This is a genomic window from Sphaerotilus sulfidivorans (assembly GCF_013426975.1).
Classification (GTDB): Bacteria; Pseudomonadota; Gammaproteobacteria; order Burkholderiales; family Burkholderiaceae_C; genus Sphaerotilus; species Sphaerotilus sulfidivorans.
Genome location: NZ_JACCPY010000007.1, coordinates 56,319 through 112,779 on the forward strand (window position 1 = coordinate 56,319; position 56,461 = coordinate 112,779).

Below are 56,461 nucleotides of genomic sequence, written 5' to 3' on the forward strand. Positions count from 1 at the left end.
GACAGGTAGGTCTTGAAGGTGACGCAGAGGTCGCCGTCGGCGGTCACCGGGCAGCCGGCGAAGACATCGATGTAGTTCTGCCCGGTGAAGGCCGGCAGCAGCTCGTACTCGGTCGCCTGCCAGAAGCTGACGACCAGCACGAGCGCCAGCGGCACGACGAAGAACAGCGCGAACACCGCCGCGAGCGGCGAGGCCTGCGCCCAGGCGATGGCGGCGGTGCGAGCGCTTTTCATGATCTCAGGCCGCGACGAACTCGTTCCACTTCTGGACCATGTAGGCGTTCTCGTCCATCACCGCGTTCCAGCAGGCGATGCCGCCCATGCGCGCCTCGTAGGAGCCGCCGTCGCGCACGGCGCCCTTCTTGGCCAGCACGTCGCCGTTCGGGCTCTTGATGTCCTGGGTGGCCGGCTTGCCTTCCATCCAGTAGGCCCACTCGTAGGCCTCCATCTTGGCCCGGGCGGTCTCCAGCACGGCGCTGTAGTAGCCCTGGCGGTTGAGGTAGGCGCCGGCCCAGCCGTCGAGGAACCAGTTGATGAACTCGTAGACGCCGTCGGCCTTGCGGCCGGTGACGGTCTTGGGCACGCCGAAGCCGGCCGCCCAGGCGCGATAGCCTTCCTTCAGCGGCTGGAAGGTGCAGTCGATGCCCTTGGTGCGCACCGCCGTCACCGCCGGCGACCACATCGACTGGATCACCACCTCGCCCGAGGCCATCAGGTTGACGCTTTCGTTGAAGTCCTTCCACAGCGCGCGGAACTGGCCGGCCTTCTTGGCCTCGATCAGCGTCTTGATGGTGAGGTCGATCTCCTTCTTCGTCATGTTGCCCTTGTCGGGGTACTTGTAGAGCCCAAGAGCCTCGACCACCATCGCCGCGTCCATGATGCCGATGGAGGGAATGTTCAGGATCGCTGCCTTGCCCTTGAACTCGGGGTTCAGCAGCTCGGCCCAGGAGCTGATCGGGCGCTTGATCAGGTCGGGGCGGATGCCCAGCGTGTCGGCGTTGTAGACGGTGGGGATCAGCGTCATGAACTGCGTCGGCTCGTTCGCGAAGGTCTTCGCGGTGCCGGACGGCAGGTACATCACCTTCTTCGGCGCGGTGCCCTGGTCGCCGACCTTCTTGCCCGCCACTTCGCCCTTGGTGAAGAGCGAGGTGATCTTGTCGGCGTTTCGGATGCGCTTGACGTCGATGCCGAGCAGGTTGCCGGTCGGGATGATCTTCTTCAGCGAGAAGTACTCGGTATCGATCAGGTCGAAGGAGTTGGGCGCGGTGACGGCGCGCTTGGTCACGTCGTCGGTGGTGACCGGGATGTACTGGATCTTGATGCCGGTGTCGGCCTCGAACTTCTCGGCGATGGCTTTGTCCTGGTTCACCGCGGTGCCCAGGTAGCGCAGCACGATCTTTTCCTGCGCATGCACGAAGGGGAAGCCGGTGATGCCGGTGGCGGCGACACCGACGCCGGCGGCGGCGCGCAGGAAGCCGCGGCGCTGCAGTTCGGGCGTGTCGGTGGTCGGCGCGGCAGCCGGGGCGTTCTGCGGTTCGAGATCAGCGGACATGGCGAGAGCTCCAGGGTTGGGGGGGCGGGGTTGTTCAGGCGGCGAGCGCATGGGCGTCGGCGGGCTGCCAGCGTAGCGCGACGCGCCGGCCGGGCTCGATCGGCGCGGCGTGGAAATCGGCGTCCGGCAGCGCGGCGGTCCAGGCGGGCGCGTCGTCCGCGCCGGCGTCGGGTGCGGCCAGATGCACCAGCACCTGCGCGCCCTGGTATTCGACCGCGGCGACCTGCGCGAGCGGGCCGGTGGCATCGGCCTCGGCCAGGCGCAGCCGGTCGGTGCGCACCGCGATGCGGCCGGCCGGCGTGTCGATGACGTTGTGCGCGCCGATGAAGCGGGCGACGAACTCGGTGCGCGGGCGCTCGAAGACCTCGCGCGCGCTGCCGGCCTGCTCGATGCGGCCCTGGTTCATCACGACGACCAGATCGGCCAGCGCCATCGCCTCCTCCTGCGAGTGCGTGACATGGATGAAGCTCATGCCCAGCTCGCGGTGCCAGCGCTTCAGCTCCGCGCGCATCTTCACGCGCAGGAAGGGGTCGAGCGCCGACAGCGGCTCGTCGAGCAGCAGCACCTTGGGGCTCAGCATCAGCGCACGCGCCAGCGCCACGCGCTGCTGCTGGCCGCCCGACAGCGCGGCGGGCAGGCGCGCGGCATAGGGCTCCATGTGCACCAGCTTGAGCAGCTCCATCGCGCGGGCATGGCGCTCGGGCCTGGCCGTGCCCTTCATGCGGGCACTGAAGGCGACGTTGTCCAGCACCGTCAGATGCGGGAAGAGCGCATAGCTCTGGAACATCATCGCGGTGCCGCGCTCGGCCGGCGACAGATGGGTGATCTCGCGCCCGCCCAGCACGATGGCGCCGTCGGTCGGATCCTCGTGGCCGGCGATCATACGCAGCGTCGAGGTCTTGCCGCAGCCCGAGGGCCCGAGCAGGCAGCAGTAGCTGCCGGCGGCAATCTTCAGGTCGATGCCGGCCACGGCCAGCGAGTTGCCGTAGTCCTTGACCAGGCGGACCAGTTCCAGATCGGTGCGTGCGGCAGGGGCGGTGTTCATGCCGGTTTTTGTATGCAATCGCTGTGCCATGCGTTCCGGGCCCCGCATGCACCGACATGCGGCGCAGCTCTTGCTTTGTATGCAAAACAGGCGGCGACACCGTCCCTCATGCACCAACCGGAAGCGCACCGACATGAATCTGCTGATCCTCAATCCGAACACCTCCGAGGCGATGACCGCCTCGATCGCCCAGGCCGCGCGGGCCGTGGCCTCTGCCGGCACGACGATCACCGCGGTGCAGCCCGCCTTCGGGCCGCGCTCGATCGAGGGGCACTACGACGAGACGATCGCCGCCGCCGGCGTGGCCGAGACGGTGCGCCTGCACGGCGCCGGGATGGACGCGGTGGTGATCGCCTGCTTCGGCGATCCGGGGCTGGATGCGGCGCGCGAGGCGCTCGAGGTGCCGGTGCTCGGCGTGGCCGAGGCGGCCTTTCATGCGGCGAGCTTCGTCGCCACCGGCTTCTCGGTGGTCACGACGATGACGCGCACCTGCGTGACCGCCGAGCACCTGCTGCAGCGCTACGGCCTGGCCTCGCGCTGCCGCGGCGTGCACGGCACCGACATCCCGGTGCTGGCGCTGGAGGACGGCGGCGCGGCCTGCGTCGACCTGATCGAGGCGGCCGCGCGCGAGGCGCTGGCGCGCGACCGCAGCGGCGCGATCGTGCTGGGCTGCGCCGGCATGGCCGGGCTGTGCGCGACGCTGTCGGCGCGTCTGGGCGTGCCGGTCATCGACGGGGTGGCAGCGGCGGTGCGCTTCGCCGAGGCGCTGGCGGGCCTGGGCCTGCGCACCTCCAAGCAGGGCGACTACGCCCGCCCGCTGCCCAAGCAGTACGTCGGCTGGGCGGCGCCGCTGGGCTGGTGAGGGCGCAGATCAGCCGCCCTGCACCGTCTGCTTGCGCCATGCCCGCTCGAAGGGCAGACGCCAGGCGTGCGGCGCGATGAGCTGGTGCACCGCCTTCGGGCCCCAGGAGCCCTGCTGGTAGAGCCGCACCGGCGGCGGCGCCTCCAGCAGCGGCTGCGACACCTCCCAGAGCCGCTCGATGCCCTCGGCGGTGGTGAAGAGGGTGCGGTCGCCGCGCATCGCGTCCAGGATCAGCCGCTCGTAGGCCTCCAGCACCTCGCCGGCCAGGCCGGTGTCGGTCATCGCGAACTGCAGGCTCAGCTTGTCCAGCCGCATGCCCGGCCCCGGGCGCTTGCCGTAGAAGGACAGCGACATCTTCGAGGCGTCGGCCAGGTCGAAGGTCAGATGGTCCGGTCCCTGCGAGCCCACGCCCGAGTTCGGCGGGAACATGCTCTTGGGCGGCTCGCGGAAGGCGATCGAGATGATGCGCTGCCCCTCCGCCAGCCGCTTGCCGGTGCGCAGGTAGAAGGGCACGCCCGCCCAGCGCCAGTTGTCGATGTGGCACTTGAGCGCGATGAAGGTCTCGGTGTCGGAGTCCGGATCGATGCCTTCCTCGTCGCGGTAGCCGCTGTACTGGCCGCGCACCACCTCGTCGGGCTGGATCGGCAGCATGCTGCGGAAGACCTTGTTCTTCTCCTCGCTGATCGGCACCGGCTCCAGCGAGGTCGGCGGCTCCATCGCCATGAAGGCCAGGATCTGGAACAGGTGCGTCACCACCATGTCGCGGTAGGCGCCGGTCTGCTCGTAGAAGGCCGCGCGCTTGCCCAGGCCGAGCGTCTCGGGCACGTCGATCTGGACATGGTCGATGAAGTTGCGGTTCCAGATCGGCTCGAACAGGCCGTTGGCGAAGCGGAACGCGAGGATGTTCTGTGCCGGCTCCTTGCCGAGGAAATGGTCGATGCGGTAGATCTGTTCCTCGGCGAAGACCTCGTGCAGCCGCGCATTGAGCGTGACGGCGCTCTGCAGGTCGGTGCCGAAGGGCTTCTCCATGATGATGCGCGCGCGCTCGACCAGGCCGGCCGCACCCAGCAGGCGCACCGCCGGCAGCGCCGCGCTCGGGGGCACGCTCAGGTAGTGCAGCCGGCGGCACTCGGTGCCCAGGCTCTGCTCGGCGGCCTCGACCGCCGCGCGCAGCGCCTCCGGCCCGGCCGACAGCGGCACATAGTCGAGGCTGGCGGCGAAGTCCTGCCAGTCCGGCTCGGTCACCCGCCGGCTGGAGAACTCGTCGAGCGCGCTGCGCGCCTGCCGCCGGAAGGTCTCGACATCGATGTCGTCGAGCGACACGCCGATGATGCGGCAGCCGGGAATGAAGCCGGCCGAAGTCAGGTGGTACAGGCCGGGCAGCAGCTTGCGCCGGGCCAGGTCGCCGGTGGCGCCGAACAGGACGACGACCTGCGGAAAGCGCGGACCGACGCCGGGGGGGATCTTGGCCAAGACAGGTCTCCTCTGAGGCTGGGATCGACGGATTCTGGGGGCCGTCGTGCGCGCGCAAGAGTCGGACCAGGGCCGGGTCCGCCCCGGTTTTCCGGCTCAGCCCGCCGGAGACAGGCCGGCGGTCAGGGCCTCGACGATCTCCGCCGCCGGCACCGCGCGGCAGCCGCGCCGGTTGGTGCCCGACCACAGCGGCGTGAAGTCGTCGCGCCCCAGGCGCTCGGCGGCGGCGCGCAGCGGCGCCAGCGCGGCGCTGGCGCGCGGAAAAGGCGGCGCCAGCGCGCTGACCGGGCCGAACTCGGCCATCAGCCGGTTGTACAGGCCGCGGGCCAGGCCGCCGGAGAACAGATTGGTCAGCGCGGTGGGCGCCTGCGGGTCGAGCAGCCGGGCGCGGTGCAGCGGCCCGGTCGTGGCCTCGTCGCAGCACAGGAAAGCGGTGCCGACCTGCACCGCACGTGCGCCGGCAGCCAGCGCGGCGCGAACCTCTGCGGCGGTGCCGATGCCGCCGGCGGCGATCACCGGCACCTCGAGCGCCTGCGCGCAGGCCGTCACCAGCGTCAGCATGTCGCTCTGCCGGTCGGGATCGGTGTCGAGAAAATGACCGCGATGGCCGCCGGCCTCCAGGCCCTGGGCGATCACCGCGTCGACGCCTTGGGCCTGCAGCCACTGCGCCTCGCGCAGCGTCGTCGCCGACGACAGGATGCGGCAGCCCAGCGCACGCACACGCGCCAGCAGCGCCGCGTCCGGCAGCCCGAAGTGGAAGCTGACCACCGCCGGCGGGCAGCGCTCCAGCACCTCGGCCATGGCCGCGTCGAAGGGCTGGCGGCTGGCCGGCGTCGGGCCGTCGTTCTCGCCCAGGCCGAACTCGGCGCGCAGCGGCGCCAGCGCCTGGCGCCAGCGGATCTCGGCGGCGTCGGCCTGCGTGGCGTCCGGCGGCCGGTGGGCGAAGAAGTTGACATTGCAGGGCAGGTCGGCGGCCTGCATCGCCTGCAGCTCGCGCTCGAGCGCCTCGGGCGAGAGCATCGCCGCCGGCAGCGAGCCCAGGGCGCCGGCACGGCCGACCGCCAGGGCCAGCCGGGCGTCCTGCGCGCCGGCCATCGGCGCCTGGATCAGCGGCCAGCGCAGGCGGGCGAGTTCCGGGAAGAGGGGGCGAGGCGAGGTCATCTGCGGTTCTCCGGGGGCGGGTCGGTGAAGGAGGACAATGCCTGATCATGAATCGCCATGTCCACCTGCTCGCCACGGCCCAGGGCCTGCTGCTGACCAACAACATCGTCTTCATCGCGATCAACGGCCTGGTCGGCATGCAGATGGCGCCGCGACCGTGGATGGCGACGCTGCCGGTCATGGGCTATGTCGTCGGCGGCGCGCTGGCCACCGGCGCGGTGGCGCGAGTGCAGCGGCGCTGGGGGCGGCAGGTGTCCTTCCAGAGCGGTCTGGCGGTGGCGCTGGGCTCGGCGCTGCTGTGCGCGCTGGCGGCGTGGATCGGCAGCTTCTGGCTGCTGCTGGCGGCCACGGTGGTGGCCGGCTACTACAGCGCCAACGGCCAGCTCTACCGCTTCGCCGCCGCCGAGCTGGCGCCGCCGGCCGAGCGCGAGCGCGCGGTCTCAAGGGTGCTGGCCGGCGGGCTGATCGGCGCGGTGGCCGGGCCCAATCTGGCCAGCCACACCCGCGATCTGCTGCCGGTGCCCTTTCTCGGCGCCTATCTGGCGCTGGCGGGGGTGGCGCTGCTGTCGATGGCGGTGATGGCGCTGATCCGGTTTCCCGCCGTGCCGCCGACGCCGGCCGGCGCGCCGCAAGGGCGCTCGACGGCCGAGCTGCTGCGCGAGCCGGTCTTCCTGGTCGCGGCGCTGGCCGCAGCCATCGGCTACGGCGTGATGAACCTGCTGATGGCGGCCACCCCGCTGGCGATGGATGTCTGCGGCATGCCCTTCTCCGATGTGGCCTGGGTGCTGGAGTGGCATGTGATCGGCATGTTCGCGCCCGGCTTCTGGACCGGCGGCTGGATCCGCCGCTTCGGGGTGATGCGGGTGATGGCTGCCGGCGTGCTGCTGAACCTGGCCTGCGTGGCGGTGGCGCTGACCGGCCAGGATCTGCACCGCTTCGTCGTCGCGCTCTTCCTGCTCGGCGTGGGCTGGAACTTCCTCTTCACCGGCAGCACCACGCTGGCGATGCAGTCCTACCGGCCCGAGGAAAAGGACCGTGCGCAGGCGGTGATCAACTTCGGCGTCTTCGCGACGATGGCGCTGACCTCCTTCGCCTCCGGCGCGCTGGTGACGACGCAGGGCTGGTCGGTGCTGAACCTGGGTTCGCTGCCGGCGCTGCTGGTGATGGGGGCGGCGCTGGCCTGGCTGGCGCGGCGGCCAGCCCTCAATCGAACACCGGCACCACCCCATCCTTGAGCTGGCGCCGGCGCTGCTCGTAGTCGGGCATCGCCGCCTGCACGATGGCCCAGAAGGCCGGGCTGTGGTTCATCTCGCGCAGGTGGGCCAGCTCGTGCACGACGACATAGTCGATCGTCTCGACGGGAAAGTGGATCAGGCGCCAGTTCAGGCGGATCGAGCCGTCGCTGCTGGCGCTGCCCCAGCGGGTGCGCGCCGAACTCAGGCGCAGCTGCCGGACCTGCACGCCCATCGTGCCGGCGTGCAGCGCGATGCGGGCCTCGAACAGCGTGCGCGCCTGGCGCTGCAGCCAGCGCTGCACCGCGGCGCGCAGCGCCTCGGGCGCGGTGTCGGCCGGCAGCGCCAGCAGCAGCGTGGCGGGTTCCTGGGTCAGCGGGCGGGCGGCCTGCAGCAGCGTGCGCGAGAGCTGCGGCGCCAGCCGGATGCGCAGCGGCGCGCCCAGCCACGGCAGCTCGGTGCCGTCGCGCCAGTCGACGCGTGCGTCCTGGTGCGCCTGGTGGCGCCGGCCCTGCGCGGCGAGCTGGCGCAGGATCCAGGCGCTCTTGTGCCGCAGCGCCGCATCGATCTGTGCCTGCCCGACCCAGCGCGGCACGCTGACCGTCAGTCCGGCCGGGCCGACGACGAAGCCGATGGTGCGCCGGTTGGCGCGGCGCAGCCGGTAGCCCAGGCGAATGCCGCCGAGCTCGATCTCGCGGTGCATGCCCTCGGGGCGCAGCAGCGCCTCGCAGCCGGCCAGTGCCGCGGTGTCGGGCGCGGCGGCCGGCGCGCTCATGCGGCGGGCGGGTAGGCCTCGGGATCGAGGCGGCGCATCTCGGACTCGATCCAGGCCTCGACCTCCTTCATCAGCTCGTCGGGCCGACGGCCCTGCGGCGCGATCGGCCGGCCGATGGAGATGTCGATCGTGCCCGGGCGCAGCAGGAAGCTCTTGCGCGGCCAGCAGCGTGCCGAGGTCACCGCGATCGGCACGATCGGCACGCCCGCGGCGATCGCCAGCCGCGACGCGCCGCTCTTGTATTCGCCCTGGCTGCCGCGCTCGGTGCGGGTGCCCTCGGGGAACATGATGATCCAGTTGCCCTGCTGCATGATGCGCGTGCCCTGCTCGGCCACCTTGCGCCAGGCCTCGGAGCGGCGGCCGCGGTCGATGTGCACCATGTCGAGCCGGCCGATCGCCCAGCCGAAGAAGGGAATCATCAGCAGCTCGCGCTTGAACACATAGGCCAGCGGATGCGGCATGACCGACGGGAAGGCGAAGGTCTCCCAGGTCGACTGGTGCTTCGGCGCCAGGATGACCGCGGCGCTGCCGTCGGCGGCGGTGGGCACGTTCTCCATGCCCTGGATGCGCCACTTCACGCCGCAGATCCATTTCGCGCCGTGGATCGCGGTCTTCAGCCAGCCCGCGCAGATCCAGTACAGCGGCGTGCTGCGCATGAACGGCGAGATGACGACGACAAACAGGCTCCACGGAATGATCGTGATCAGCAGCCAGAGGAAATACAGGACGGAGCGCAGATAGGCGAGCATGCGGGGCGCAGAGCGGGTGCGGGGTCGTGAACGAAGGGGCGGATGCGGGTGTGCCGGTCAGGCGCGGCGACCGTCGGCCACGCGGCGGCCCTCGGCGGCCAGCAGCGCGTCGACGAAGGCGGCCAGATCGGCATGCACCGTCAGGCCCGGCACCTTCTCGCGCATCGCCTGCACGCCGGCCTCGTCGAGCGAGGCGGCCTTGCCGGTGCGCACCAGATGCGGCGTGCAGCCGACCGTGCTGGCCGCCTGCAGGTCGCGCAGCGTGTCGCCGACCGCCGGCACGCCCGTCATGTCGATGCCGAAGCGCAGGCCGATGTCCTCGAACAGGCCCGGGCGCGGCTTGCGGCAGCGGCAGTCGTCCTCGGGCGCGTGCGGGCAGAAGAAGACCGCATCGACCCGCCCGCCCAGCGGCGTCAGCAGCGCGTTCATCTTCGCGTGCATCTCGTTGAGCGTGTACGCGTCGAACAGGCCGCGGCCCAGGCCCGACTGGTTGGTGGCGACCACCACATGCCAGCCGGCCTGGTAGAGCCGGGCGATCGCGGCGAGCGCACCCGGCAGCGGCACCCACTCGTCGGCCGACTTGACATAGTCGTCGCGGTCCTCGTTGATGGTGCCGTCGCGGTCGAGAACGACCAGCTTGATCGGGTTGCTGCGCTCGCCCATGGTCTGTGCTCCCGGCGTGCGCGGTCAGGCCGCCAGGCGCGACAGGTCGGCGACGCGGTTCATCGCCTCATGCAGCGTCTTGAGCAGGCCCAGGCGGTTGGCGCGCAGCTGGGCGTCCTCGGCGTTGACCATCACGTCGTCGAAGAAGGCGTCGACCGGTGCTTTCAGCGCAGCCAGCGCCTTCAGGCTGCCGGCATGGTCGCCCTGCTCGAAAAGGCGGTCGGCCTCGGGCTGCACCGTGCCCAGCGCCTCGAACAGCGCCTGCTCGGCGGCTTCCTGCAGCAGCGCGGTGTCCACCTTCGCCTCCACCTCGCCCTCGGCCTTCTTCAGAATGTTGCCGATGCGCTTGTTGGCCGCGGCCAGCGAGGCGGCCTCGGGCAGGCCGGCGAAGGCGCGCACCGCCGCCAGACGGCGCGGCACCTCGCCCAGGCGGGTGGGCGCGAGCGCCAGCACCGCGTCGACTTCCTGCGCGCTGTAGCCCTGCTCTCGCAGGGAGACGGCCAGGCGGTCGGCGAAGAAGGGCAGCAGCTTCGGGGTCGGATCCTCGATCAGGCCGCCGAAGACCGGCGCGGCCGAGCGCAGCAGCTCGGGCAGGTCCAGCGGCAGGTTCTTCTCGACCAGGATGCGGATCACGCCCAGCGCATGGCGGCGCAGCGCGAACGGATCCTTGTCGCCGGTGGGCAGCTGGCCGATGCCGAACAGGCCCACCAGCGTCTCCAGCTTGTCGGCCAGCGCCACCACCGTGCCGGTGTGGTTGCGGGGGAGCGCATCGCCGGCGAAGCGCGGCTTGTAGTGGTCCTCGATGGCGATGGCCACGCCGTCGCGCAGGCCCTCGAAGCGGGCGTAGTAGCCGCCCATGATGCCCTGCAGCTCGGGGAACTCGCCGACCATGTCGGTCAGCAGGTCGGTCTTGGCCAGCAGCGCGGCCTGGTCGGCCTTGTGCGCCAGCATCTGCAGCTCGTCATGCGACTGCACCGACGCGGGCTGATGCTCGCCGAGCTGGCGCACGATCAGGTGGGTCAGCGCGCGCACGCGCTCGGTGCGCTCGCCCTGGGTGCCGAGCTTGCCGTGGTAGACCACCTTGGCCAGACCGGCCACGCGGCTCTCCAGCGTCTTCTTGCGGTCCTGGTCGAAGAAGAACTTGGCGTCGGCCAGGCGCGGGCGCACCACGCGCTCGTTGCCGCCGATCACCGCGCTCGGGTCTTCCGGGCGGATGTTCGAGACGATCAGGAACTTGTTGGTCAGCTTGGCCTGGGCGTCCAGCAGCGGGAAGTACTTCTGGTTGGCCTTCATCGTCAGGATGAGGCATTCCTGCGGCACTTCCAGGAACTCCGGCTCGAACTGGCAGGTGAGCACGTTCGGGCGCTCGACCAGCGCGCAGACCTCGTCGAGCAGCGCCTCGTCGTCGATGGGCTTGAGGCCTTGCCGAGCGGCGGCGGCGGCGAGCTGGCGCACGATCTCGGCGCGGCGGGCGTCGAAGCCGGGAATCACCGCGCCTTCGCTGGCCATCTGCTCGGCGTAGCTGTCGGCGTCACGCAGCGTGACGGTCGGGTTCGCGGCCTCGAAGCGGTGGCCGGTGGTGGTGCGGCCGGCCACGAGGCCGAGGGTGGCCACCGGCACCACATCGGCGCCGTGCAGCGCGACCAGCCCGTGCGCCGGGCGCACGAAGTTCACCGAGGTCCAGCCGTCGGCGAGCTGGTAGCTCATGACCTTCGGGATCGGCAGCCTGGCCAGGGCTTCGTCCAGGGCCTTCTGCAGGCCTTCCTGCAGCGAGGCGCCGGCGACGACCGAGTCCAGGAACAGCGCTTCGGCCTTGCCGTCGGGCTGGCGCTTCAGGCTCGGCACGACCGAGGCGTCGGCGCCGACCGAGGCCAGCTTCTTCAGCAGCGCCGGCGTGGGCTGGCCGTCGGCGGTCAGCGCCACGGCGACCGGCATCAGCTTCTGCTGCACCGCCTTGTCGGCTGCCCTTGCGGCCACGCCGGTGACATGCACCGCCAGGCGGCGCGGCGAGGCGAAGGGCGTGACGGCGGCGTCCGCCGCGGCCAGGCCGCTGGCCTTCAGCGAGGCGGCCAGCGTCGAGGCGAAGGATTCGCCCAGCTTCTTCAGCGCCTTCGGCGGCAGTTCCTCGACGAAGAGTTCGACGAGCAGGTTCTTGGGGGTGCTCATGGTTCAGTCAGCCTTCTTCGAGTCGTTCTTGGCGGCCTTCTCGGCCTTTTCGGCGTTCTTGGCGGCTTCGGCATCCAGCTTGGCGATCACCTCGTCGGCCCAGGCCTTCGGGGCCATCGGGAAGCCCAGGCGCTTGCGGCTGTCGAGGTAGGCGGCGGCCACGCTGCGCGCCAGGTTGCGGATGCGGCCGATGTAGGCGGCGCGCTCGGTGACGCTGATCGCGCCTCGGGCGTCGAGCAGGTTGAAGGTGTGCGCGGCCTTGAGCACCTGCTCGTAGGCCGGCAGCGCCAGCTGCTTCTCGATCAGGTGCTGCGCGTTGCCCTCGTGCGCGGTGAAGGCGGTGAGCAGGAACTCGACGTTGCTGTGCTCGAAGTTGTAGGTCGACTGCTCCACCTCGTTCTGGTGGTAGACGTCGCCGTAGCTCAGGCCTTCGGAGAACTTCAGGTCGTAGACGTTCTCCACGCCCTGCAGGTACATCGCCAGCCGCTCCAGGCCGTAGGTGATCTCGCCGGTGGCGGGCTTGCAGTCGATGCCGCCGACCTGCTGGAAGTAGGTGAACTGCGTCACCTCCATGCCGTTGAGCCAGACCTCCCAGCCCAGGCCCCAGGCGCCCAGCGTCGGGTTCTCCCAGTCGTCCTCGACGAAGCGGATGTCGTTCTTCTTCAGGTCGAAGCCCAGCGCCTCCAGCGAGCCCAGGTACAGCTCCAGGATGTTGGCCGGCGCCGGCTTCAGGACCACCTGGTACTGGTAGTAGTGCTGCAGGCGGTTCGGGTTCTCGCCGTAGCGGCCGTCCTTGGGGCGGCGGCTGGGCTGCACATACGCGGCCTTCCACGGCTCGGGGCCGAGGGCGCGCAGGAAGGTCGCGGTGTGGCTGGTGCCGGCGCCGACCTCCATGTCGTAGGGCTGCAGCAGCGCGCAGCCCTGGGCGTCCCAGTATTCCTGAAGGCGGAGAATGATTTGCTGGAAGGTCAGCATGGCAAGGGCGGGCTCGGACGAATGGGGCGGGAGGCCGCAGGCCGCGCGAATCGCACGCTCGGCCCGCGATGAGGATCACGGATTCTAGTGTCGCGCCATGACGCACCCCCCCCGCCCCGTCATGCCCGCGCAGGCGGGCACCCACACATTGCAGCCGACGCCGATTCGACGGGCGGCCGTCATGCCCGCGCAGGCGGGCACCCACGATGGGCACGACGCGACGGTGGCGGGCGTGGGTCCTCGCCTTCGCGAGGATGACGGTGGAGGCAGGCGCGATCGTCCGCGGCGCGTCAGGCGGCCGGTGCGCTGTCGCCCTGCAGCGCGGCGAGCTGCGCCGGCGTGCCGACGTTCTCCCAGCGCCCGGGCCAGGTCTCCAGCGAGATGCGGCCCGCCGCCACGCCGTCGATCAGCAGCCGGCCGAGCGCGGCGCGCCGGCCCTTGGGCAGCCCCGCGCAGACGCTCGGGCGCATCAGCGCGAGGTTGGCGTAGGTGGCGCGGCCGCCCTCGTGGTCGAAATCGCCGCCGGGGTGATAGGGCGGGTTGGGCACGACCCACAGGTGCGCGTCATGGCCGCTGTCGACGAAGCGCGCCACCGCCTCCGGCGCGAAGCGGAACTCCGGCGCCCAGATGTCGCCCGAGACCACCCAGAAGGCCTCGCGGCCGTCCTCGCAGAGCCAGTCCTGCACGGTGGCGATGCCGCCGCCCGTCTCCAGCGCGCCGCCGAAGTCGCGGCCCTCGTGCGACCAGCGGATCGACAGCCCGAAGCGGCTGCCGTCGCCCAGCACCTCGGGGAAGCGCTCTTCCAGCCAGGCGGTGTTGATCACCACCTCGCGCACGCCGCCGGCGGCCAGCGCAAGCAGATGCCACTCGATCAGCGGCCGGCCGAAGACCGGCAGCAGCGGCTTCGGGGTGGTGTCGGTCAGCGGGCGCATGCGCTCGCCACGGCCCGCGGCGAGCACGATCGCGCGCGGGGGCAGGGTGGGGCGTTGGGGGGTGTTCACGAGGGTGCAGTGTATTCAGCGTGCGCGGGCGGTGGTTCGCTGCGTGTGTGCAGAGTGCGCTTCGTGATCTTTGTCACGGGCCCTGGGGCGTGTCGCCCGTAGACGGTAAATATGGCAGTCGATATGCTGGTCGTCGTTGACGGGAGCGAAAAGATGCAGGTGATGAAAAAATTAACTGGTGCCACCACTTGTGCGCATTGAGTATGAGCTGAAGCGCTGGTAAGTCGGTTTTTGCGCTGACAAAGCGTGATGTTGCAATTCAGATTCTGTTGGGCCGCCGCATGAATGCACTTCTTCCCTGGTTTCCTGTCATCGGTCCGGTTCTGGCTGCCGTGGTCGCGGTGCTAAGCTGGTTCGTCGGGCATCGACTGAGCGTGCGCAAAGACTTGGCGACTAAGAGAAGAGAGCTTCGAGTTCAGTACCTTATTGAAGCGTATCGACGCTTGGAAAGCGCGGCTCACAGAAGTGACGCTGATAGGCGAAAAGACTTTGAATCAGCGGTGGCTGATATTCAGTTATTCGGTAGCGGGCGACAAATCCAACTTGTACACAAGCTGGTCGAAGACATCGCTCAAGATGGATTTGCTACATTCAATCCTCTTCTTGAACTTTTGCGTGCCGAACTCCGGCATGAACTTGGGATGCGGCCAGAAAGCACCGATGTCAAAATACTCCGGTTTGCCAGCGAGAAAGCCTATTCTAGGCCTGCCTGAATTTGGTCTGATCAACTGAATAACCCTCCGCGCTGGATCCGGTGCGAGGAAATGGCTATTTTATTTGTTAAGCATCAAGGAATTACCATGAGTGATCGCCCTCCGATCCCAGCCGAACTGCGGCGCCGTGTGCTTGTTGAGGCTGGACACAGATGCGCTATCCCTACCTGTCGGCACATCGATGTTGACGTTCATCATATCGTGCCCTGGGAGACCTGCCAGAAACACGAATACGCAAATCTCATTGCGCTCTGCCCTAACTGCCATAGGCGGGCTCACAAGGCAAATGAGATCGATCGAAAGTCCTTGTATCACTACAAGGCTAACTTGCGATTCACCCATGATCGGTTTTCGCAACTAGAAGTAGACATGCTTTTTGAGTGTGCTAGGGCTGCAGGTCAAAAACTTATGTGGGCGCCTTTTAATATGCTCTTACTTAAGCGTCTTATAGAGTCCGACTACGTTCAGTACACAACAACCCCTGCTGGTGTCACAAGTGGTGGAATGAAGTCAAACCCAGATTACATCAGCATTACGCACAAGGGGCTTGAATACATTGCTTCGCTTGGTACCGTCGATCTATGAGGCACAACCCTGTTGTCTACTGGATGCTGCGCGATAAAGCCGCGCAGCGCCGGTGACTTTCACGTTATAGGCGTCCAAAAATGTTATCCGAGGCCTCAGCCGCTACCCCACTTTTGGCCGCAGCCATCGGAGCCGCTGCCGCACTCTTAGGGACAGGCCTCTCGTTCGGGCGGGACTGGTACGTACAAAGATTGAAAGACGGGGAGCAACGAACTTTTGTGGCGCTTCGGCTTGCCGCTGATCTAGAAGATTTCGCTATCCGCTGTGCGCTTGCAGCTGGCGATCACGGCGAACCCGAAATTAAAAGCCACGGTCAAGAGCAGTATGTCGTTCGCCACTCCACGCCAGATTTCAAATTTGACTACTCCGCCTATGAGTGGCGCCTCGTTCCGAAGGACTTGCTAATGCGAATCCTGGAGTTGCCGCATCTTGCTCAGCGAGCCCATGCGTACTTAGACGGTGTGAGTGAGTTTGTGGCGGATCCACCTTTTTATGAGGAGTTCTTTCAGGCGCGAAGTCTGAGGTTTGGTCGTCTCGGCCTCCGCGCTCTAGATCTTGCTCGCGACCTAAGAACGCGACACGGCGCTTCACCAAGCATCTCGCCTCTGGATCCTGATGATGACTACGACCTTCGTGATCATCTGGAAAATATTCTTGGCGACGTTCAGAAGTCACAGGGGTACCATCGCGCTCCGATGGCCGGGCGGACTCCAACCTGAAGTTAAACACTCGCCCTCACGCCTCCCCCAGCCCGATCGGCGCCGGCGCGGTGCGCACGATGCGGCTGAAGAGCTGCTCGTATTCGTGCGACGGCGGGTGGCCGGTCAGCGGGTCGCGGTTCTCGGCGAAGGCGGCGTCGAGCGTGCGCCAGTCGGCCTCGCCGAGCACCTGCTGCACCACCGACGCCCAACCACCTCCGCTGTGGTGGCAATTCTGACTGCGTGTCCCATACGAATCAAGCACTTGCATCGGTTTGTGTCAAACTCAGGCCGCGCATGCAATCATTTGGTATTAGAATTTTTCTCAATTGATAGCCAACAGGAGCAGCGATCATGGCACTCGCGACCGGCAAGCGGACCACCAGCAAGGGCACCCGGACCATTGCGGCAACGGCGCTCGGTCAGGCCGGCGGCTCGACGCTGGCCTACAACCGCAGCCAGGGCATCGATGCCTACCTCAAGCAGGTGCATGAGGCGACGCCGATGCAGATGGTCGAGATGGAGCGGGCGGGCGTTGCGGGCGCCTTCATCACGGACCTCTCCAAGCGCATGGAGCTGCCCTCCTCGAGGGTGTTTTCCATGCTGCGCATTCCCCCCGCGACGGCCGCGCGCAAGTCGGTGGCTGGCGGCGTCGTGGACGGCCGTGCCGGCCTGGCCGCGATCGGCATGATCAAGCTGCTGCGCATCGCCCAGGACATCGTGCACGACAGCACCGCCGCGGAGGCCAGCAACTTCGACACGGTGAAGTGGCTGGGCCAGTGGATCGAGCGCCCTCAGCCTGCCCTGGGCGGGCGCAAGCCGGCGGATTATCTGGACACGCCCACGGGGGTGGAGATCGTTGCGCAGCTGCTGGGGGCGATGCGCAGCGGAGCCTATCTGTGAAGCTCTGGCGCATCGCGGCCGAGACGCGCAGCTATCCGGCAGACAGCCTGAGCGGCGGGGGGGCGGCTGTGTCGCCCGGGCGCTGGAACGAACAGAAACAGGCCGTGGTCTACAGCGCACCAACCATTGCGATCGCCGTTCTGGAGACGGCCGCACACATCGATGATGCCGGCCTGCCGCTGAATCGCTTTCTGGTCGAGATCGACGTGCCCGACGAGGTCTGGGCGCTGCGTGAGGAGGTCAAGCCGGCAGCGCTGCCTCCTGCCTGGTCGGCCATTCCGGCGGGCCGGGCCAGCGTCCAGTTCGGGGCAGACTGGTTGACCTCGCTGCGAACGCCCATCCTGCTGGTGCCGTCGGTCATCGTTCCCGAGGAGCCCGCTGCGCTCATCAATCCCTTGCACCCGATGTCGTGCAAGATCACTGCAAAGGTGGTCCGGCCCTTCGAGTACAACAAGCTGTTTCGCGCCTAGGGACGGTCTCCCGTAGCCCCCGTTCTCGCCCTCACGCCTCCCCCAACCCGATCGGCGCCGGCGCGGTGCGCACGATGCGGCTGAAGAGCTGCTCGTATTCGTGCGACGGCGGGTGGCCGGTCAGCGGGTCGCGGTTCTCGGCGAAGGCGGCGTCGAGCGTGCGCCAGTCGGCCTCGCCGAGCACCTGCTGGGCCAGCGGCAGCACCACCTCTTCCTCCAGGCGCATGTGCGCGGCGTAGAAGTCGAGATAGCGGTCGAGCGCGGTCTCGAAGTCGATGCGGCGGCTCTCGCCGATCATTTCCCAGGCCAGCAGCGCGCGCTCGAGATCGCGGATGGCGCGCTCGCCGGCGCGGTGGTCGCGGTCGAGGCGGTCGAGGATGTCGGCGGCCGTGTCGCTGTGCTGGCGGATCAGCGGGAACAGCAGCTCGCTCTCCTTGCGGTGGTGCAGCCGCTCGGGAAATTCGTCGATGTAGAACAGCATCGCGCGGATCACGTCGAAGCGCGGCGTGCTGTCCTGGTCACGCTGGCGGCGCAGCATCAGGCGCAGCGAGTCGAGCATCGCGCGCAGCGCCTGGTGTTCGTCGCGGATGACGCGGATCGAGAGCGGGGTGGTCGTCATGCGGAAGTCTCCTGAGCTGAGGGGCCGGACAAGGGGGCGGGCGGCGCCCGCAAGATTCGCAGGCCCGGGCCGCGAGCCCTTGACCGGGGTCAATCCGCGTTGACGTGAGCGCCGGCGCACGGGCACGATGCGCGGCCACGCCGGTGCCGCACCCGCGCCGAACCCGGGCCGCAATGGCCGGCCTCGCGAAGCCCAGATCAAGGGGCGTGTTCGCGCCGGGCCGTAAAATCGCGGATTCCTCCCCTCGATCCCTCCTCCACAGCAGATCGCGCCCATGGCCGCCACCACCGTTTCTCTCCCCACCTCGATGGCCAACGCCATCCGCGCACTGGCCATGGACGCCGTGCAGCAGGCCAACTCCGGCCACCCCGGCGCCCCGATGGGCATGGCCGACATCGCGGTCGCGCTGTGGAAGCGTCACCTCAAGCACAACCCGGCCGATCCGATGTGGCTGGACCGCGACCGCTTCGTGCTGTCGAACGGCCACGGCTCGATGCTGATCTACGCGCTGCTGCACCTGACCGGCTACGCGCTGTCGATGGACGACCTCAAGGCCTTCCGCCAGATGCACAGCAAGACCCCGGGCCACCCGGAAGTCGGCATCACCCCCGGCGTGGAGACCACCACCGGCCCGCTGGGCCAGGGCATCACCAACGCCGTGGGCATGGCGCTGGCCGAGAAGCTGCTGGCGTCGGAGTTCAACCGCGACGGTCACGTCATCGTCGACCACCGCACCTACGCCTTCCTGGGCGACGGCTGCCTGATGGAGGGCATCAGCCACGAGGCGGTCGCGCTGGCCGGCGCCTGGAAGCTGAACAAGCTGATCGCGCTGTACGACGACAACGGCATCTCGATCGACGGCCAGGTCGCGCCCTGGTTCATCGACAACACCCCGCAGCGCTTCGCCGCCTGCGGCTGGAACGTCATCGGCCCGGTCGACGGCCATGACATCGACGCGGTCGACGCCGCGATCGCCCAGGCCAAGCAAAGCGCCGACAAGCCGACGCTGATCGTCTGCAAGACCCACATCGGCAAGGGCTCGCCGAACCGCGCCAACACCTCGAAGGCCCACGGCGAGCCGCTGGGCGCCGCCGAGATCGCGCTGACCCGCGAGGCCATCGGCTGGTCGGCCGAGCCGTTCACCATTCCCGCCGACGTCGCCGCCGCCTGGGACTGCCGCGAGGCCGGCGCCGCCGCCCAGGCCGAGTGGGAAGACCGCTACTCGCTGTACGTGCGCGACTTCCCCGCGCTGGCGGTCGAGTTCGAGCGCCGCATGGCCGGCGACCTGCCGGACAACTTCGCCGACATCTCGGTCGAGGCGGTTGCCGCCGCGCACGAGAAGGCCGAGACGGTCGCCAGCCGCAAGGCCAGCCAGATCGCGCTGGAGCACTTCACCGCGAAGCTGCCGGAGCTGCTGGGCGGCTCGGCCGACCTGACCGGCTCGAACCTGACCAACACCAAGTCGACGCCCAACCTGCGCTTCGACGAGACCGGCGCGGTCGTGAAGAACGAGGCCGGCGTCGGTGGCCGCCACATCAACTACGGCGTGCGCGAGTTCGGCATGGCCGCGATCATGAACGGCATCGCGCTGCACGGCGGCTTCATCCCCTACGGCGGCACCTTCCTGACCTTCAGCGACTACAGCCGCAACGCCATCCGCATGGCCGCGCTGATGAAGCAGCGCGTGGTCCACGTCTTCACCCACGACTCGATCGGTCTGGGCGAGGACGGCCCGACCCACCAGTCGGTCGAGCACGCCGCCTCGCTGCGCCTGATCCCGGGCCTGGACGTCTGGCGCCCGGCCGACACCTGCGAGACCGCGGTGGCCTGGACGATGGCGCTGGCCAACCGCAACCGCCCCAGCGCGCTGCTGCTGAGCCGCCAGAACCTGCCCTACGCCGCCAAGACCGGCGCCGACGAGATCACCAAGGGCGCCTACGTGCTGTCCCACCCGTCGGACATCGGCTTCAAGAAGAAGGACGACAAGGCCCCGGCCGCCGTCATCGTCGCCACCGGCTCGGAAGTGCAGCTGGCGGTGGCCGCCCAGGCCGAGCTGGCCAAGGACGGCATCGCGGTGCGCGTGGTCTCGATGCCCTCGACCACCGTCTTCGATCGCCAGAGCGTCAAGTACAAGTCCGAGGTGCTGCCCGCGGGCGTGCCGCGCATCGCGGTCGAGGCCGGCGTGACCGACTTCTGGTGGAAGTACGGCTGCGCGGCGGTGATCGGCATCGACACCTACGGCGAGTCGGCCCCGGCCGGCGTGCTGTTCCAGCACTTCGGCTTCACGACGGACAACGTCGTGGCCACCGTGCGGAAAGTCCTCGGCAAGTGACGCTTTCGGGCTGACACTCGATCGATTTGCCCGATTTTTCCAGGCTAGTTCCGGTTTTTCTTACCCAGGAGTCCTTCCATGACCATCAAGATCGGTATCAACGGTTTTGGCCGCATCGGCCGCATGGTGTTCCGCGCTGCGGTGCAGAACTTCGCCAACGACATCGAGATCGTCGGCATCAACGACCTGCTGGAGCCGGACTACCTGGCGTACATGCTCAAGTACGACTCGGTGCACGGCCGCTTCAAGGGTGACGTCGCCGTCGAAGGCAACACCCTGGTCGTCAACGGCAAGCCGATCCGCCTGACCGCGGTGAAGAACCCGGCCGAGCTGAAGTGGGACGAAGTCGGCGCCGACATCGTCATCGAGTCGACTGGCCTGTTCCTGACCAAGGAAACCGCCGAGGCCCACCTGAAGGCCGGCGCGAAGAAGGTCATCCTGTCGGCCCCGTCGAAGGACGACACCCCGATGTTCGTCTACGGTGTCAACCACGAGACCTACGACGGCCAGGCGATCATCTCGAACGCTTCGTGCACCACCAACTGCCTGGCGCCGGTCGCCAAGGTGCTGAACGACAGCTTCGGCATCAAGCGCGGCCTGATGACCACCGTGCACGCCGCCACCGCCACCCAGAAGACCGTCGACGGCCCGTCCAACAAGGACTGGCGCGGCGGCCGCGGCATCCTCGAGAACATCATCCCGTCGTCGACCGGTGCCGCCAAGGCCGTCGGCGTCGTGCTGCCGGTGCTCAAGGGCAAGCTGACGGGCATGGCCTTCCGCGTGCCGACCTCGGACGTGTCGGTCGTCGACCTGACCGTCGAGCTGGACAAGGAAGCCTCCTACGCCGACATCTGCGCCGCCATGAAGGCCGCGTCGGAAGGCGCGATGAAGGGCGTGCTGGGCTACACGGAAGACAAGGTCGTCGCGACCGACTTCCGCGGCGAGAGCTGCACCTCGGTGTTCGACGCCGAAGCCGGCATCGCGCTGGACAAGACCTTCGTGAAGGTCGTGTCCTGGTACGACAACGAGTGGGGCTACTCGAACAAGTGCCTGGAAATGGCGCGCGTCATCGCCGGCTGATCGCCGGGCGCGGTGGCGATCCGCTGCCGCTGCTGATGAACGAAGGGCTCCCGAGGGAGCCCTTTTTCTTTCTTGTCCAGCGCTGCCGGCGGTGTCAGCGCCCGCAGGGCTCGAAGGCGTTGCCGCTCAGGCGCGGCTTGAGCGCGGCCAGCCGGGCGCGCATGGCCGGGTCGGCCTTCGGGATGCGCACGGTGTGGCTGACGGCGGGCCGCACCAGCGGCACCACCCGCACATAGCGGATCTTCTGCGAGCTCAGGCGGGTCTGCAGCGCGCGGGCATCGGCCTCGACGCCGTAGCGGCCGAAGACGAAGCCGGGAATGTATTCGTCGGGCAGGTCGCGCGCCTCCTCGAAGGCGATCTCGAGCTGGCGCAGCTGGTCGGCGCGGCGCGCCATGATCTCGCGGCTCTTGTACGGGCCGACATAGACCATCCAGGTGCCGGCCTTCTCGCGGCTGGTCAGCGTCCAGCTGCTGTCGTCGAGCACCCGGCGCAGCGCGACCTGGGCGGTGCGCCATTCGGCGGCATTGAAGGGGCCGGCCTCCAGGCAGACGGTCGGTACCGGCGCGGCCGTCGGCGGGGTGAGCGCGGCGGCGCTGGCTTCGGCAGGCGGTGCGGAAGCCGCGGCAACCGTCGAGGCGGCGGATGACGCGGCGGCTGCGGCCGTGGCCGATGCGGCCGACGCCGCGCCGTGCGCTGCGGACGCGGCGCTGGCGGCTTCCGGCGCGGCGGAGGCCGGCAGCTCGGTGCGCAGGATCTCCAGCCGCTCCGGCGCGATCTGCGCGGCCAGGCGCTGCGGCTCGCGGTCGCTGTCGTGCGGCACGCCGGTCAGGCCGTCGAGCGCGCCCTGCGACCAGGCCCAGAAGCCGATGTTGGCCGCCAGCAGCAGCATCACCAGCGGTCTCAGCATGGCCGCACGCTCGCTTCGCCGCTGTGGACCACCTGCAGCCGGCCGGCCTCGTCGCGCAGCAGCAGCGCGCCGTCATGGGCGATGCCGCTGGCGATGCCGGTCAGCTCGCCGACCTGCACCCGGCGCCCGGCCAGCACGTCGCGCGTGGCGAAGCGCGCCAGCGCGGCCGCGCCGCTCTGCGCGCCGAAGTCCAGCACCGCGCGCAGCAGCGGCGCGGCGACGCGGTGCAGCGCCGCCGGTGCGTCCAGCGTCGGGTCGATCTCCTGCAGCCCGGCGTGGCCGGTGCGGAACAGCGCCGGGTCGGCGATGCCGACCGGCAGCGGCGCGATGTTCAGGCCGATGCCGATCACCAGCCAGCGCTCCTGCGCGCTGAGCGCATCGGCCAGCGGCGCGACCTCGATCAGCAGGCCGCCGAGCTTGCGGTCCTGGCCGCGCAGCCACAGGTCGTTGGGCCATTTCAGGCCGAGATGCTCGCCCGCCGGATCCAGCGCCTCGGCCAGCGTCAGGCCGACCACCAGCGACAGCCCGCTCCAGTCGGCCGGCGCCAGCCGCAGGCCCAGCGAGAAGGTCAGCGCGCTGCCGAGCGCCGCATCCGACCACCAGGAGCGGCCGAGCCGGCCGCGCCCGGCGGTCTGGCGCTCGGCCAGCAGCAGGCAGGGCTCGGTGAGTCCCCGGCGGCTGCGCTCGAGCAGCGCGGTGCTGGTCGAGCCGGTCTCCGGCAGGATCTCGACGCTCAGCCCCGGTGCCAGCGGCTCCAGCGTCTGCCACAGCGTCTCGGGGTCCCAGTGCAGCGGTCGGTTCATGAGGATGTCGGGGGGATCGGGGGCAAGCGGCGTCAGCGCTCGGTTTCAGCGCTTCGGGCCGAGCATCGTACCGCGGCACTTCGGCGATCCGCAGTGGCAGGCGTAGGCTTTCTTCAGTTTCGGGGTGTGGCGGCCATCGATCACGAGCCGGTAGTCGAAGGACAGCTCCTCGCCGGCGGCGATGTCGCGCAGCGCGCGGATGAAGATGCGCCCGGCCTGCTCCTCGCTCTCGCAGTTGGGCTCGCAGGCATGGTTGATCCAGCGCGCGGAGTTGCCGCGCACGCCGCCGTCGATGACCCGGCCGTCCTCGAGGTGGAAGTAGAAGGTATGGTTCGGGTCGGACGCGTCGCGCGGATGGCGTCGCAGGGCCTCGTCCCAGTCGATCACCTCGCCGGCGTATTCCAGGATGATCTCGCCCTGCGCGATCGCCACTTCGGCGAAGACGCCGCGGCCGTGCACGCCGGAGCGGCGCACCTGGATGCGCCGGCGCGGGCGCGCTGGGGCCGGTTCTTTCATCGACGGCATGGCGGCGCGAGTTCTGGTTAGATTGGATGTGTGGGCGCGTGCGGGTGTGCGCATGTGCATGCGGATGCGTGCATGCGTGCGCGTATAGCGCCGATTGTATGAAGCAGCCTGACGGGGAGTCGGTCGGGGCTGCAGGTTTCGACAGGTTTCGATCAGCATCAACTCATCATGAGCAAGTCACTCGTCATCGCCGAGAAGCCGTCGGTCGCGCAGGACATCGTGCGCGCGCTGACACCCGTGTATGGCAAGTTCGAGAAGCACGACGACCATTTCGAGAACGACCAGTTCGTCGTGACCTCGGCCGTCGGTCACCTCGTCGAGATCAAGGCGCCGGAGGAGTTCGACGTCAAGCGCGGCAAGTGGAGCTTCGCGCACCTGCCGGTGCTGCCGCCGCACTTCGAGCTGGCGCCGATCGACAAGACCAAGAGCCGCCTGAGCGCGGTGGTCAAGCTGGTCAAGCGCAAGGATGTGACCGCGCTGATCAACGCCTGCGACGCGGGCCGCGAGGGCGAGCTGATCTTCCGGCTGATCGAGCAGTACGCGCTGGGCGCCAAGGTCGGCAGCAAGCCGGTGAGCCGGCTGTGGCTGCAGAGCATGACGCCGCAGGCCATCCGCGACGGCTTCCAGAAGCTGCGCTCGGATGCCGACATGCGCGGCCTGGCGGACGCGGCGCGCAGCCGCTCCGAGGCCGACTGGCTGGTGGGCATCAACGGCACCCGCGCGATGACCGCGTTCAACTCGCGCGACGGCGGCTTCTTCCTGACCACCGTCGGGCGGGTGCAGACGCCGACGCTCTCCATCATGGTCGAGCGCGAGGAGAAGATCCGCAAGCATGTCGCGCGCGACTACTGGGAAGTGCGCGCCGAGTTCGGCGCCGAGGCCGGCGTCTACGAGGGCAAGTGGTTCGATCCGAAGTTCAGGAAGGACGACGATGCCGAGCGCCGCGCCGACCGCCTGTGGACGCAGGCCGAGGCCGAGGCCATCGCGCAGGCGGTGCGCTCGCGCAGCGGCACCGTCCGCGAGGAGGCCAAGCCCAGCACCCAGGCCAGCCCGCTGCTGTATGACCTGACGACGCTGCAGCGCGAGGCCAACTCGCGCTTCGGCTTCTCGGCCAAGACCACGCTGTCGATCGCGCAGGCGCTCTACGAGAAGCACAAGGTGCTGACCTACCCGCGGACCGACGCACGCGCGCTGCCCGAGGACTATGTGAGCGTGGCGAAGCAGACGCTGGAGATGATCGCCGCCGAGTCGATGCCGGGCCCGCTGCAGGAGCTCTCGCGCCACGCCGGCAAGGCGCTGGGCGCCGGCTATGTCAAGCCGACGAAGCGCATCTTCGACAACAGCAAGATCTCGGACCACTTCGCGATCATCCCGACGCTGCAGGCCCCGAAGGCGCTGACCGAGATCGAGGCCAAGCTCTACGACCTGGTGGTCAAGCGCTTCATCGCGGTGTTCTACCCGTCGGCCGAGTTCATGGTCACCACCCGGGTGACGCAGGTCGAGGCGGCCGGCCAGACGCACCATTTCCAGACCAACGGCAAGGTGCTGGTCAATCCGGGCTGGATGGCGGTCTACGGCAAGGAAGCCGCCGGCGAGGACGCCAACCTGGTCGCGGTGCGTCCGGGCGAGACGGTGGTGGCCGAGGAGGTGACGCTGTCGGCGCTGCGCACCAAGCCGCCGGCGCGCTACAACGAATCGACGCTGCTGAGCGCGATGGAAGGCGCGGGCAAGCTGATCGACGACGAGGAGCTCAAGGCCGCGATGCAGGAGAAGGGCCTGGGCACGCCGGCCACCCGCGCGGCCATCATCGAAGGCCTGATCACCGAGAAGTACCTGCTGCGCGACGGCCGCGACCTGGTGCCGACCGCCAAGGCCTTCCAGCTGATGACACTGCTGCGCGGCCTGGCGGTGGAGGACCTGACCAAGCCCGAGCTGACCGGCCAGTGGGAGCAGCAGCTCGCGCAGATGGAGAAGGGGCAGCTCAGCCGCGAGCAGTTCATGCACGCCATCGCCGACATGGCGCGGCGCATCGTCGTCAAGGCCAAGGAATACGACCGCGACACCATTCCGGGCGACTACGCGACGCTGGCCGCGCCCTGCCCGAACTGCGGCGGCGTGATCAAGGAGAACTACCGCCGCTTCGCCTGCACCGGCCACGGCCAGGGCGCCGCCGCCGAGGGCCATGAGGCGGGCTGCGGCTTCTCGATCGGCAAGATTCCCGGCGGGCGCAGCTTCGAGCTGCACGAGGCCGAGACCTTCCTGCGCGAGCACCACATCGGCCCGCTCGAGGGCTTCCGCTCCAAGGCTGGCTGGCCCTTCACCGCCGAGCTGAAGCTGGTCAACGACGACACCGTGCCCGGCCGCTGGAAGCTGGAGTTCGACTTCGGCGACGACGCGCGCAAGGAGGCCGAGGAGGCGGCCGAGCCGGTCGACCTGTCCGGCCAGCCCTCGCTGGGCGCCTGCCCGAAGTGCGGCAGCCCGGTGCACGAGCACGGCAGCAACTATGTCTGCGAGCGCTCGGTCGGCACCGCCGCGACCTGCGACTTCAAGACCGGCAAGGTCATCCTGCAGCAGACCATCGAGCCGGCGCAGGTGACGAAGCTGCTGGCCACCGGCAAGACCGACCTGCTCGAGGGCTTCATCTCGAACAAGACCCGCCGCGCCTTCAAGGCCTTCCTGACCTACGACCGCAAGGAGGGCAAGGTGGTGTTCGAGTTCGAGCCGCGCGCGGCCAAGTTCCCGGCGAAGAAGGCGGCGGGCAAGGTGGCGGCGAAGAAGACGCCGGCCTGATCCCGCCGTCGCGGGTTCCACGTAGCCGCACCCGGGCCGCCGCGGCCTAGGCTCGGGGCATGACGCTCGATCTCTTCCTGCGGCTGCTGGCGCTGTTCATCGTCGGCGGCATCGGCTTCGGTGCGGCCCGCGCCGGGCTGACCGGCGGCGCTGTCGGCCTGCGCGCGCTGTCCAATCTCGCCTTCCTGGTCTTCGTGCCGGCGCTGCTGTTCCGCTCGATGGCGAAGGTGGATCTGGCGCATCTGCCGTGGACGCTGCTGCTGGCCTTCTTCGCGCCGCTGCTGCTCTGGAGCCTGCTGGTGCGGCTGGGCGTCGCCCGGCGCGACCGCGACGATGCGCGGGCCTTGCAGGACGGCCCGGCCGCGTCGGCGGTCAGCGCGGTGACCGCCAGCTTCGGCAACACGGTGCAGGTCGGCCTGCCGTTCGCCGCGGCGATGTTCGGCGAGGCCGGGCTGCAGCTGCACATCGCCATCGTCAGCCTGCATGCGCTGGTGCTGCTGAGCGCGCAGACGGTGCTGGCCGAGATCGCGCTGGCGCGGGCCGCGGCGCGGGCGGCCGGCGCGGCCCGGCCGCCGCTCGGCGCGATGCTGCTGACCATCCTGCGCCAGTCGCTGATCCATCCGGTCACGCTGCCGGTGCTCGCCGGCCTGGGCTGGAACGCGCTGGGCCTGCCGCTGCCGCGGCTGCTCGACGAGGTCAGCGGCATGCTGGCGCAGGCGGGCGTGCCGCTGTGCCTGGCGCTGATCGGGGTGTCGCTGGCGCAGTACGGCCTGGGCGAGCGCTGGCGCCGCTCGGCCGCGATCGCGGCGATGAAGCTGCTGCTGCTGCCGGCGCTGGTGGCGGCCTCGGCGGTGCTGGTGTTCCGGCTCGACGGGCTGGCGCTGTCGGTGCTGGTGCTGGCGGCAGCGCTGCCGACCGGCAGCAACGCGATGCTGTTCGCGCAGCGCTATCAGGTTCGCGAGGCCGAGGCCAGCACGGTGATCGTGCTGTCGACCGCCGGTTTCATGCTGAGCGCGCCGCTGTGGCTGACGCTGCTCGAGCTGTGGGGCCGCAGCGGCTTCAGCGCAGCGGCTGCGGGTTGATCGGGCTGTCGCGCAGCATCAGCAGGAACGGCTCGAGCGCCATCACCGGAAAGGGCAGGGTGGTGCCGCGCGCGGTCAGCAGCGCCGCATCCGCGCTCACCAGCACATGGGCGCGCCCGGCCAGGGCCAGCTGCACGAACGGCAGCATCAGCGGCTGGCTGGCATCGGGCGGCATCACGCCGGGGGCCCGCACCTTCAGCGCATGGGGCAGGAACTCGCCCAGCAGCGTCTGCTGCTCATGCGGGGTGAAGCCGAACTCCGGCCGGGCCAGGGCCTGCATCAGGTCGATCAGCGTGGCCCGGCACAGCATCGGCCGGCAGTAGCCGTGGCGCCAGGCCCGGCGCAGCCGCGTCGACTGGCTGCCCCCGAAGACCAGGGCCGAGACGATGACCGCGGTGTCGATCACCACCCGGGGCGGACGCGAGCCGCCGCTGCAGGTCGATTCGGGACCGCAGGAGAGGGTGATGAAGGACGATTCATCCGGGGATCCCGGGTTGGGGCCCGATCCAGGCAGTGTCGGCATCGTCTCGAAAATGCGGCTCAGGGAGCGCAGATCATCGCGGTACCGCTGCCATGTCGCCATCCCCGGATCGTCTGCGGCGTGCGTTAGTTCGCGACTTCCCCCGGGTTTGTCCCCGGCCTGCTTATCAGTTAGCTGTAAGCCAAGGCCAACAAAGTTTGTTTCGACATGTTGATGGGGATCATTGGCGAACTGCACGGGCAGCGGTTCGGCACTCCACGTGTCCTCTTCCGTCGGCCCCAGGGTCCGGCGGCTCAATGGAGAAAGGAGACAACAATGGACAACAGCAACGGCTACTGGAATGCCACGCTCGGTCTGCTCGGGCGAATACTGGTGATCTGGTTCCTGGTGTCGTTCGGGGCAGGCATCCTGTTCGCGGACGCGCTCAACGGCATCCATCTCGGCGGCTATCCGCTCGGATTCTGGTTCGCTCACCAGGGATCGATCTACGTCTTCATCGCGCTGATCTTCTACTACGCGAAGAAGATGGGCGACATCGACCGCCAGTTCGACGTGCACGAGGACTGAGGCCATCATGGATCTTCAAACCACCATTTACGTCGTGGTCGGTCTGAGCTTCGCGCTCTACATCGGCATCGCGATCTGGGCCCGTGCGGGCTCGACCTCGGAGTTCTACGCCGCCGGCGGCGCCATCGGCCCGAAGATGAACGGCATGGCCACCGCAGCCGACTGGATGAGCGCCGCGTCGTTCATCTCGATGGCCGGCCTGATCGCCAACATGGGCTACGGCGGCGGCCTGTTCCTGATGGGCTGGACCGGCGGCTATGTCCTGCTGGCGATGCTGCTGGCGCCCTACCTGCGCAAGTTCGGCAAGTTCACCGTGCCCCAGTTCATCGGCGACCGCTTCTACTCGAAGTCGGCGTCGACGCTGGCGGTGATCTGCCTGCTGACCGCTTCGACCACCTACATCATCGGCCAGATGACGGGCGTGGGCGTGGCGTTCTCGCGCTTCCTGAACGTGTCCAGCGACACTGGCATCTACATCGGCCAGGCCATCGTGTTCCTGTACGCGGTGTTCGGCGGCATGAAGGGCATCACCTACACCCAGGTGGCGCAGTACATCGTGCTGATCTTCGCCTACACGATCCCGGCGGTATTCATCTCGCTGCAGCTGACCGGCAACTTCCTGCCGCAGCTGGGCCTGGGCGGCACCTTCAGCGGCACCGACATGTCGCTGCTGGCCAAGCTCGACCAGGTCGTCACCGACCTCGGCTTCGGCAAGTACACCACCTCGGTGCCGAACGACAGCATGCTGAACATGTTCATGTACACGCTGTCGCTGATGATCGGCACCGCCGGTCTGCCGCACGTGATCATGCGCTTCTTCACCGTTCCGTCGGTGAAGGATGCACGCTCGTCGGCGGGCTGGGCGCTGATCTTCATCGCCATCCTGTACACCACCGCTCCGGCCGTGGCCGCGATGGCCAAGCTGAACCTGCACGCCACCGTCAACACCGCCGTCAAGGCCGGTGGCGACCTGTACGCGCCGGATGCCAGCCTGAAGGCCGAGGATCGTCCTGACTGGATGAAGCGCTGGGAAAAGACCGGCCTGCTGAAGTTCGAGGACAAGAACGGCGACGGCCGCATCCAGTACTACAACGACAAGACCAAGAATGCCGACGCCAAGGCCAAGGCCGAAGCCGCCGGCTGGAAGGGCAACGAGCTGACCGTCAACCCGGACATCATGGTGATGGCCAACCCCGAGATCGCGCTGCTGCCCAACTGGGTGATCGCGCTGGTCGCGGCGGGTGGTCTGGCTGCCGCGCTGTCCACCGCTGCGGGTCTGCTGATGGCGATCTCCTCGGCCGTGTCGCATGACCTGGTCAAGGGCGTGTTCGCGCCGAACATCAGCGAGAAGAACGAGCTGCTGGTCGGCAAGGTCGCGATGGCCGTGGCGATCGTGATCTCGGGCTGGCTGGGCCTGAACCCGCCCGGCTTCGCCGCTGGCACGGTCGCGCTGGCCTTCGGCATCGCCGCTTCCTCGCTGTTCCCGGCGATCATGATGGGCATCTTCTCCAAGAAGATGAACAAGGAAGGCGCGATGGCCGGCATGCTGGCGGGTCTGCTGGTGACGCTGTTCTATGTGTTCGCACACAAGGGCATCTTCTTCGTCAAGGGCACGGAGTACGTCGACGCCATCGGTGGCCCGAACAGCTTCTTCGGCATCACGCCGGAAGCCATCGGTGCGGTCGGTGCGATGGTGAACTTCCTGGTCGCCTTCCTGGTCGACAAGGTCACCAAGGAGCCGCCGGCCCACATCCAGGCCATGGTCGAGGCGGTGCGCATCCCGCGCGGCTCGAAGCTGGTCGATGGTGCCCACTGATCGGCTGATTTCCTGATCGCCTGATCGAGGCCCTGCCTGCGCGAGCGGGCGGGGCCTTCTTCCTGAAGGAGCTCACTCATGGTGTTCGACGTCTCGGTCGCGCTGACCTGGATCCTGTTTCTCGCGCTGTTCCCGATGGCGTATTTCTGGCTGCGCCGCGCCTGGCGCATCGGGGTGAAGCGGGATTTCTCCGAGGTGGCCCTCAAGCGCGGGGAACCGCCGGCGGACGCCTCGCGATGGGCGCCGTACGAGCTGATGATCAACCTGCTCGCCGGGGTGATCGTGGTCTACGTGATCGTGTCGGTCGTGCTGGGACTGCTCGATTTCGAGACCTGGAACGCGGTTGCCGGCACCACCATCTGGTGCAAGTTCTTCGCCAGCTTCGCGCTCGGCCGCCAGGCTCACGGCCTGGGCGCTCGCCAGGCTGCGGACAAGGCCGCGACCACGGTGCGCACGCAGCGGAGCTGAGCTGAGCGCGATGGGTGCCCGCGGCACCAGAGCATGAAATGACCGGGGACATGACCGGACGGCCAGGGCGGCGGCTGGGCGCGGTCTTCGTGGCGGGCGGGCTGCTGCTGAACTTTCCGCTGCTGCTGCTGTGGGACGTGCCGCTGCAGGTGGCCGGGCTGCCGCTGCTGCCGCTGGCGCTGTTCCTGCTCTGGGGCATCCTGATCGGGCTGCTGGCCTGGCTGCTCGAAGGCGCCGGCACAGGCAATCCTGCCGATTCGCCCTGACCTGTCTGCCCGTCATGCTGTCGATCCCGCTGGTCCTTGCGGTCTCAGCTGCCTACCTGCTGCTGCTGTTCATGGTGGCTCGGCATGCCGAGCGCCGGGCCCGCGTCGGTCGTTCCCTGATCGACAACCCGTGGGTCTACACCCTGTCGATCGGGGTCTACTGCACCGCCTGGACCTACTTCGGCAGCGTCGGGCGGGCGGCCAGTGCCGGACTGGCCTTCCTGCCGATCTATCTGGGGCCGACGCTGGCGATGGTGCTGGCCTGGCTGGTGGTGCGCCGCATGATCCGGCTGTCGCGCCAGTACCGCATCACCTCGATCGCCGATCTGGTCGCCAGCCGCTACGGCAAGAGCCGGCTGCTGGGCGGGCTGGTCACGCTGATCACCGTGGTCGGCATCGTTCCCTACATCGCGCTGCAGCTCAAGGCGGTGGGCAGCGCCTTTGCCCTGGTGACGGCGACGCCGCTGACGCCCTCCACAGGGCTGGACGGCTCGCTGGTGCTGGCGCTGGTGCTGGCGGCCTTCACGATCGTCTTCGGCGCGCGCCATGTCGATGCCTCCGAGCGCCGCGAGGGCATGGTGGCCGCGATCGCCTTCGAGTCGGTGGTCAAGCTGCTGGCCTTTCTGGCGGTCGGGGTATCTGTCACCTGGGGGCTGTTCGCCGGGCCGGCCGACCTGTTCGGCCAGGCGCTGGCGGTGCCCGAGCTGGCCGCGCTGCTGAGCCTGCGGCCTGACGGCGAGCACGCCCGTGGCACCGACGCGCTGCAATGGGCGACCCTGACCCTGCTGGCGATGCTGTCGGTGCTGCTGCTGCCCCGGCAGTTCCAGGTGATGGTGGTGGAGAACGTCGACGAGCGCCATCTGCGCCGTGCCAGCTGGGCCTTTCCGCTCTATCTGCTGCTGATCAACCTGTTCGTGCTGCCGATCGCGCTGGGCGGGCTGCTGCATTTCGGCCCTGGCGCAGCCAATCCCGAGACCTTCGTGCTGGCCCTGCCGCTGTCGCAGGGCCAGGAGATGCTGGCGCTGCTGGTCTTCCTGGGCGGGCTGTCGGCCGCCACCGGCATGGTGGTGGTCGAGACGATCGCGGTCGCGACCATGGTCAGCCATGATCTGGTGCTGCCCTGGCTGCTGCGCCGCACCCGGCAGGACGATCTCGGTCGCGTGCTGCTGCGGGTGCGTCGGGTCACGATCGTGGTGGTTCTGCTGATGGGCCATGCCTACCACCACCTGGCCGGCGAGGGTCAGGCCCTGGTGAACATCGGGCTGATCAGCTTCGCGGCGGTGGCGCAGTTCGCGCCTGCGGTGCTGGGCGGCCTGTACTGGCGCGGCGGCACCCGGCTGGGCGCGCTGGCCGGCCTGGTGCTGGGCTTCGCGACCTGGTTCTGGACGCTGATGCTGCCCTCGATCGCCCGCTCGGGCGGGCTGGATGATCGGTTCCTGCACGAGGGGCCGGCCGGTCTGGCCCTGCTGCGCCCCGAGGCCCTGCTGGGCCTGCAGGGGCTCGACCCGCTGACGCATTCGCTGTTCTGGAGCCTGCTGCTCAATGCGACCGCCTATGGCGTGCTGTCGCTGTGGCGCGGCCCCTCGGCGCGCGAGGCTTCGCAGGCCCTGCTCTTCGTGACGCCGCCGCAGCGCGAGATGCCGGTGTTCTGGCGCGGGCGGGTGAGCCCGCAGGCGCTGCGGCAGCTGCTGGCGCGCTTCGTCGGTGCGGACCGGGCCGATGCGCTCTTCGCGGCCCAGGCGCGTGTGCTGGCGGCGCAGGCCGGCACCGCGAGCCCCGGCGAGATCGATGCGCGCTGGGTGCAGTTCGTCGAGACCCAGCTGGCGGGCGCGATCGGCAGCGCCAGCGCCCGTGCGATGGTCGCCGGCGTGGTCGAGGAGGAGCCGCTGGACCACGACGACGTGAGGCGGCTGCAGCAGGAGGCCCTGCAGCTGCGGCAGGCCAACGAGCAGCTGCGCAGCCTCGACCGGCTCAAGGACGACTTCATGTCCTCGGTGACCCATGAGCTGCGCACGCCGCTGACCTCGATCCGTGCCCTGTCGGAAATGATGCGCGACGATCCCGACATGGCCGTGGCCGATCGCCAGCGCTTCCTGGGCATCGTCGTGGCCGAGACCGAACGGCTTTCCCGGCTGGTCGGGCAGGTGCTGGATCTGGCCCGCATCGAGTCCGGGCATGCCCAGTGGCATGCGACCGAGGTCGATCCGCGGGCGCTGATCGAGCAGGCCGCGCAGGCCACCGCCGAGCTGTTCCGCGAGCGCGGTGCCCGGCTGACGCTGGAGCTGCCCGCGCAGGTGCGCCCGCTGCGCACCGATGCCGACCGGCTGATGCAGGTGCTGATGAACCTGCTCGGCAATGCGGTCAAGTTCGTGCCCAGCCCGGGGGGGCAGGTCCGGCTCAGCCTGCTCGCCGATGCTGCCGGGGTGACGGTGCGGGTGCAGGACAACGGCCCCGGCGTGCCCCGCGAGCAGCGCGAGCTGATCTTCGAGCGCTTCCGCCAGGGCGATCAGGCCGGCAGCCGGCCTCAGGGCACCGGACTGGGGCTGCCGATCAGCCGCCAGATCATCGAGCGCCTGGGCGGGCGGCTGTGGCTGGAGCCTGATGCGGGACAAGGCGCCTGCTTCGCGTTCACGCTAGCGTGGGCTGCCGACCCGGGTCCGAAGAGCCAGGCACAGGAGCCCGGCACAAGAGCAAGGAGACAGCCATGACCCCATCCCCGCACATCGATCCGCCCCTGGTTCTCATCGCCGATGACGAGCCCAACATCCTGCTGTCGCTGGAATTCCTGATGAAGCGCGAAGGCCTGCGCACCTGTGTCGCGGCCGACGGCACCCAGGCCCTGGCCGCGGTGCAGCGGGAGCGGCCCGATCTGGTGCTGCTCGACGTGATGATGCCGGGCAAGAGCGGCTTCGAGGTCTGCCAGGCGGTGCGCGCCGACGAGGCCCTGGCGGCCACCCGCATCCTGATGCTGACCGCCAAGGGCCGCGAGACCGATGTGGCCAAGGGCCTGGCGCTCGGGGCCGATGCCTACATCACCAAGCCCTTCTCGACCCGCGATCTGGTCGAGCGGGTGCGCGCGCTGCTGGCCGAGGCCGGGACGCGGAGCGGGCGGTGAGCGCGCGCCGACCGATTCCCGGCGCGCGCCGTGCGGTCGGGCTCGGGGTGGCGGTCACCGCTGCGGGGCTGCTGCTGTGGTCCGGGCTGGCCGGCGCGCTGATCGTCTCGACCCTCGACGCGGCGGAGCGGGCCTGGCTGCAGCAGCATCTGCTGCCCCGGCTGCCGCTGCTGCTGCTGGCGACGCTGGCCCTGCTGGGCCTGGTGGCCTGGGCCGCGGCGCGGTTCTGGCAGTTCGGCTTCAGCAGCGCCGATGCGCTGCTCGAAGAGGCCCGGGTGCTGCTGAGCACCGATGTCGAGCGCGAGCTGCGGCCGCGCGGCACCGCAGCCCAGCAGGGGCTGGCGCTGGCCTTCAACGAGCTGGTCCGCCAGCGTCGCCTGCTGCGTCAGGAGATGGCGCAGCAGGTCCGCGAGGCCAGCGCCCATGTCGAGCAGGAGCGCAACCGGCTGGCCGCGCTGATGTCGGAGCTGACGCAGAGCGTGGTGGTCTGCAATCTCGACGGCCGCATCCTGCTCTACAACAGCCAGGCGCGCCAGCAGCTCGGCGCCTTGTCCGGCGGACTGCCGGTGGCGGGCGGCGCCGAGCTGGTCGGCCTGGGGCGTTCGGTCTACTCGGTGCTGGACCGGCATCTGGTCGCGCACGCGCTGGAGCAGGCCCGCGACCGTCTGCTGCGCGGCGATGCCCGGCCGGCCGCCCAGTTCGTGACCGCGACGGCGGCCGGCCAGCTGCTGCGGGTGCATCTGACCCCGGTGCGCTCGGGGGCCGAGCCGCCGGACATCGACGGCTTCGTGCTGATGGTGGAGAACATCACCCGCGACTTCGAGCAGGAGTCCGCCCGCGACCGCCAGCTCAACGAGATGATGGAGGCGCAGCGCTCCGCGCTGGGCAATCTGCAGGCGGCCGTCGAGATGCTCGACTTCCAGGACATCGATCCGGCCACCCGCGAACGCTTCCTGGCGGTGATCCGGGAGGAGGCGCTGCGCATGAGCGACCGGGTCTATCGCTGGTCGCAGCTCAGCGCGCACGACATGGGCACGCGCTGGCCGCTCGAGGAGATGCATGGCGCCGACCTGATCGCGCTGGCGCAGCGACGCATCGGCGCACGGGCGGGCGAGGGGGCCGCGCTGCGGGTGCTGGCCGACGAGGTCGATCCGGCGGTCTGGCTGCGGGTCGACAGCTACTCGCTGCTGCTGGCGCTGGCCTATCTGGCCGATCGCCTCGTGTCCGAGCATGAGGTGCGGCAGTTCTGGCTGCGTCTGGCGGCGGCCGGCAGCCGGGCCCGCCTGGATCTGGTCTGGTCCGGCCCGGCGATGAGCACCGAGACGGTGATGAGCTGGGAGATGGACAACATGAGCGTCGGCGAGGGCGGCGGCAGCACGCTGTCGGTGCGCGATGTGGTGCATCGCCACGGCGGCGAGTTCTGGTTCGAGCGCGAGCGGGTGCGCCACCAGGCCTTCTTCCGCTTCCTGCTGCCCTGCGCCGAGGCGCCTGCGGCGGCCGCGGCGATGAGCTTCGTCCACAGCCAGAGCCGTCCCGAGTACTACGACTTCGACCTGTTCTCCCGGCGCGATGCCGCCGCCGCCGGCGATGCGCTCGACGCGATGCGCCTGATCGATCTGGCCTATACCGTCTTCGATACCGAGACGACCGGGCTGAATCCGGCCGAGGGCGACGAGATCATCCAGATCGGCGCGGCGCGGGTGGTCAACGGCAAGCTGCTGCGCCAGGAGTCCTTCGAGCAGCTGGTCGATCCGTGCCGGTCGATTCCGGCCGCCTCGATTCCGATCCACGGCATCCAGCCGGACATGGTGCGCGGCCAGCCGACGATCGATCGGGTGCTGCCGGTCTTTCATGCCTTTGCCCGCGACACGGTGCTGGTGGCGCACAACGCGGCCTTCGACATGCGCTTCCTGCAGCTCAAGGAGGCGCGCACCGGCCTGCGCTTCGACCATCCGGTGCTCGACACGCTGCTGCTGTCGGCGGTGGTGCATCCGCACCAGGAGTCGCATCGGCTCGAGGCCATCGCCGAGCGTTTCCGCATCACGGTGATCGGACGCCACACCGCGCTGGGCGACGCGATGGTGACCGCCGAGGTCTTCCTGAAGCTGATTCCGCTGCTGGCCGAGCAGGGCATCCACACCCTGGGTCAGGCCCGTCAGGCGCAGCAGCAGAGCTATTACGCGCGGCTGAAGTACTGAGACTGAGCGGCTCGGCGCCGCTCAGAACCGGCCGGCCACATAGCGCTTCGACAGCACGTTCTGCAGTTCCTGGACCACCACGAACACGTCCTTGAGCTGGCGCCGCTCGAGGTTGGAGAGCGTGTCGGGGTTCAGGAAGTTGTCCGGCACCTGGCCCTGCTCGATCTGGCGGGCCTGGTGGCGGATGCGCAGCATCGACAGGAACTCCAGGCCGTCGCGCAGGTCATGGGCGCTCTGGGCGCTGACCTCGCGGCTGTCGGCGGCGACCATCAGGCGGTCGTGGGTGTTGACCGCCTCGTGACCGCCGGCCAGCGCATAGACCCGCGCCAGGTCGACGATGGGCACGATGCCCTGGTGCTTCAGGTCGATCGTGCCGCGATGCTCGCCGCTGCGTGCGGTGCTGATCTGGCCGAACAGGCCCAGAGGCGGGGTGTGGCCCAGCGCATTGCTCACCATGTGCGCCAGGAAGATGCGGTTGCCGCGGGTGCGAGCCAGCATCTCGCGGCGCAGCGCATCGAGCAGTGCGCCGTGGCCCTGCACCGCGCGCTGGTCGAAGAAGACGCAGGTCAGCATCAAGGCCTTCGGTTCAGGCCTGTCGGTCCAGCTGCGGAAATACTGGCTCCAGCGCTGCAGCGGCTGACGCCAGGTCGGCGTCATCGCCATCATCTCGCCGGGGCAGTGGATGTAGCCGCATTGCGCCAGACCGTCGCAGACGAAGCGCGACAGCGCGGCGAAGTACTCGCCGTGCAGCGCCTCGTCGAAGGCGTCGTCGAGCACCAGGCAGTTGTCCTGGTCGGAGCGTGCGGTCTGCTCGTTGCGGGCCTGCGAGCCGGCCGCCACCCAGACGAAGTCCACCGGTGCCGGGCCGAGCCGGGCCTGGGCGAGCTGCAGCAGCCGCTCGGTCAGCGCATCGGTGATCGCGGTGATGATGTGGGCGCTGCTGTAGGCGGTGGCGTCGGCATCGACCAGGCTGCGCTGCAGACCGCGCACCTTGCCGGCGACCGCGGCCAGGCCTTCGGTGTCGGGCTGCAGGTGGATCTCGCGGACCAGATGGACCGCCGAGGTGCTGTAGTGCTCGGTCAGGTCGGTGGTGGTGATCATGCCGACCGGGCGCTCGTTCTCGACCACCGGCACATGGTGGATGTTGTGGCGCGCCATCAGCAGCAGCGCCTGGAAGGCCGGCTCGCGGCTCTGCACCGACACCGGCGCCAGCGTGGCGATGTCGGCCAGCGGCCGCTCGATGTCCAGCCCGTCGGCGACGACCCGGTTGCGCAGGTCCCGGTCGGTGATCAGCCCGGTCAGCCGCTGCTCGGCGTCGACGATCAGGACCGAGGAGATGCGGGCATCGCGCATCGCCCGGGCCGCCTGGCGGATGGTGTCGCCGGGCGACATCGTGACCGGCGCATGGCGCAGCAGGCTGCCGACCGGCCGGGTGATCAGGCTCATGCGCATGCCATGCTCGCTCTGCGCGCCCGGTCCGGTGGCCGGGCCGCTCGCCAGGCCCGGAAAGAAGAAGCGCAGTGCCCGGACCCGCTCGCACCAGCGCAGCAGGGCGTCCTGCGGCAGGCGGGCCACCGTGACCGCACTGACCGCATGCACAGGCCAGGCCGCGACGGCGCAGGCCTGGGCCGAGATGGCGCCGATCAGCTCGCCTGGCTGCAGCAGCAGGTCCGCCGCTTCGCCCTCGGGATCGCGGGCCTGGGCCAGGCCCTGCACCAGCCAGCACAGCTGCAGATGATGATCCTCGCCGGCCAGCACCAGGGCGGCGGCGTCGAGCCGCTCGACCGCCATGTCGGCGGCCAGCGCATGCCGGTCCGCCTCGTCCAGGGCCGAGAAGACCCGATGGGTCGACATGGCACGCGCCAGATCCGTGACCGGATCGCCGGCGTGGCCCGCAGCGGGTGGGGCGGCAGGATTCATCCCGACAATGTAGCGTCGAGGCCTGCGCTGCAGGCTTGCCGCAGCGCAAGATGGCGCCCCTGATCCTGATCCTGACCATGAACTGAACCGTGCCGATGTCTGCTCCCGCTGCTGCCCCTGCTTCCGCTTCCGCTTCCGCTGCGACCTGCGCGACCCGCGTCGCCAGCCCCTGCATCAATGTCTGCCGTCTCGATGCCCGCTCCGGGCTGTGCGTCGGCTGCCTGCGCACCCTCGACGAGATCGCGGCCTGGTCGCGCCTGGACGACGCCGGGCGCGCGGCGATCCTGGACCTGCTGCCGGCCCGCCGGCCGGTCGAGGGATCCAGGACTTCCGAGAGGCCCTGAGGGAAAACGAGGGCCGGGATAACACCGGGCTGGCCGCAGCGCAGGCCAAGGCGTCAGTTCACGGTCAGATCGGCCCCAGACAGTGGCTGGCCGCGGCCCATGCCGCCTTGGGCCGACTCCTGCCGTGCAGCCACCGCCTCCTGCCGCTTCCTCGTCGATGGCCATGGCCACCTGCTGGCGCACGGTTGCGGCGGTGTCGCTGGGCACGCTGTTCTCCTGGTACGACTTCTTCCTGCATGGCGTGATGGCGGCCTTGCTGGCGCACCATTTCTTCGGCGCCGGAGACTTCGGCGTCGATGCGCCCTCGGCGCTCTTCATGCTGTCGCTGCTGAACTTCACCGCGGGCTTCGTCGTCCGGCCGGTGGGCGCGCTGCTGTTCGGCCGTCTGGGCGACATGATCGGGCGCAAGTACACCTTCCTGATCACCCTGCTGGTCATGGGTCTGTCGACCTGCGCGATCGGGCTGCTGCCGACCGTCGCCTCGGTCGGCATGGCCGCGCCGGTCATGCTGGTGCTGCTGCGGCTGCTGCAGGGGCTGGCGCTGGGCGGTGAATACGGCGGCGCGGTGGTCTTCGTCGCCGAGCAGGCGCCGCCGGGGCGACGCGGCCTGCACACGGCCTGCGTCCAGACCACCGCTTCGCTGGGTCTGGCGATGGCGCTGGCGGTGGTGCTGCTGCTGCGCGCCCTGCTGGGCGAGGCGAACTTCATCGAGTGGGGCTGGCGGCTGCCCTTCCTGCTGTCGGCGGTGCTGCTCGCGCTGGGCGTGTGGGTGCGGCTGTCGATGAGCGAATCGCCCGTCTATCTGGCGCTGCGCCAGCGCGGCAGTGCCTCGCGGACGCCGATCCGCGAGGCCTTCGGTCATCGCGAGCCGCTGCGGCGGGCGCTGCTGCTGCTGTTCGGTGCGGTGGCCGGGCAGGCGGTGGTCTGGTATGCCTGCCAGTTTCACGCGCTGTTCTACCTGGTCGAGGTGCTGCAGGTCGACGAGGTGCAGGCTCAGGTGATGCTGCTGCTGGCGCTGCTGCTGGGCGCGCCGCTGTTTCCGCTGTTCGGGGCGCTGTCCGACCGGATCGGCCGGCGGCCGGTCCTGCTGGGCGGGCTGCTGCTGGCGGCCGTCGGCCTGATTCCGGTCTTCGACGCCATGGTGGCCGCGACCGTCATCACGCCCTCAGGCAGCGGGCAGATCGACCGGCTGCACGGGGTCGGCCTGCTGCTGCTGCTGCTGCTGCCGGTCGCCATGGTCTATGCGCCGTTGGCGGCCTGGCTGACCGAGTCCTTCCCGGCGCGCATCCGCTACACCGCGGTCAGTCTGCCGTATCACCTGGGCAATGGCTGGTTCGGGGGGCTGGTGCCGGTGATCGCCTTCGCCAGCCTGTCCCACGGCGAGGTGGCCCGCCATGGTCTGCTGTATCCGGTCGCGGTGGCCTGCCTGTCCGCGCTGGTCGGCGGTCTGTGGCTGCGCGATCTTCCAGCCGCACGGCGGAGAGGCCCGCTCGGCTGAGGTTCGGCCTCGATCAGGCCTCGATCAGGCCCCAGCGCAGCGCCAGCAGCGTCAGCTCGGCCTGGTTGGCGGCCTCGAGCTTCTGCTTGACGTGATAGAGGTGGGTGCCGATGGTGCTGGCCGACAGCTTCAGGTCGGCCGCGATGTCCTGCACCGAGCGGCCACGCGCGAGCTGCACGAAGACCTCGAACTCGCGCGAGGACAGCCGCTCGGCCGGATGCGCGCCGCTGCCGTCGATCGCCGCCAGCGCGAGCTGGCGGGCGATGTCGGCATCGAGCCAGCGCCGCCCGGCCGCGACCGCCCGGATCGCTTCCGGCAGGTTCTCCGGCGCGCTGCGCTTGGACAGGAAGCCGGTCGCGCCGGCGTCGAGCGCCCGGCGTGCATGCGCGCTGTCGTCATGCGCCGACAGCATCAGCAGCCGCAGACCACCGCGGGCATGCAGCCGGCGCAGCACCTCCAGCCCGCCCATGCCGGGCATCGAGATGTCGAGCACCACCACCTCCGGGCGGATCTCGGCGACGCGGGCCAGCGCCTGCTCGCCGCTGTCGGCCTCGCCGACGACCTCGATGTCGCCGCTCTCGGCCAGCAGCATGCGAAATCCCATGCGCACCAGCGCATGGTCGTCGACCAGCATCACCCGGATCATCTCGATGTTTCCCGTCCTGCAGCAGTGTCGTCGTGGGTGCGGGCGAGGCTGCCCGGCGGTCGGCTCGACCAGTCGCGCTCCAGCGGCAGCCAGGCCTCGACGCGGGTGCCGCCGCCCTCCGGGCGCTCGCCCAGCGTCAGCCGGCCCTCGAGCGTGGCGACCCGTTCGCGCAGGCCGCGCAGGCCGTAGTGGCCGCGCCGGGCCCAGTCCTCGGGCAGGCCGCGGCCATTGTCGTCGATCGTCAGCCGCAGCGACTGCGGATCGGCCTCGGCGCGCACGCTGATGCGCGAGGCGCCGCTGTGGCGCAGCGCGTTGGTCAGCGCTTCCTGCGCCACCCGGTAGGCCGCGCGGGCCGGCTCGGCCGGCAGCGAGCGGCTCTGTTCCAGGCCGCTGAGCGCCAGATCGATGCCGACATCGTTGAAGCGGCTGCGCGAGGCGTCGGCCAGCTCGGTCAGCGCGTCGGCCAGGCCCAGGTCGTCGAGCGCGGGCGGCGCCAGCCGCGGGATCAGGCCGTGCATCGCCTCGTACAGCCGCGCGGCCTCGTCGGCGATCATGCCGGCGGCCTGGGTGGCGGTGGCGTCGCGCTCGCCGAGCCGGGTGTGAATGGTGCGCGCCAGCGTGCGGATCGCGGTCACCGACTGCGCGAACTCGTCATGCAGCTCGCGGGCGATGGCGCGGCGCTCGGCCTCGGTGTGGGCCTCGAGCCGGCGCGAGAACTCGCGGCTCTCCTCGAGCGTGCGCTCGGCCTCGTAGGCGCGCAGCCGCGCCTGGATCTCGGCCTCGATCGCCTCGGCGAGCTGGTTCACCGCCTGGCCGATCACGCCGACATCGCGGCCGGGCAGCGCCGGCAGCCGCGCGGCGTAGTCGCCCTTTTCCAGCTGGCTCAGCCCGGAAACGATGGTCGGCAGCGGCTTGAGCGCCCGCCCGAGCAGCCAGAACACGCCGATGTTGAGCAGCACCAGCACGGTGGCGCCGGCACCGGCCAGCCGCACGAAGTCGTCCCAGCCGTCGAGAATGGCGCGCGAGGGCTCGGCCTCGACCGTCAGCCGCCCGCCGGGCAGCGCGATGACCTGGCGCTGCAGCGGCGGGGTGACCAGGCCGGTGTACCAGGCGGGCGCGTCCCGGCCCTGCTTGTAGGTCGGCGGCGGCGAGACGAACAGGCTGCGGCCGTCGTCGCTCTCCAGCCGGATGTCGTTGGCGCGCACCCGACCGAGCTGCTGCAGGAAGCCGACCAGCGCCTCCGGCCCGGCATTGGTGTAGATCCAGCCGACGCGCTGCAGCAGCTGGCCGGCGACCCGGTTGGCCGCGACGATCTCCTCGCGCACGCTGCGCCGGGTCGCGTCGATCTGCAGCGCGATCACCGCCGCGACGAACAGCCCCATCAGCGCCGCGACGATCAGGTGGATCTGCCAGCGCAGGCCCAGACCGCGTGGCGCGCGGGTGCGCACCGCGACCGGGCGGGCCTCGTCCTCGTCCATCGCCAGGGAGATCTCGTCGTTCATGTGCGGATTGTGAACACAGCCGGTACCGCGCGGGCAAGCCATCGGCTGTATCTGGCGGTGTCTGTGGCTGCGTCCGCGGCCGGGTGCGTGTCATTCATGAAAATCATGAGGATCGATTCAACAGTCTGGCGACGACAGCCGGGCGGGCGGCCGCGACACTGGCTTCTCCATTCACCCCCACCTTTGTTCGAGGAGACTGCGATGACCTGGGAAACCCCTTCCGCCTGCGACTTCCGCTTCGGCTTCGAGATCACGATGTACGTCGCCGCCCGCTGAGGACGCGCCGATGAAACTGCGGGTGCTCGGCTCGGCCGCCGGCGGCGGCTTTCCCCAGTGGAACTGCAACTGCGCGCAATGCTCGGCCGTCCGGTCGGGCTCTTCCAGCCACCGCGCCCGCACCCAGTCGTCCGTCGCCGTCGGCGGCCCGGACGACTGGCTGCTGGTCAATGCCTCGCCCGACATCCTGACGCAGCTCCAGCGCAGCCCGGCGCTGCAGCCGGCGCGCGGCGCACGCGACACCGGCATCGCCGCAGTGCTGCTGTGCGACGGCCAGATCGACCACAGCACGGGCCTCTACATGCTGCGCGAGCGCGGCGCGAAGCTGCCGCTGTGGACAACGCGGCCCGCCTTCGAGGACCTGAGCCAGGGCAACCCGATCCTGCGGGTGCTCGGCCACTACTGCGGCGTCGACTGGCACGAGATCGGGCTGGACGGCCACGCCTTCGAGATCCCCGGCGTCGCCGACTTGGCGGTCACCGCCTTGCCGCTGGAGAGCAAGCCCGCGCCCTATTCGCCGCATCGCGACTGCCCGGTGCCGGGCGACAACATCGGCCTGACCTTCGAGAACACCGCCACCGGCGGGCGGGTCTTCTACGCACCCGGCCTGGGCGAGATCACGCCGCCGGTCTGGGCGGAGATGGGCCGGGCCGACGCGGTGCTGGTCGACGGCACCTTCTGGACCGACGACGAGATGATCCGCCTGGGCTTCTCGAAGAAGACCGGCCGCAGCATCGGCCACCTGCCGCAGTCGGGCGAGGGCGGCATGCTCGACTGGCTCGGCCGGCTGCCGGCCACGACGCGCAAGCTGCTCATCCACATCAACAACACGAACCCGATCCTCGACGAGGCCTCGCCGGAGCGGCGCGCGGTCGAGGCCGCCGGCGTCGAGGTGACGTTCGACGGGCTGGAGATCGCGTTCTGAGGACTTCCCCCATGAGCACCGCCACCGGCAACCGCTTAGGCACGCCCTTCAACGCGCCGGCCACCTTCCGCCCGCGCGACCCCGACGCCCCGGCCTGGGACCGCGTCGCCTTCGAGGCGCAACTGCGCGAGCAGGGCCGGAGCTATCACATCCACCACCCGTTCAACGTCATGCTCAACACGGGCAAGGCGAGCCCGGAGCAGATCCGCGGCTGGGTGGCCAACCGCTTCTACTACCAGATCGCCATTCCGGTGAAGGACGCGGCGGTGCTGGCGAACTGCCCGGACCGCGAGGTGCGGCGCGAGTGGATCCAGCGCATCCTGGACCATGACGGCTTCGAGATCGGTGGCCCGAACGGGACGATCCGGGACGAAGGCGGCATCGAGGCCTGGATCCGCCTGGGCCTCGCGGTCGGCCTGACGCGCGAGGAGATCACCGACCTGCGCCATGTCATCCCGGCGGTGCGCTTCGCGGTCGACGCCTATGTCAACTTCGCGCGCCATGCGCCGTGGCAGGAGGCGGTGTGCTCGTCGCTGACCGAGCTGTTCGCGCCGGAGATCCACAAGCAGCGCCTGGCGACCTGGCCGGAGCACTACGGCTGGATCGACGCCGAGGGACTGAGCTATTTCCGCAACCGCGTGAGCCAGGCCCGACGCGACGTCGAGCAGGGCCTTGCGGTCACGCTCGACCACTTCCGCAGCCGCGACCAGCAGGAGCGCGCGCTGGAGATCCTGCGCTTCAAGCTCGACATCCTCTGGGCGATGAACGACGCGATGGCGCAGCGCTACGGGGTGAACGCATGAATCCGCGCGTGGCCCGGGGCTTCCGACTGCAGTGGGAAGAGGCGCAGGGCTGCCATGTCCTGCTCTACCCCGAAGGCATGGTGAAGCTCAACCGCAGCGCCGGCGAGATCCTGACCCGCTGCACCGGCACGGCCAGCGTCGCCGAGATCGTCGCCGACCTGGAAGCCGCCTTCGGCGCGACCGGCCTGCAGGGCGATGTCGAGCGCTTCCTCGACATGGCGCGCCAGCAACGATGGGTGGAGCTGGCGTGACCTCGCAGCCGACTGCGCCGGTCATCGGCCCGCCGCTGTGGCTGCTGGCGGAGGTGACCTACCGCTGCCCGCTGCACTGCGTGTTCTGCTACAACCCGGTCGACTTCGCGAAGACCGAGCGCACGGACGAACTCTCCACGGCCGACTGGCTGCGTGTGCTGCGCGAGGCCCGCGCGCTGGGCGCCGTGCAGTGCGGCTTCTCCGGCGGCGAGCCGCTGATGCGCGACGATCTGGAGGAGCTGATCGCCGAGGCGCACCGGCTGGGCTACTACACCAACCTGCTGACCTCCGGCGTCGGTCTGACCCGGGAGCGGGCGCAGGCGCTGAAGGCGGCCGGCCTCGACCATGTCCAGCTCAGCTTCCAGGACTCGACCCGCGAGCTGAACGACTTCCTCAGCCACACCAGGACCTTCCAGCTCAAGCAGGAGGTCGGCGAGACCATCCGGCTGCTTGGCTGGCCGATGGTGATGAACGTGGTGATCCACCGCCTCAACATCGACCACATCGACCGCATCATCGCGATGGCGGACGCGCTCGGCGCCGAGTATCTGGAGCTGGCGAACTCGCAGTACTACTCCTGGGCGCACCTGAACCGCGACCACCTGCTGCCGACCAGCGAGCAGATCCGCCGCGCAGAAGCCGTGACCGATGAGTGGCGCGTCAAGGTGGCCGACCGGATGAAGCTCTTCTTCGTCGCCCCGGACTATCACGAGGGCAAGCCCAAGAAGTGCATGAACGGCTGGGGCAATGTCTTCCTGACCGTCACGCCGGACGGCACCGCGCTGCCCTGCCACACCGCGAAGATGCTGCCCGGGCTGGCCTTCCCGAACGTGCGCGAGCACGACGTGCGCCACATCTGGTTCGACAGCGAGGGCTTCAACCGCTACCGCGGTACCGGCTGGATGAAGGGCGCCTGCGTCACCTGCCCGGACAAGGAGAAGGATCTGGGCGGCTGCCGCTGCCAGGCCTTCCTGCTGGCGGGCGATCCGGCCGCGACCGACCCGGTCTGCCCGAAGAGCGCACACCACGGCGTGGTGCAGGCGGCGGTGGCCGCGGCCGATGCGGGCGAGGTGCCGGCGCGGCCGCTGGTGTTCCGCGATCCGAAGGTCTCGCGTGCGTTGACCGGCTGACCGGTCAGGCGGGTCGTCGGTCAGGCCGCCGCCAGCGCCTCGACCGTCAGCGGCTCCGGCCGGTGGAAGTGGTAGCCCTGCGCCCACTGCACGCCCAGCTCGGCCAGCAGCCGCGCCACCGGCTCGGACTCGACGAACTCGGCCACCACCGGCTTGTCGAGCTGGCGCGCCATCTCGACCATCGAGCGCACCATCGCGCGGCTGTCGGCGTCCTCGTCCATGTGGCGCACGAACAGGCCGTCGATCTTCAGCGTGTCGAAGGGCAGCTCGCGCAGGTGCGCGAACGAGGCGTAGCCGGAGCCGAAATCGTCGAGCGAGAAGCGGCAGCCGTGCGCACGCAGCTGCTGCATGAACTGGCGCGCCTGCGCCAGGCTGGCGATCGAGGCGGTCTCGGTGATCTCGAAGCAGAGCTGCTCGGGGCGGACCTGGTGGCGTGCCAGCAGCGTGATGATCTCTTCGGCCAGGCCCGGCTCGCGCAGCGTGACCGCCGACAGGTTCAGCGTCACCTGGTCGATGCGCTGGCGCAGCGCCGGCTCGGCGCCGAGCAGCGCCAGCACATGGCGCAGCATCCAGCGGTCGATCTGGCCGACCAGCTGGAAGCGCTCGGCCGGCGCGATGAAGCGCCCGGGCTCGATCAGCGCGCCGCTGGTGGCGTCGATCAGCCGCACCAGCGCCTCGATGCGCAGCGTGCGCTCTCCCGGCGCCAGCGGCTGCAGGCGCTGGAAGTGGATGCACAGCCGGTCATGGCGCAGCGCGTCCATCAGCGTCAGCGCCCAGCCGGCGTCCTCGTGCGGGCCGCCCTGGGCCAGACCGCCGGCGCGGTACCAGTGCGGCACGCTGCGGTCGCCACCCTCGCGCCGCACCCGCAGCGCGGTCTCGTCGGCACGCTGCATCAGCGCGTCGAAGGAGGGCAGCGCCGGCTCCAGCGGCACGATCGCCAGCGTGGCCTGCAGCCGGAAGTCCTGGCCGTTCCAGCAGAACAGGAAGCGTTCGATCGCGGCCAGGATCAGCCGTGCCAGCCCGGCGCCGGCATCGCCGCCGTGGTCCTCGGCCAGCAGCGCGAACTGGTCGGCGCCGAGCCGGGCCAGGAAGTCCTCGCGCCCGACCAGCCCGGCGAGCAGGTCGGCGAACTGGCGCAGCAGCTCGTCGCCGGCGATGCAGCCGCAGCTGTCGTTGACCCGGCGGAACTGGTCGATGTCGATCAGCATCAGCACCGGGCCGTTCGCCAGTCCGTGTGCTGGCGGCGGGCCGGCCTCGAGCTGCAGCCGGGCCAGCCGCTCCGACACCTGCGCGTCCAGCGCCTGGCGGTTGTGCAGCCGGGTGACGAAGTCATGGCTGGCCAGATAGTTCAGCCGGTCCTGCATGTAGCGGCGCTCGCGCACCTCCTGGCGCAGCTGCAGGTTGGTGCGGGTCAGCTCCGCGGTGCGCTCGCGCACCCGGTCCTCGAGTTCGCGGTTGAGCCGGCGCAGCGACTGCAGCAGGCCGCGGCGCTCGAGCTGGTGGTGCACCCGGGCGCGCACCTCGCCGGCCACGATCGGCTTGGTGATGTAGTCGGCGCCGCCCGCGGCGAAGCCGGTGGCCACATCGTCGCTGCGGGCGGTCACGAAGATGACCGGAATGTCCGCGGTGGCCGGATCGGCCTTGAGCCGGCGGCAGGTCTCGAAGCCGTCGATGCCCGGCGGCATCATCACGTCGAGCAGGATCAGGTCCGGGTGCAGGCGGCCGGCCAGCTCGAGCGCGCGCTCGCCGCTGGTGGCGGCCAGCAGATCGGCCTCGAAGGCGGACAGCGTGTCCTCGAGCAGCGCGATGTTCTGCGGCGTGTCGTCGACCAGGAGGATCTTCGGCGGGGCGCGGTCGGGTGCGGTGGTCATGGCGTGTGCGGGTCCTGCGGTGCGGTGCTGCCGGCGCCGGGCCGCAGCAGGGCCTCGATCTGGCGGGCCAGATCGTCGAAGGCGTAGTCCTGGGCGGCGCGGCGCAGGCGCTCGCGGGTGGCGGCGGGCAGCCGAGCGGCGGCGTCGATCCGGTCCAGCTCGCGGCGCACCGCGCGCATCTGGCCGTCGAGCGCGGCCTGGCGCAGCGCCTCGAGCATGGCGAGCGCATCGGCCTCGAGGGCAGCTGCCGGCGCGGGCGGGCAGGGCGCCGGGATCGGTGCGGGGGCGTGGTTTTCCGGCGCGTGCCCGGGCTCGGGCGACGCCGCGATGAAGCGGGCGCCGGCATGCTGCGCCAGCATCCGGTGGATCTCCTCGAAGGCATAGGGCTTGCCGACGAAGTCGCTGAAGCCCTGCTCGATGTAGTGGCGCCGCTCATGCTCGAGGCTGGAGGCCGAGACCGCCACCACCGGTGGCGTCGGCTGCTGCAGCGTCGCCGCACTCGCGTGCAGCTGCGCGAGCATGCGCAGGCCGTCGAGCACCGGCATGCGGATGTCGGTGAAGACGATGTCGGGCTGTGTCTGGCGGATCAGCCTCAGGCCCTGCAGCCCGTCATGCGCCACCTCGACCCGGCAGCCCAGGCGCTCGAGCAGATGCACCAGGATGTCGCGGCTGTGCTCGTCGTCCTCGACCACCACCGCATGCACCGGCGTGGCGGGATCGAGCCGCTCGTGGCCGGGCAGGATGCCGGCGGGCACCGGCGAGGCGGCCACCTCGCCGGCCTGCCGGGGCAGCGGCAGGCTCAGCCGGGCCCGGGTGCCCTGGCCGGGCTGGCTGTCGATCTCCAGCGTGCCGCCCATCGCCACCGCCATGTGGCGCGCCAGCACCAGGCCCAGCCCGGTGCCGCCCTTGTCGATGCCGGCCCGGCCCTGGCGGAAGGGCGCGAACAGCTGCGCCAGCTCCTCGGGTGCGATGCCGGGGCCGCTGTCGCTCACGCGGATCTGCACCTGAGCGCCTTCGCGGTGCACGTCGAGCCCGATGCGGCCCTGCTCGGTGAACTTGACCGCATTGCCCAGCAGGTTCATGACGATCTGGCCGATCTTGCTGCGGTCGCCCCGCACCGGCTCGTGCGCATCCAGGTCGATGCGGCAGTCCAGCGGCAGGCCGCGCGCGCCGGCGCGCTCGGCGAACAGCCGGGCGATCTCGTCGATCTCCTGGCGCAGGTCGAAGGTCGCGGGATGCAGCTGCAGGCCGCCGGCCTCGATCTTCGAGAGGTCGAGCACATCGTTGATCAGCCGCAGCAGCCGCTGGCCGGCCTGCAGGATGGTCTGCAGCCGCTGCTGGGCGGGCATGGCCAGCGTGCGGTCTTCCAGCAGGATCTGGGTGTAGCCGATCACCGCATTCAGCGGGGTGCGGATCTCGTGGCTCATGTTGGCCAGGAACATGGTCTTGGCCTGGCTGGCCTGGTGCGCCTGCCGGCTGGCCTGGCGCAGATCGTCCTCGAGGCGGCGGCGCTCGTCGACTTCGGCGGCGAGCTGGCGGTTGCTCGCCTCCAGCGCGGCGGTGCGCCGAGCCACCAGCCGCTCGAGGTCGTCATGCGCGGCCTGCAGCTCGGTCATGCGGCGCTGGCGGCTGCGCAGCAGCGCGCCCAGCAGACCGGAGAACACCAGCCCGCAGGCCAGCACCGACAGCACCAGCACATCGGGCTGCCAGGCCCGGCCGGCCCAGCCCGGGCGGGCCAGCAGCTGCCACTCCCGGCCGCCCAGCTGCAGTGACTGCACCGAGTGCGGCCCGCTGCGCATGCCGGCCAGCAGCGCCTGCGCCTCTTCGCCGCTGTAGGCACGCACCAGCCGGCTGTCGTCGAGCCGCACCAGCACCGGCGCCTCCTGGAGCGGGTCGAGCAGCAGCATCTCGGTGCCGTCGATGCCGGCCTGCGCCTGCACATGCTGCAGCATCCAGCCCAGGTCCAGCGTGGCCGAGACCAGGCCGCGGGTGCGCTCGGGCCGGTAGCCCTCGGCCAGGGTCCAGGCCCGCTCCATCACCGGGGCGTAGAGCACGCTGGCGCAGGCTTCGCTGGCGGTGCGGCTCAGCGAGGAGAAGGGCGGCGAGGCGACGACCCGACCGCTGGCCAGCGCCTGATGCAGCGCCGGCGCCCGGACCGGATCGACGCCCTCGTCGATGCCCTCCAGCGCCTCCAGGCCCGAGGCCGGCACGGTGTCGGCCACCGGGAAATGCTCGGCGCGGCGCGTCGCCGGTCGCACCAGCCCGTCGGCATCGAGCTGGCGGATCGACTGGCCGTCCAGCCCGTCGCGGTGTTCCTCGAAGGCGTTGCGCTGCGTCTGCGTCACCCGCGGCAGCCAGGAGAACAGCCGGATCCACGGGCTCTCGCGCAGGATGGTCTCGCCGGCGATCTCCAGCTCGTCCCGGCCGAGATCGATGCGGTAGTGCAGATCGCGCAGCCGCTCCAGGTCGCGCTGGGCCATGTCCAGGTGATTCTGCAGCGCGACAGACAGCACCCGGGTGTGGCCGGCGAAGTCGGCCATGCGGGTGCGGTGCTGCAGATGGCTGGTGACAAGCGCAGCCACCAGGGTCAGTCCCAGCCCGAGCCCCTGCAGCGCCAGCGCCTGCGCCGCCAGCCGCCGGGGAGCGCGCCAGCGGCCGGCCGCGGCAGCATCGGGCAGCTCGGGCAGGACAGGGCAGGCAGGCGGCGACATCGGAAAATCTGAAAGAGATGAAGCCTAGCGCAAACCCGCATGTCTGCCATGAAATCGCAACAATCTCGGTTTGAATGTCGTGATTGACGGACTTCTGGTGCGAAAAGGTACCGGAATGATGTGGCGACATGCCGCCGGATTCCGTGCGGATTCCGGCGTGCGCGCAGGTTTTCTTGATGTCCATCAAGACCGGGTGGCGGGCAAACCCTAGAGTGGAATCGTTACAACCCGATCCGCAGATTCACCATGTTCAAGCACATCTTTGTCCCGGTCGACGGCTCCGAACTCTCCGTGCGTGCGATGGATGCCAGCCTGGAGCTGGCGCTGAAGCTGGGCGCGCGCGTGACCGGCTTCGTCTGCGAGCCCGACATCCCGCTGTCGGCGGTCAATGCCAGCCCGACCACCTTCGCGCGCAAGATCGAGGCGCATGAGGCCCGCACCGAAGCCCACGCCCATGCGGTGCTCAACAGCTTTGCCCAGCGTGCCCGCGAATGCGGCGTGCCCTTCGAGAGCGAGTACCGCCGCAGCGACCAGACCGACGCGACCATCGCCGAGGTCGCCGACATGGTCCAGGCCGACCTGATCCTGATGGTCACCCATGGTCGCGGCCTGTTCGGCGAGATGCTCTTCGGTTCGCACACCAAGAACGTGATGTCGCGTACCAAGGTGGCGATGCTGGTCCTGCACTGAGGTTCGCGGGGCGGCTGCCTCCGGACCTAGACTGCACGACACGGGGCGACGGCCCGGCGTGCAGGAGGAATCGGGTGGGCGGACAGCGACAAGAGACAGAGCGGCCTGGCGGCCGGCGGTGGCGCGGGCAGCTCGGTGGCGTGCTGATGGCGGTGCTGACCGCGGCTGCAGGGTCGGCCTGGGGCGCGCGGGTGGTGTCGGCGGTGCCGAGCGGCGAGGTGTCGGCGGCGGTGCAGATCCGCCTGCGCTTCGACACGGCGGTGGTGCCTTTCGGGTCGCCGGCGCTGCCGGATCCGGCGGTGCTGGCCTGCGACGGGCTGGGCGGCAAGGCGCCGGCCGGCAGCCGGCGCTGGATCAGCGACCGCGAGTGGGCCTGGGACCTGGACCGCACGCTGCCGCCGGGCGTGGCCTGCCGCCTCGCGATCGCGCCGGGCTGGAAGCCGCTGAACGGCCCGCTCGACGGGCCGCGCGAGTTCCGCTTCACATCCGGCGGGCCGGTGGTCGAGTCGGTCGAGCCGTATGAAGGCTCGTCGATCGAGGAGGACCAGCACTGGCTGCTGCGCCTGAACGGACCGGCGGTGCCCGACACGGTGCAGCGCAACGCCTGGTGCGAGGTGCAGGGCATCGGTGAGCGCGTGCCGGTCAGCCTCGTCGAGGGCGCGCCGCGGGCGGCGCTGCTGAAGCTGCACGAGATCGCCGCGGCCGATGCCGCGCGGGTGCTGGTGCTGACCTGCCAGCGCCCGCTGCCGCCGGCCGCCGGCGTGCGGCTGGTCTGGGGGCCGGGCATCGCGGCGGCGAACAACCCGGCGGTGCTGACGCGCCAGCCGCAGCGCTTCGCCTGGGAGGTGCGCGAGCGCTTCACCGCCGAATTCACCTGCGAGCGCGAGCGCGCCGAGGCGCCGTGCATTCCGCTGCGGCCCCTGACGCTGCGCTTCAGCGAAGCGGTGCCGCGTGCGCAGCTGGCGCAGATCCGCCTGCAGCCGGTCGGCGGCGGCAGCGCGGTGGCGCCGAAGTTCGCGGCCGGCAACACCGAGCCGTCGCTGTTGGAACTGACCTTCCCGGGGCCGCTGGCCGAGAACGCACGCTACACGATCGTGCTGCCCAAGGACCTGCGCGACGAGTCGGGGCGGGCGCTGGCGAATGCGTCGGTGTTTCCGCTCGCGGTGGCGACCGGCGGCATGCCGCCGCTGGCCAAGTTCGCCGCGGCGCCGTTCGGTGTGCTGGAACAGGGCCCGGGGCCGGACGAGCCGGGGCTGCTGCCGATCACGCTGCGCCATGTGCAGGACGGCGGCGGGCCGCCGCCGCGTGCGCGCGTCAGCGTCAAGTGGCTCGGCGCGGCGACGCCGGACCGCGAACTGCTGCAGTGGTACGCCCGGGTCGGCCGCTACCACGAGAGCAGCTTCACCGCCAAGGAAGCCGGTCTGCCGCCGAAGGACTGGACCGTCACCGAGACGGTCACCGGCGACGACGGCCGGCCGCGCCGCGTCACGCGCGACCGTGTCGTCGGCACGCGCGAGCTGTCGCTGCTGGCCAAGGAGGAGGGCGTCGAGCGCGCCGACCTGCCGGCGCCGTCGCCCGAGACGGCCAAGACCCCGGGCGCGACCGAGGTGATCGGCCTGCCCCTCAAGCGCTCGGGCTACCACCTCGTCGAGGTGTCGTCGCGCGTGCTCGGGCGCGCGCTGCTCGACCGCGAGGCGCCGATGTACGTGCGCACCGGCGTGCTGGTGACGCCGATCGGCGTTCACTTCAAGCGCGGCCGCAGCGACAGCCTGGTCTGGGTGACGACGCTGGACCGTGCGCAGCCGGTGGCCGGCGCCGATGTGGCCGTCAACGACTGCCGCGGCGTGACGCTGTGGTCGGGCCGCACCGACGCACAGGGGCTGGCGCGCATTCCGCGCAGCTTCGACGAGGCCGAGTCCGGGTCGCGCAGCGACTGCATCAGCCACGACGGCCTGTTCGTCACCGCGCGCGGCCCTGCGCGCGCCGACGGCAGTCGCGACCTGGCCTTCGTCTTCGGCGACTGGAGCCGCGGCATCGAGTCGTGGCGCTTCGGCCAGCCGACCGCACGCGGCCCGCTCGACGACGCCGACACGGTGCGCGCGCACACGGTGTTCGACCGCACGCTGCTGCGCGTCGGCGAGACGGTGTCGATGCGCCATCACCTGCGCCGCGAGAGTGCCCGGGGGCTGGCGGCGCTGGCCGCGGCGGCGCAGCCCGACCAGGTCGACATCACCCACCAGGCCAGCGGCGACGTGACCACGCTGCCGTACCGCGCGGCGATGGCCTGGACGATTCCGCCGAACGCCAGGCAGGGCGTCTATGACGTGACGCTCAAGCACCGCAGCGGCGCGGCGTGGTCGTCGGGGCAGTTCCGCGTCGAGGCGTTCAAGGTGCCGCTGGTCGATGCGCGGCTGCAGGCGCCGGCCGGGCCGCAGGTCGTGCCGCGCGAGCTGAGCTTCGGCGTGCAGCTCAGCCACCTGTCGGGCGGCGGGCTGGCGACGGCGGCGTCGCTCAACGCGCTGCTGCGCCCGGCCTGGGTGCGGTTTCCGGACTACGAGGACTACAGCTTCACGCCGCCGTCCGAGCGCGGCGCGGACGCGGGCGTCGCCGGCGGCGAGTCGCCCGACCGCGTGCGCGAGCAGCTGCTGGCCGACCGCCAGGCGCTGCGCACCGACGCGCAGGGCGCGGCGACCGCCAAGGTGGCGCTGCCCGACGCGGTGCGGGCGCTGAAGGTGCCGGCCGAGCTCGTCGCCGAGGTCAGCTTCGACGACCCGAACGGCGAGCGCCAGACGGTCGGCCGCAGCGTGACGCTGTGGCCGTCGGCGGTGGTGGTCGGCATCCGCGCGCGCAGCTGGCTGGCGCAGGGCGGCCGGGTGCCGGTGCAGATGGTCGTGCTCGACACCGCCGGCAAGCCGCAGGCCGGCCAGGCGGTGGAGCTGCGCGGCGAGCAGCGCACCCAGACGGCGACGCGCCAGAAGATCGTCGGCGGCTTCTACGCCTATGACGCGCAGGAGCAGGTCCGCGACCTCGGCCGGCTGTGCAGCGGCAGGACCGACGCACGCGGCCTGCTGACCTGCGACCTCGACCTGGCGGCGTCGGGCGAGGTGCGCCTGATCGCGCAGACCACCGACGGCGGCGGCCGGCGCAGCGCCGCCAGCAGCTCGGTGTGGGTCAGCCGCGGCGGCGAACTCTGGTTTGACCAGGACAACGACGACCGCATCGACCTGCTGCCCGAGCGGCGCGACCTGCGCCCCGGCGAGACCGCGCGGCTGCAGGTGCGCATGCCCTTCCGCGAGGCCACCGTGCTGGTGACGGTCGAGCGCGAGGGCATTCTCGATGCCCGCGTCGTCACGCTGCGCGGCAGCGACCCGGTCATCGAGGTGCCGATCCCGAAGCGCGCCGCCGGCGCCGACGCGGCCGAGGCGGCGAGCTGGGCGCCCAACGTCTACGTCAGCGCGCTGGTGCTGCGCGGGCGGGTGCGGCAGGTGCCGTGGTACTCGTTCTTCGACTGGGGCTGGCGCTCGCCGCGGCTGTGGTGGAACGCCTGGCGCCAGGAGGGGCCGGAGTGGACCGCGCCGACCGCGCTGGTCGATCTGGCCAAGCCGGCCTTCAAGCTCGGCGTGGCGGCGCTGCGCATCGGCCTGGACGACCATCGGCTGACCGTGAAGGTCACGCCGGAAAAACCCCAGTACGGCGTGCGCCAGACCGCGCGCACCGGCGTGCAGGTGCTGCTGCCCGATGGCCGGCCGCTGGCCGGCGGCACGGTGTCGTTCGCGGCGGTCGACGAGGGGCTGCTGGCGCTGATGGACAACGGCTCGTGGGATCTGCTCGGCGCGATGTTCCCGCCGCGCGCCTGGGGCGTCGAGACGTCGACGGCGCAGAACGAGATCGTCGGTCGGCGCCACTACGGCCGCAAGGCGCTGGCGCCGGGCGGCAGCGGCGGGCGCAACCCGACGCGCGAGCTGTTCGACACGCTGCTGCTGTGGCGTCCGGACGTGCAGCTCGACGCGCAGGGCCGCGCGACGCTGGAGGTGCCGCTGAACGACTCGCTGAGCGCCTTCCGCCTCGTCGCGGTGGCCGCCGGCGGCGGCGCGCAGCTCGACCGCTTCGGCAGCGGCGCGGCGACGATCCGCGTCACGCAGGATCTGCAGATGCTGTCGGGGCTGCCGACACTGGTGCGCGAGGGCGATCGCTTCGAGGCGCTCTGGACGCTGCGCAACACGACGGCGCGCGCGATGACGGTCAAGGCGACGCTGGGCGGGCCGCTGACGCTGCCGGCGCAGCAGGTGGCGATACCGGCCGGCGGCGCGGCCGAGCTGCGCTGGCCGGTCAGCGTGCCGGCGGGCGTGACGACGCTGGCCTGGACCGGCACGGCCGAGGAGGTCGGCGCCGCGGCCGGACAGGGCGCGCGTGACCGCATCCAGGTGACGCAGCAGGTCGAGCCGGCCGTGCCGGTGCGCGTGATGCAGGCGACGATCCGGCAGATGGACGCCGCCGGCACGCTCGCCTGGCCGGTGGCGCCGCCGGCCGACGCGCTGCCCGGCGTCGGCGGCGTGCAGGTGACGCTCAGGCCGACGCTGGCCGGCGCGCTGCCGGGCATTCGGCGCTGGTTCGAGGTCTATCCGTACAGCTGCCTGGAGCAGCGCACGTCGCGCGCGATCGGCCTGGGCGATGCGGCGCGCTGGAGCGCGCTGATGAACGAGCTGCCGACCTACCTCGACCGCGACGGCCTGGCGCACTACTTCCCGCCACGCGACGCCGAGGCCGGCGGCGGCAGCGACGTGCTGACCGCCTATGTGCTGGCGGCGTCGCAGGCGGCGGGCTGGACGATTCCCGACGGCCCGCGCGAGGCCATGCTCGGCGGCCTGACCGCCTTCGTCGAGGGCCGGCTGACGCGGCGCATCCCGTCGCCGCGCGGCGCCAGCGACAGTCTGGAGCGCGACGTGCGCAAGCTCGCCGCGATCGAGGCGCTGTCGCGCCACGGCCGTGCCGACGCCCGGCTGCTCGGCTCGCTGGAGATCGCGCCGCAGCAGTGGCCGACCGCGGCGCTGCTCGACTGGCTGGCGATCCTGCGCCGCGTCGACGGCGTGCCGAACCGCGCCGAGCGGCTCGACGAGGCGCGCCGGCTGCTGCAGGCGCGGCGGGTGGCCGGCAGCACGACGCTGCGCTTCGCCGACGAGGCCGGCGACGGCTGGTGGTGGCTGATGGCCGGGGCCGACGCCAACGCGGCGCGGCTGCTGCTGACGGCGGTCGAGGACGGCGCGCCGTGGCGCGACGACCTGCCGCGCCTCGTCACCGGGCTGATGGCGCGGCTCGACGCGCAGCGCCAGGGGGCTTTTGCGACGACGACCGCCAACGTCTGGACCGTGCTGGCGCTGCAGCGCTTCTCGGCGGTGCACGAGTCGGTGCCGGTGACCGGGCGGGCGCGCGCGACGCTCGGCGCGACGACACGCGAACTCGACTGGTCGCGCCAGGGCGACGGCGGCGCGCTGTCGCTGCCGTGGGCGGCACCGGTGCCGGCCGCGGCCTCGTCGCCGGCGGCGCTGTCGGTGACGCAGCAGGGCAGCGGGCGGCCGTGGGTGGCGCTGCAGAGCCTGGCCGCGGTGCCGCTGAAGGCGCCGCTGGCAGCCGGCTACCGCATTGAGCGCACCGTCAAGGCGGTCGAGCAGCAGACCGCCGGGCGCTGGAGCCGCGGCGACGTGCTGCGCGTGCAGTTGCAGATCAGCGCGACGACCGACCTGGGCTGGGTCGTCGTCAGCGATCCGGTGCCGCCCGGCGCGGTGGTGCTCGGCGGCGGGCTGGGCCGTGATTCGCAGATCGCCA

The 56,461-nt window shown here is 70.4% G+C and carries 49 protein-coding genes (2 of these 49 only partly in view); 27 read left to right on the forward strand and 22 right to left on the reverse strand.

Annotated features, from left to right (window positions below; genetic code table 11):
* The 3 genes in view from HZU84_RS06550 to HZU84_RS06560 are tightly spaced (at most 34 nt apart) and all read right to left on the reverse strand, a layout consistent with a single transcriptional unit that may run on beyond the window.
* A protein-coding gene (locus HZU84_RS06550) for an ABC transporter permease (RefSeq protein WP_149504747.1) crosses the window boundary here: on the reverse strand, positions 1–233 show its 5' portion. It extends 652 nt beyond the left edge of the window; the window shows 233 of its 885 coding nt (coding positions 1–233); the start codon lies at positions 231–233; the stop codon falls past the left edge of the window.
* A 4-nt stretch (positions 234–237) separates the two neighbouring features.
* Entirely contained in the window at positions 238–1,551 is a 1,314-nt protein-coding gene (locus HZU84_RS06555) for an ABC transporter substrate-binding protein (RefSeq protein WP_149504746.1), read from the reverse strand.
* Positions 1,552–1,585: 34 nt separating this feature from the next.
* On the reverse strand, positions 1,586–2,596 hold the full coding sequence (locus HZU84_RS06560; RefSeq protein ID WP_149504745.1) for an ABC transporter ATP-binding protein: 1,011 nt from the start codon (positions 2,594–2,596) through the stop codon (positions 1,586–1,588).
* 133 nt (positions 2,597–2,729) lie between these two features.
* Between HZU84_RS06560 and HZU84_RS06565 the strand changes: the two genes are divergently transcribed.
* Positions 2,730–3,458: an aspartate/glutamate racemase family protein gene (locus tag HZU84_RS06565; protein ID WP_149504744.1), complete on the forward strand. Its 729-nt coding sequence runs from the start codon at positions 2,730–2,732 to the stop codon at positions 3,456–3,458.
* 9 nt (positions 3,459–3,467) lie between these two features.
* On the opposite strand, the gene zwf is transcribed toward HZU84_RS06565, so the two are convergent.
* The gene (gene zwf, locus HZU84_RS06570; RefSeq protein ID WP_149504743.1) at positions 3,468–4,931 is read right to left on the reverse strand and encodes a glucose-6-phosphate dehydrogenase; all 1,464 of its coding nucleotides are present in this window, start codon (positions 4,929–4,931) and stop codon (positions 3,468–3,470) included.
* Positions 4,932–5,027: 96 nt separating this feature from the next.
* Positions 5,028–6,092: an NAD(P)H-dependent flavin oxidoreductase gene (locus tag HZU84_RS06575; protein ID WP_149504742.1), complete on the reverse strand. Its 1,065-nt coding sequence runs from the start codon at positions 6,090–6,092 to the stop codon at positions 5,028–5,030.
* Between the two features lie 47 nt (positions 6,093–6,139).
* Between HZU84_RS06575 and HZU84_RS06580 the strand changes: the two genes are divergently transcribed.
* Positions 6,140–7,327 (forward strand): MFS transporter, encoded by a 1,188-nt coding sequence (locus tag HZU84_RS06580; protein WP_149504741.1) that lies wholly within the window; start codon positions 6,140–6,142, stop codon positions 7,325–7,327.
* On the opposite strand, the gene HZU84_RS06585 is transcribed toward HZU84_RS06580, so the two are convergent.
* The 6 genes from HZU84_RS06585 to HZU84_RS06610 form a co-directional block, all read right to left on the reverse strand.
* Entirely contained in the window at positions 7,296–8,099 is an 804-nt protein-coding gene (locus HZU84_RS06585; RefSeq protein WP_149504740.1) for a M48 family metallopeptidase, read from the reverse strand. The genes HZU84_RS06580 and HZU84_RS06585 overlap by 32 nt on opposite strands.
* The gene (locus HZU84_RS06590) at positions 8,096–8,848 is read right to left on the reverse strand and encodes a lysophospholipid acyltransferase family protein (protein WP_149504739.1); all 753 of its coding nucleotides are present in this window, start codon (positions 8,846–8,848) and stop codon (positions 8,096–8,098) included. Before HZU84_RS06590 ends, HZU84_RS06585 begins: the two co-directional genes overlap by 4 nt.
* Positions 8,849–8,905: 57 nt before the next feature.
* Positions 8,906–9,511, reverse strand: coding sequence for a D-glycero-beta-D-manno-heptose 1,7-bisphosphate 7-phosphatase (gene gmhB / locus HZU84_RS06595; protein ID WP_149504738.1), 606 nt, complete (start codon positions 9,509–9,511; stop codon positions 8,906–8,908).
* A gap of 24 nt (positions 9,512–9,535) precedes the next feature.
* Positions 9,536–11,677, reverse strand: coding sequence for a glycine--tRNA ligase subunit beta (glyS, locus tag HZU84_RS06600; protein WP_149504737.1), 2,142 nt, complete (start codon positions 11,675–11,677; stop codon positions 9,536–9,538).
* Between the two features lie 3 nt (positions 11,678–11,680).
* Positions 11,681–12,652, reverse strand: a complete 972-nt coding sequence (gene glyQ, locus HZU84_RS06605; RefSeq protein WP_149504736.1) for a glycine--tRNA ligase subunit alpha — start codon at positions 12,650–12,652, stop codon at positions 11,681–11,683.
* Positions 12,653–12,942: 290 nt separating this feature from the next.
* Positions 12,943–13,653 (reverse strand): nucleotidyltransferase family protein, encoded by a 711-nt coding sequence (locus tag HZU84_RS06610; protein ID WP_259373204.1) that lies wholly within the window; start codon positions 13,651–13,653, stop codon positions 12,943–12,945.
* A 281-nt stretch (positions 13,654–13,934) separates the two neighbouring features.
* Between HZU84_RS06610 and HZU84_RS06615 the strand changes: the two genes are divergently transcribed.
* The 3 genes from HZU84_RS06615 to HZU84_RS06625 all read left to right on the forward strand — a co-directional run bounded on the left by HZU84_RS06615 (position 13,935) and on the right by HZU84_RS06625 (position 15,670).
* Entirely contained in the window at positions 13,935–14,366 is a 432-nt protein-coding gene (locus HZU84_RS06615) for a hypothetical protein (protein ID WP_149504735.1), read from the forward strand.
* Positions 14,367–14,453: 87 nt separating this feature from the next.
* Positions 14,454–14,951: an HNH endonuclease gene (locus HZU84_RS21100; protein WP_180692828.1), complete on the forward strand. Its 498-nt coding sequence runs from the start codon at positions 14,454–14,456 to the stop codon at positions 14,949–14,951.
* A gap of 80 nt (positions 14,952–15,031) precedes the next feature.
* Positions 15,032–15,670, forward strand: coding sequence for a hypothetical protein (locus tag HZU84_RS06625; RefSeq protein ID WP_149504733.1), 639 nt, complete (start codon positions 15,032–15,034; stop codon positions 15,668–15,670).
* Positions 15,671–15,686: 16 nt separating this feature from the next.
* Here HZU84_RS06625 and HZU84_RS06630 read toward each other — a convergent pair whose 3' ends face one another.
* Positions 15,687–15,848, reverse strand: a complete 162-nt coding sequence (locus HZU84_RS06630; RefSeq protein ID WP_310734036.1) for a hypothetical protein — start codon at positions 15,846–15,848, stop codon at positions 15,687–15,689.
* Between the two features lie 155 nt (positions 15,849–16,003).
* On the opposite strand from HZU84_RS06630, the gene HZU84_RS06635 reads away from it, so the two are divergent.
* Both HZU84_RS06635 and HZU84_RS06640 read left to right on the forward strand, forming a co-directional pair.
* Positions 16,004–16,552, forward strand: a complete 549-nt coding sequence (locus HZU84_RS06635; RefSeq protein ID WP_149504732.1) for an antitoxin Xre/MbcA/ParS toxin-binding domain-containing protein — start codon at positions 16,004–16,006, stop codon at positions 16,550–16,552.
* Positions 16,549–17,022, forward strand: a complete 474-nt coding sequence (locus HZU84_RS06640) for an RES family NAD+ phosphorylase (RefSeq protein ID WP_149504731.1) — start codon at positions 16,549–16,551, stop codon at positions 17,020–17,022. The genes HZU84_RS06635 and HZU84_RS06640 overlap by 4 nt, the downstream gene beginning before the upstream one ends.
* Before the next feature lie 31 nt (positions 17,023–17,053).
* Here HZU84_RS06640 and HZU84_RS06645 read toward each other — a convergent pair whose 3' ends face one another.
* Entirely contained in the window at positions 17,054–17,641 is a 588-nt protein-coding gene (locus HZU84_RS06645; protein ID WP_149504730.1) for a hemerythrin domain-containing protein, read from the reverse strand.
* Positions 17,642–17,915: 274 nt separating this feature from the next.
* Here HZU84_RS06645 and tkt point away from each other — a divergent pair, with 274 nt between their 5' ends.
* Together tkt and gap are read left to right on the forward strand one after the other, a co-directional pair.
* The gene (tkt, locus tag HZU84_RS06650; protein WP_149504729.1) at positions 17,916–19,973 is read left to right on the forward strand and encodes a transketolase; all 2,058 of its coding nucleotides are present in this window, start codon (positions 17,916–17,918) and stop codon (positions 19,971–19,973) included.
* A gap of 78 nt (positions 19,974–20,051) precedes the next feature.
* Positions 20,052–21,053 carry a type I glyceraldehyde-3-phosphate dehydrogenase gene (gene gap / locus HZU84_RS06655; protein ID WP_149504728.1) on the forward strand — a complete coding sequence of 334 codons (1,002 nt, stop codon included), beginning with the start codon at positions 20,052–20,054 and terminating at the stop codon, positions 21,051–21,053.
* Between the two features lie 94 nt (positions 21,054–21,147).
* Here the strand turns inward: gap and HZU84_RS06660 are convergent, their stop codons facing one another.
* The 3 genes from HZU84_RS06660 to HZU84_RS06670 are packed head-to-tail and all read right to left on the reverse strand — an operon-like array spanning position 21,148 to position 23,279.
* Entirely contained in the window at positions 21,148–21,960 is an 813-nt protein-coding gene (locus HZU84_RS06660) for an SPOR domain-containing protein (RefSeq protein WP_149504727.1), read from the reverse strand.
* On the reverse strand, positions 21,954–22,763 hold the full coding sequence (locus HZU84_RS06665) for a biotin--[acetyl-CoA-carboxylase] ligase (RefSeq protein ID WP_180692829.1): 810 nt from the start codon (positions 22,761–22,763) through the stop codon (positions 21,954–21,956). The genes HZU84_RS06660 and HZU84_RS06665 overlap by 7 nt, the downstream gene beginning before the upstream one ends.
* Positions 22,764–22,808: 45 nt before the next feature.
* Positions 22,809–23,279 (reverse strand): SET domain-containing protein, encoded by a 471-nt coding sequence (locus tag HZU84_RS06670; protein ID WP_244954344.1) that lies wholly within the window; start codon positions 23,277–23,279, stop codon positions 22,809–22,811.
* A 177-nt stretch (positions 23,280–23,456) separates the two neighbouring features.
* Between HZU84_RS06670 and HZU84_RS06675 the strand changes: the two genes are divergently transcribed.
* A complete protein-coding gene (locus HZU84_RS06675) occupies positions 23,457–26,078 on the forward strand; it encodes a DNA topoisomerase III (RefSeq protein ID WP_149504724.1) in 2,622 nt (873 codons plus the stop codon).
* Positions 26,079–26,137: 59 nt separating this feature from the next.
* Positions 26,138–27,160 carry an AEC family transporter gene (locus HZU84_RS06680; RefSeq protein WP_149504723.1) on the forward strand — a complete coding sequence of 341 codons (1,023 nt, stop codon included), beginning with the start codon at positions 26,138–26,140 and terminating at the stop codon, positions 27,158–27,160.
* On the opposite strand, the gene HZU84_RS06685 is transcribed toward HZU84_RS06680, so the two are convergent.
* Positions 27,138–27,683 (reverse strand): PIN domain-containing protein, encoded by a 546-nt coding sequence (locus tag HZU84_RS06685; RefSeq protein ID WP_180692830.1) that lies wholly within the window; start codon positions 27,681–27,683, stop codon positions 27,138–27,140. The genes HZU84_RS06680 and HZU84_RS06685 overlap by 23 nt on opposite strands.
* 273 nt (positions 27,684–27,956) lie before the next feature.
* Here HZU84_RS06685 and HZU84_RS06690 point away from each other — a divergent pair, with 273 nt between their 5' ends.
* The 7 genes from HZU84_RS06690 to HZU84_RS20940 all read left to right on the forward strand — a co-directional run bounded on the left by HZU84_RS06690 (position 27,957) and on the right by HZU84_RS20940 (position 36,071).
* Complete coding sequence (locus tag HZU84_RS06690; protein WP_149504721.1) at positions 27,957–28,208, forward strand: DUF4212 domain-containing protein; 252 nt, start codon at positions 27,957–27,959, stop codon at positions 28,206–28,208.
* Between the two features lie 7 nt (positions 28,209–28,215).
* Entirely contained in the window at positions 28,216–30,024 is a 1,809-nt protein-coding gene (locus tag HZU84_RS06695; protein WP_149504720.1) for a sodium:solute symporter family protein, read from the forward strand.
* A gap of 78 nt (positions 30,025–30,102) precedes the next feature.
* Positions 30,103–30,492: a hypothetical protein gene (locus HZU84_RS06700; RefSeq protein WP_149504719.1), complete on the forward strand. Its 390-nt coding sequence runs from the start codon at positions 30,103–30,105 to the stop codon at positions 30,490–30,492.
* A gap of 50 nt (positions 30,493–30,542) precedes the next feature.
* Positions 30,543–30,758 (forward strand): hypothetical protein, encoded by a 216-nt coding sequence (locus HZU84_RS06705; protein ID WP_149504718.1) that lies wholly within the window; start codon positions 30,543–30,545, stop codon positions 30,756–30,758.
* Between the two features lie 14 nt (positions 30,759–30,772).
* The gene (locus tag HZU84_RS06710) at positions 30,773–33,466 is read left to right on the forward strand and encodes a sensor histidine kinase (protein ID WP_149504717.1); all 2,694 of its coding nucleotides are present in this window, start codon (positions 30,773–30,775) and stop codon (positions 33,464–33,466) included.
* Complete coding sequence (locus tag HZU84_RS06715; protein WP_149504716.1) at positions 33,463–33,873, forward strand: response regulator transcription factor; 411 nt, start codon at positions 33,463–33,465, stop codon at positions 33,871–33,873. Before HZU84_RS06710 ends, HZU84_RS06715 begins: the two co-directional genes overlap by 4 nt.
* Positions 33,870–36,071, forward strand: a complete 2,202-nt coding sequence (locus HZU84_RS20940; protein ID WP_276528781.1) for a 3'-5' exonuclease — start codon at positions 33,870–33,872, stop codon at positions 36,069–36,071. Before HZU84_RS06715 ends, HZU84_RS20940 begins: the two co-directional genes overlap by 4 nt.
* Before the next feature lie 21 nt (positions 36,072–36,092).
* On the opposite strand, the gene HZU84_RS06725 is transcribed toward HZU84_RS20940, so the two are convergent.
* Positions 36,093–37,991 carry a putative nucleotidyltransferase substrate binding domain-containing protein gene (locus HZU84_RS06725; RefSeq protein WP_244954343.1) on the reverse strand — a complete coding sequence of 633 codons (1,899 nt, stop codon included), beginning with the start codon at positions 37,989–37,991 and terminating at the stop codon, positions 36,093–36,095.
* Positions 37,992–38,086: 95 nt separating this feature from the next.
* Between HZU84_RS06725 and HZU84_RS06730 the strand changes: the two genes are divergently transcribed.
* Both HZU84_RS06730 and HZU84_RS06735 read left to right on the forward strand, forming a co-directional pair.
* A complete protein-coding gene (locus HZU84_RS06730) occupies positions 38,087–38,335 on the forward strand; it encodes a DUF1289 domain-containing protein (RefSeq protein ID WP_149504715.1) in 249 nt (82 codons plus the stop codon).
* Between the two features lie 157 nt (positions 38,336–38,492).
* Positions 38,493–39,833, forward strand: a complete 1,341-nt coding sequence (locus HZU84_RS06735; protein WP_149504714.1) for an MFS transporter — start codon at positions 38,493–38,495, stop codon at positions 39,831–39,833.
* A 13-nt stretch (positions 39,834–39,846) separates the two neighbouring features.
* Here HZU84_RS06735 and HZU84_RS06740 read toward each other — a convergent pair whose 3' ends face one another.
* Positions 39,847–40,479, reverse strand: a complete 633-nt coding sequence (locus HZU84_RS06740) for a response regulator (protein ID WP_180692831.1) — start codon at positions 40,477–40,479, stop codon at positions 39,847–39,849.
* Positions 40,476–41,981, reverse strand: a complete 1,506-nt coding sequence (locus HZU84_RS06745) for a sensor histidine kinase (RefSeq protein WP_180692832.1) — start codon at positions 41,979–41,981, stop codon at positions 40,476–40,478. Before HZU84_RS06745 ends, HZU84_RS06740 begins: the two co-directional genes overlap by 4 nt.
* Positions 41,982–42,164: 183 nt before the next feature.
* Between HZU84_RS06745 and pqqA the strand changes: the two genes are divergently transcribed.
* Genes pqqA through pqqE form a run of 5 tightly spaced genes read left to right on the forward strand, consistent with a single transcriptional unit; the run spans position 42,165 to position 45,366 of the window.
* Entirely contained in the window at positions 42,165–42,257 is a 93-nt protein-coding gene (pqqA, locus tag HZU84_RS06750) for a pyrroloquinoline quinone precursor peptide PqqA (RefSeq protein WP_037476920.1), read from the forward strand.
* A gap of 10 nt (positions 42,258–42,267) precedes the next feature.
* Positions 42,268–43,182, forward strand: a complete 915-nt coding sequence (gene pqqB, locus HZU84_RS06755; RefSeq protein ID WP_149504711.1) for a pyrroloquinoline quinone biosynthesis protein PqqB — start codon at positions 42,268–42,270, stop codon at positions 43,180–43,182.
* Positions 43,183–43,193: 11 nt separating this feature from the next.
* Positions 43,194–43,985: a pyrroloquinoline-quinone synthase PqqC gene (gene pqqC, locus HZU84_RS06760; protein WP_149504710.1), complete on the forward strand. Its 792-nt coding sequence runs from the start codon at positions 43,194–43,196 to the stop codon at positions 43,983–43,985.
* Positions 43,982–44,236, forward strand: coding sequence for a pyrroloquinoline quinone biosynthesis peptide chaperone PqqD (gene pqqD, locus HZU84_RS06765; RefSeq protein ID WP_149504709.1), 255 nt, complete (start codon positions 43,982–43,984; stop codon positions 44,234–44,236). The genes pqqC and pqqD overlap by 4 nt, the downstream gene beginning before the upstream one ends.
* Entirely contained in the window at positions 44,218–45,366 is a 1,149-nt protein-coding gene (pqqE, locus tag HZU84_RS06770) for a pyrroloquinoline quinone biosynthesis protein PqqE (protein WP_149504708.1), read from the forward strand. The genes pqqD and pqqE overlap by 19 nt, the downstream gene beginning before the upstream one ends.
* Before the next feature lie 20 nt (positions 45,367–45,386).
* On the opposite strand, the gene HZU84_RS06775 is transcribed toward pqqE, so the two are convergent.
* A complete protein-coding gene (locus HZU84_RS06775; protein ID WP_149504707.1) occupies positions 45,387–47,237 on the reverse strand; it encodes a putative bifunctional diguanylate cyclase/phosphodiesterase in 1,851 nt (616 codons plus the stop codon).
* Positions 47,234–49,948, reverse strand: coding sequence for an ATP-binding protein (locus HZU84_RS06780; RefSeq protein WP_149504706.1), 2,715 nt, complete (start codon positions 49,946–49,948; stop codon positions 47,234–47,236). Before HZU84_RS06780 ends, HZU84_RS06775 begins: the two co-directional genes overlap by 4 nt.
* A 246-nt stretch (positions 49,949–50,194) precedes the next feature.
* Between HZU84_RS06780 and HZU84_RS06785 the strand changes: the two genes are divergently transcribed.
* Together HZU84_RS06785 and HZU84_RS06790 are read left to right on the forward strand one after the other, a co-directional pair.
* Positions 50,195–50,638, forward strand: coding sequence for a universal stress protein (locus HZU84_RS06785; RefSeq protein WP_149504705.1), 444 nt, complete (start codon positions 50,195–50,197; stop codon positions 50,636–50,638).
* A gap of 146 nt (positions 50,639–50,784) precedes the next feature.
* On the forward strand, positions 50,785–56,461 hold the 5' portion of the coding sequence (locus HZU84_RS06790) for an alpha-2-macroglobulin family protein (RefSeq protein ID WP_149504704.1). 239 nt of this gene lie beyond the right edge of the window; 5,677 of the gene's 5,916 nt are visible here — the first part of the coding sequence; the start codon lies at positions 50,785–50,787; the stop codon falls past the right edge of the window.

Coding starts and splice junctions, on each gene's coding strand:
- HZU84_RS06555 (WP_149504746.1), bottom strand. CDS start 1,551: ATGTCCGCTGATCTCGAACCGCAGAACGCCCCGGCTGCCGCGCCGACC.
- HZU84_RS06560 (WP_149504745.1), bottom strand. CDS start 2,596: ATGAACACCGCCCCTGCCGCACGCACCGATCTGGAACTGGTCCGCCTG.
- HZU84_RS06565 (WP_149504744.1), top strand. CDS start 2,730: ATGAATCTGCTGATCCTCAATCCGAACACCTCCGAGGCGATGACCGCC.
- HZU84_RS06575 (WP_149504742.1), bottom strand. CDS start 6,092: ATGACCTCGCCTCGCCCCCTCTTCCCGGAACTCGCCCGCCTGCGCTGG.
- HZU84_RS06580 (WP_149504741.1), top strand. CDS start 6,140: ATGAATCGCCATGTCCACCTGCTCGCCACGGCCCAGGGCCTGCTGCTG.
- HZU84_RS06585 (WP_149504740.1), bottom strand. CDS start 8,099: ATGAGCGCGCCGGCCGCCGCGCCCGACACCGCGGCACTGGCCGGCTGC.
- HZU84_RS06590 (WP_149504739.1), bottom strand. CDS start 8,848: ATGCTCGCCTATCTGCGCTCCGTCCTGTATTTCCTCTGGCTGCTGATC.
- gmhB (WP_149504738.1), bottom strand. CDS start 9,511: ATGGGCGAGCGCAGCAACCCGATCAAGCTGGTCGTTCTCGACCGCGAC.
- glyS (WP_149504737.1), bottom strand. CDS start 11,677: ATGAGCACCCCCAAGAACCTGCTCGTCGAACTCTTCGTCGAGGAACTG.
- glyQ (WP_149504736.1), bottom strand. CDS start 12,652: ATGCTGACCTTCCAGCAAATCATTCTCCGCCTTCAGGAATACTGGGAC.
- HZU84_RS06615 (WP_149504735.1), top strand. CDS start 13,935: ATGAATGCACTTCTTCCCTGGTTTCCTGTCATCGGTCCGGTTCTGGCT.
- HZU84_RS21100 (WP_180692828.1), top strand. CDS start 14,454: ATGAGTGATCGCCCTCCGATCCCAGCCGAACTGCGGCGCCGTGTGCTT.
- HZU84_RS06625 (WP_149504733.1), top strand. CDS start 15,032: ATGTTATCCGAGGCCTCAGCCGCTACCCCACTTTTGGCCGCAGCCATC.
- HZU84_RS06635 (WP_149504732.1), top strand. CDS start 16,004: ATGGCACTCGCGACCGGCAAGCGGACCACCAGCAAGGGCACCCGGACC.
- HZU84_RS06645 (WP_149504730.1), bottom strand. CDS start 17,641: ATGACGACCACCCCGCTCTCGATCCGCGTCATCCGCGACGAACACCAG.
- tkt (WP_149504729.1), top strand. CDS start 17,916: ATGGCCGCCACCACCGTTTCTCTCCCCACCTCGATGGCCAACGCCATC.
- gap (WP_149504728.1), top strand. CDS start 20,052: ATGACCATCAAGATCGGTATCAACGGTTTTGGCCGCATCGGCCGCATG.
- HZU84_RS06660 (WP_149504727.1), bottom strand. CDS start 21,960: ATGCTGAGACCGCTGGTGATGCTGCTGCTGGCGGCCAACATCGGCTTC.
- HZU84_RS06665 (WP_180692829.1), bottom strand. CDS start 22,763: ATGAACCGACCGCTGCACTGGGACCCCGAGACGCTGTGGCAGACGCTG.
- HZU84_RS06670 (WP_244954344.1), bottom strand. CDS start 23,279: ATGAAAGAACCGGCCCCAGCGCGCCCGCGCCGGCGCATCCAGGTGCGC.
- HZU84_RS06675 (WP_149504724.1), top strand. CDS start 23,457: ATGAGCAAGTCACTCGTCATCGCCGAGAAGCCGTCGGTCGCGCAGGAC.
- HZU84_RS06680 (WP_149504723.1), top strand. CDS start 26,138: ATGACGCTCGATCTCTTCCTGCGGCTGCTGGCGCTGTTCATCGTCGGC.
- HZU84_RS06685 (WP_180692830.1), bottom strand. CDS start 27,683: ATGCCGACACTGCCTGGATCGGGCCCCAACCCGGGATCCCCGGATGAA.
- HZU84_RS06690 (WP_149504721.1), top strand. CDS start 27,957: ATGGACAACAGCAACGGCTACTGGAATGCCACGCTCGGTCTGCTCGGG.
- HZU84_RS06695 (WP_149504720.1), top strand. CDS start 28,216: ATGGATCTTCAAACCACCATTTACGTCGTGGTCGGTCTGAGCTTCGCG.
- HZU84_RS06700 (WP_149504719.1), top strand. CDS start 30,103: ATGGTGTTCGACGTCTCGGTCGCGCTGACCTGGATCCTGTTTCTCGCG.
- HZU84_RS06705 (WP_149504718.1), top strand. CDS start 30,543: ATGACCGGACGGCCAGGGCGGCGGCTGGGCGCGGTCTTCGTGGCGGGC.
- HZU84_RS06710 (WP_149504717.1), top strand. CDS start 30,773: ATGCTGTCGATCCCGCTGGTCCTTGCGGTCTCAGCTGCCTACCTGCTG.
- HZU84_RS06715 (WP_149504716.1), top strand. CDS start 33,463: ATGACCCCATCCCCGCACATCGATCCGCCCCTGGTTCTCATCGCCGAT.
- HZU84_RS06725 (WP_244954343.1), bottom strand. CDS start 37,991: ATGAATCCTGCCGCCCCACCCGCTGCGGGCCACGCCGGCGATCCGGTC.
- HZU84_RS06730 (WP_149504715.1), top strand. CDS start 38,087: ATGTCTGCTCCCGCTGCTGCCCCTGCTTCCGCTTCCGCTTCCGCTGCG.
- HZU84_RS06735 (WP_149504714.1), top strand. CDS start 38,493: ATGGCCATGGCCACCTGCTGGCGCACGGTTGCGGCGGTGTCGCTGGGC.
- HZU84_RS06740 (WP_180692831.1), bottom strand. CDS start 40,479: ATGATCCGGGTGATGCTGGTCGACGACCATGCGCTGGTGCGCATGGGA.
- HZU84_RS06745 (WP_180692832.1), bottom strand. CDS start 41,981: ATGAACGACGAGATCTCCCTGGCGATGGACGAGGACGAGGCCCGCCCG.
- pqqB (WP_149504711.1), top strand. CDS start 42,268: ATGAAACTGCGGGTGCTCGGCTCGGCCGCCGGCGGCGGCTTTCCCCAG.
- pqqC (WP_149504710.1), top strand. CDS start 43,194: ATGAGCACCGCCACCGGCAACCGCTTAGGCACGCCCTTCAACGCGCCG.
- pqqD (WP_149504709.1), top strand. CDS start 43,982: ATGAATCCGCGCGTGGCCCGGGGCTTCCGACTGCAGTGGGAAGAGGCG.
- pqqE (WP_149504708.1), top strand. CDS start 44,218: ATGGGTGGAGCTGGCGTGACCTCGCAGCCGACTGCGCCGGTCATCGGC.
- HZU84_RS06775 (WP_149504707.1), bottom strand. CDS start 47,237: ATGACCACCGCACCCGACCGCGCCCCGCCGAAGATCCTCCTGGTCGAC.
- HZU84_RS06780 (WP_149504706.1), bottom strand. CDS start 49,948: ATGTCGCCGCCTGCCTGCCCTGTCCTGCCCGAGCTGCCCGATGCTGCC.
- HZU84_RS06785 (WP_149504705.1), top strand. CDS start 50,195: ATGTTCAAGCACATCTTTGTCCCGGTCGACGGCTCCGAACTCTCCGTG.